Annotated in this window: 49 protein-coding genes and 1 pseudogene (1 of these 50 only partly in view); 20 read left to right on the top strand and 30 right to left on the bottom strand. The window is 63.2% G+C overall.

What is annotated here, in order from left to right:
- The 3 genes from serS to JaAD80_RS05955 form a co-directional block, all read right to left on the bottom strand.
- Nucleotides 1-679, bottom strand: partial view of a serine--tRNA ligase gene (gene serS / locus JaAD80_RS05965; RefSeq protein WP_102293330.1) — the 5' portion only. It extends 611 nt beyond the left edge of the window; 679 of the gene's 1,290 nt are visible here — the first part of the coding sequence; it begins with the start codon at nucleotides 677-679; its stop codon lies off the left edge, out of view.
- 146 nt (nucleotides 680-825) lie between these two features.
- Nucleotides 826-1,029: a hypothetical protein gene (locus tag JaAD80_RS05960; protein ID WP_102293329.1), complete on the bottom strand. Its 204-nt coding sequence runs from the start codon at nucleotides 1,027-1,029 to the stop codon at nucleotides 826-828.
- 149 nt (nucleotides 1,030-1,178) lie between these two features.
- Nucleotides 1,179-2,600 (bottom strand): PLP-dependent aminotransferase family protein, encoded by a 1,422-nt coding sequence (locus tag JaAD80_RS05955; protein ID WP_102293353.1) that lies wholly within the window; start codon nucleotides 2,598-2,600, stop codon nucleotides 1,179-1,181.
- A 179-nt stretch (nucleotides 2,601-2,779) separates the two neighbouring features.
- Between JaAD80_RS05955 and JaAD80_RS05950 the strand changes: the two genes are divergently transcribed.
- Both JaAD80_RS05950 and JaAD80_RS05945 read left to right on the top strand, forming a co-directional pair.
- Nucleotides 2,780-3,070 (top strand): DUF2917 domain-containing protein, encoded by a 291-nt coding sequence (locus JaAD80_RS05950; protein ID WP_180979320.1) that lies wholly within the window; start codon nucleotides 2,780-2,782, stop codon nucleotides 3,068-3,070.
- Complete coding sequence (locus tag JaAD80_RS05945) at nucleotides 3,067-3,810, top strand: NAD(P)-dependent oxidoreductase (protein WP_102293327.1); 744 nt, start codon at nucleotides 3,067-3,069, stop codon at nucleotides 3,808-3,810. The genes JaAD80_RS05950 and JaAD80_RS05945 overlap by 4 nt, the downstream gene beginning before the upstream one ends.
- Nucleotides 3,811-3,812: 2 nt before the next feature.
- Here the strand turns inward: JaAD80_RS05945 and JaAD80_RS05940 are convergent, their stop codons facing one another.
- The 3 genes from JaAD80_RS05940 to JaAD80_RS05930 all read right to left on the bottom strand — a co-directional run bounded on the left by JaAD80_RS05940 (nucleotide 3,813) and on the right by JaAD80_RS05930 (nucleotide 8,228).
- The gene (locus tag JaAD80_RS05940; RefSeq protein ID WP_102293326.1) at nucleotides 3,813-5,132 is read right to left on the bottom strand and encodes a replication-associated recombination protein A; all 1,320 of its coding nucleotides are present in this window, start codon (nucleotides 5,130-5,132) and stop codon (nucleotides 3,813-3,815) included.
- Nucleotides 5,133-5,202: 70 nt separating this feature from the next.
- A complete protein-coding gene (gene lolA / locus JaAD80_RS05935) occupies nucleotides 5,203-5,862 on the bottom strand; it encodes an outer membrane lipoprotein chaperone LolA (protein ID WP_102293325.1) in 660 nt (219 codons plus the stop codon).
- Nucleotides 5,863-5,864: 2 nt separating this feature from the next.
- A complete protein-coding gene (locus JaAD80_RS05930; RefSeq protein ID WP_102293324.1) occupies nucleotides 5,865-8,228 on the bottom strand; it encodes a DNA translocase FtsK in 2,364 nt (787 codons plus the stop codon).
- 216 nt (nucleotides 8,229-8,444) lie between these two features.
- Between JaAD80_RS05930 and trxB the strand changes: the two genes are divergently transcribed.
- The 3 genes from trxB (at nucleotide 8,445) to JaAD80_RS05915 (ending at nucleotide 10,832) form a co-directional block, all read left to right on the top strand.
- Nucleotides 8,445-9,398, top strand: coding sequence for a thioredoxin-disulfide reductase (trxB, locus tag JaAD80_RS05925; protein WP_034758671.1), 954 nt, complete (start codon nucleotides 8,445-8,447; stop codon nucleotides 9,396-9,398).
- Nucleotides 9,399-9,405: 7 nt separating this feature from the next.
- Nucleotides 9,406-10,080, top strand: a complete 675-nt coding sequence (locus JaAD80_RS05920) for a Smr/MutS family protein (protein WP_102293323.1) — start codon at nucleotides 9,406-9,408, stop codon at nucleotides 10,078-10,080.
- A gap of 122 nt (nucleotides 10,081-10,202) precedes the next feature.
- A complete protein-coding gene (locus tag JaAD80_RS05915) occupies nucleotides 10,203-10,832 on the top strand; it encodes a trimeric intracellular cation channel family protein (RefSeq protein WP_102293322.1) in 630 nt (209 codons plus the stop codon).
- A 247-nt stretch (nucleotides 10,833-11,079) separates the two neighbouring features.
- Here JaAD80_RS05915 and JaAD80_RS05910 read toward each other — a convergent pair whose 3' ends face one another.
- Entirely contained in the window at nucleotides 11,080-11,418 is a 339-nt protein-coding gene (locus JaAD80_RS05910) for a P-II family nitrogen regulator (protein WP_034758685.1), read from the bottom strand.
- Nucleotides 11,419-11,592: 174 nt separating this feature from the next.
- On the bottom strand, nucleotides 11,593-13,209 hold the full coding sequence (locus JaAD80_RS05905; RefSeq protein WP_102293321.1) for an NAD+ synthase: 1,617 nt from the start codon (nucleotides 13,207-13,209) through the stop codon (nucleotides 11,593-11,595).
- A gap of 86 nt (nucleotides 13,210-13,295) precedes the next feature.
- Here JaAD80_RS05905 and JaAD80_RS05900 point away from each other — a divergent pair, with 86 nt between their 5' ends.
- Nucleotides 13,296-14,477: a GNAT family N-acetyltransferase gene (locus tag JaAD80_RS05900; RefSeq protein WP_102293320.1), complete on the top strand. Its 1,182-nt coding sequence runs from the start codon at nucleotides 13,296-13,298 to the stop codon at nucleotides 14,475-14,477.
- 61 nt (nucleotides 14,478-14,538) lie between these two features.
- On the opposite strand, the gene JaAD80_RS05895 is transcribed toward JaAD80_RS05900, so the two are convergent.
- Together JaAD80_RS05895 and ppa are read right to left on the bottom strand one after the other, a co-directional pair.
- Nucleotides 14,539-15,120, bottom strand: coding sequence for an HdeD family acid-resistance protein (locus JaAD80_RS05895; RefSeq protein WP_258002826.1), 582 nt, complete (start codon nucleotides 15,118-15,120; stop codon nucleotides 14,539-14,541).
- Between the two features lie 197 nt (nucleotides 15,121-15,317).
- Nucleotides 15,318-15,866: an inorganic diphosphatase gene (ppa, locus tag JaAD80_RS05890; RefSeq protein WP_102293351.1), complete on the bottom strand. Its 549-nt coding sequence runs from the start codon at nucleotides 15,864-15,866 to the stop codon at nucleotides 15,318-15,320.
- Between the two features lie 226 nt (nucleotides 15,867-16,092).
- Between ppa and JaAD80_RS05885 the strand changes: the two genes are divergently transcribed.
- Complete coding sequence (locus tag JaAD80_RS05885; RefSeq protein WP_180979319.1) at nucleotides 16,093-17,067, top strand: aromatic ring-hydroxylating dioxygenase subunit alpha; 975 nt, start codon at nucleotides 16,093-16,095, stop codon at nucleotides 17,065-17,067.
- A gap of 510 nt (nucleotides 17,068-17,577) precedes the next feature.
- The gene (locus tag JaAD80_RS05880) at nucleotides 17,578-20,019 is read left to right on the top strand and encodes a membrane-bound PQQ-dependent dehydrogenase, glucose/quinate/shikimate family (protein WP_102293350.1); all 2,442 of its coding nucleotides are present in this window, start codon (nucleotides 17,578-17,580) and stop codon (nucleotides 20,017-20,019) included.
- A gap of 289 nt (nucleotides 20,020-20,308) precedes the next feature.
- Here the strand turns inward: JaAD80_RS05880 and JaAD80_RS05875 are convergent, their stop codons facing one another.
- The 4 genes from JaAD80_RS05875 to hemC are packed head-to-tail and all read right to left on the bottom strand — an operon-like array spanning nucleotide 20,309 to nucleotide 24,455.
- Nucleotides 20,309-21,505 carry a heme biosynthesis protein HemY gene (locus JaAD80_RS05875; protein WP_102293318.1) on the bottom strand — a complete coding sequence of 399 codons (1,197 nt, stop codon included), beginning with the start codon at nucleotides 21,503-21,505 and terminating at the stop codon, nucleotides 20,309-20,311.
- 4 nt (nucleotides 21,506-21,509) lie between these two features.
- On the bottom strand, nucleotides 21,510-22,664 hold the full coding sequence (locus JaAD80_RS05870; protein ID WP_102293317.1) for a uroporphyrinogen-III C-methyltransferase: 1,155 nt from the start codon (nucleotides 22,662-22,664) through the stop codon (nucleotides 21,510-21,512).
- Nucleotides 22,661-23,452, bottom strand: coding sequence for a uroporphyrinogen-III synthase (locus JaAD80_RS05865; RefSeq protein ID WP_102293349.1), 792 nt, complete (start codon nucleotides 23,450-23,452; stop codon nucleotides 22,661-22,663). Before JaAD80_RS05865 ends, JaAD80_RS05870 begins: the two co-directional genes overlap by 4 nt.
- Entirely contained in the window at nucleotides 23,445-24,455 is a 1,011-nt protein-coding gene (hemC, locus tag JaAD80_RS05860; protein WP_258002825.1) for a hydroxymethylbilane synthase, read from the bottom strand. Before hemC ends, JaAD80_RS05865 begins: the two co-directional genes overlap by 8 nt.
- Nucleotides 24,456-24,716: 261 nt before the next feature.
- On the opposite strand from hemC, the gene ppc reads away from it, so the two are divergent.
- From ppc to JaAD80_RS05845, 3 genes are all read left to right on the top strand, one after another.
- Nucleotides 24,717-27,566, top strand: a complete 2,850-nt coding sequence (gene ppc, locus JaAD80_RS05855; RefSeq protein WP_102293316.1) for a phosphoenolpyruvate carboxylase — start codon at nucleotides 24,717-24,719, stop codon at nucleotides 27,564-27,566.
- A 172-nt stretch (nucleotides 27,567-27,738) separates the two neighbouring features.
- Nucleotides 27,739-29,496, top strand: a complete 1,758-nt coding sequence (locus JaAD80_RS05850; RefSeq protein ID WP_102293315.1) for a PAS domain S-box protein — start codon at nucleotides 27,739-27,741, stop codon at nucleotides 29,494-29,496.
- 90 nt (nucleotides 29,497-29,586) lie between these two features.
- Nucleotides 29,587-30,732 carry an HAF repeat-containing protein gene (locus tag JaAD80_RS05845; RefSeq protein WP_102293314.1) on the top strand — a complete coding sequence of 382 codons (1,146 nt, stop codon included), beginning with the start codon at nucleotides 29,587-29,589 and terminating at the stop codon, nucleotides 30,730-30,732.
- A gap of 57 nt (nucleotides 30,733-30,789) precedes the next feature.
- On the opposite strand, the gene rpoD is transcribed toward JaAD80_RS05845, so the two are convergent.
- Nucleotides 30,790-33,333 (bottom strand): RNA polymerase sigma factor RpoD, encoded by a 2,544-nt coding sequence (rpoD, locus tag JaAD80_RS05840; RefSeq protein ID WP_102293313.1) that lies wholly within the window; start codon nucleotides 33,331-33,333, stop codon nucleotides 30,790-30,792.
- Nucleotides 33,334-33,912: 579 nt separating this feature from the next.
- Here rpoD and JaAD80_RS05835 point away from each other — a divergent pair.
- The 3 genes from JaAD80_RS05835 to JaAD80_RS05825 are packed head-to-tail and all read left to right on the top strand — an operon-like array spanning nucleotide 33,913 to nucleotide 35,546.
- On the top strand, nucleotides 33,913-34,422 hold the full coding sequence (locus JaAD80_RS05835; protein ID WP_102293312.1) for a ProQ/FINO family protein: 510 nt from the start codon (nucleotides 33,913-33,915) through the stop codon (nucleotides 34,420-34,422).
- A 9-nt stretch (nucleotides 34,423-34,431) separates the two neighbouring features.
- Nucleotides 34,432-35,079 carry a 3'-5' exonuclease gene (locus JaAD80_RS05830; RefSeq protein ID WP_102293311.1) on the top strand — a complete coding sequence of 216 codons (648 nt, stop codon included), beginning with the start codon at nucleotides 34,432-34,434 and terminating at the stop codon, nucleotides 35,077-35,079.
- Nucleotides 35,080-35,117: 38 nt separating this feature from the next.
- Nucleotides 35,118-35,546: an SMI1/KNR4 family protein gene (locus JaAD80_RS05825; RefSeq protein ID WP_102293310.1), complete on the top strand. Its 429-nt coding sequence runs from the start codon at nucleotides 35,118-35,120 to the stop codon at nucleotides 35,544-35,546.
- Nucleotides 35,547-35,567: 21 nt separating this feature from the next.
- Here the strand turns inward: JaAD80_RS05825 and JaAD80_RS05820 are convergent, their stop codons facing one another.
- The 3 genes from JaAD80_RS05820 to JaAD80_RS05810 all read right to left on the bottom strand — a co-directional run bounded on the left by JaAD80_RS05820 (nucleotide 35,568) and on the right by JaAD80_RS05810 (nucleotide 38,527).
- A complete protein-coding gene (locus JaAD80_RS05820; RefSeq protein WP_219726783.1) occupies nucleotides 35,568-35,915 on the bottom strand; it encodes a DUF4870 domain-containing protein in 348 nt (115 codons plus the stop codon).
- 92 nt (nucleotides 35,916-36,007) lie between these two features.
- Entirely contained in the window at nucleotides 36,008-36,976 is a 969-nt protein-coding gene (locus JaAD80_RS05815) for an IS1595 family transposase (RefSeq protein ID WP_102293346.1), read from the bottom strand.
- Between the two features lie 96 nt (nucleotides 36,977-37,072).
- Nucleotides 37,073-38,527, bottom strand: coding sequence for a PLP-dependent aminotransferase family protein (locus tag JaAD80_RS05810; protein WP_102293309.1), 1,455 nt, complete (start codon nucleotides 38,525-38,527; stop codon nucleotides 37,073-37,075).
- Between the two features lie 168 nt (nucleotides 38,528-38,695).
- Between JaAD80_RS05810 and JaAD80_RS05805 the strand changes: the two genes are divergently transcribed.
- Nucleotides 38,696-39,418, top strand: coding sequence for a c-type cytochrome (locus tag JaAD80_RS05805; protein ID WP_258002824.1), 723 nt, complete (start codon nucleotides 38,696-38,698; stop codon nucleotides 39,416-39,418).
- 27 nt (nucleotides 39,419-39,445) lie between these two features.
- The gene (locus JaAD80_RS05800) at nucleotides 39,446-40,690 is read left to right on the top strand and encodes a cytochrome c (protein WP_258002823.1); all 1,245 of its coding nucleotides are present in this window, start codon (nucleotides 39,446-39,448) and stop codon (nucleotides 40,688-40,690) included.
- Nucleotides 40,691-40,850: 160 nt separating this feature from the next.
- Here JaAD80_RS05800 and JaAD80_RS05795 read toward each other — a convergent pair whose 3' ends face one another.
- Complete coding sequence (locus JaAD80_RS05795) at nucleotides 40,851-41,486, bottom strand: SAM-dependent methyltransferase (RefSeq protein ID WP_102293306.1); 636 nt, start codon at nucleotides 41,484-41,486, stop codon at nucleotides 40,851-40,853.
- A gap of 188 nt (nucleotides 41,487-41,674) precedes the next feature.
- Here JaAD80_RS05795 and JaAD80_RS05790 point away from each other — a divergent pair, with 188 nt between their 5' ends.
- On the top strand, nucleotides 41,675-42,460 hold the full coding sequence (locus tag JaAD80_RS05790; RefSeq protein ID WP_102293305.1) for a head GIN domain-containing protein: 786 nt from the start codon (nucleotides 41,675-41,677) through the stop codon (nucleotides 42,458-42,460).
- A 60-nt stretch (nucleotides 42,461-42,520) separates the two neighbouring features.
- Here JaAD80_RS05790 and JaAD80_RS05785 read toward each other — a convergent pair whose 3' ends face one another.
- Both JaAD80_RS05785 and purU read right to left on the bottom strand, forming a co-directional pair.
- The gene (locus JaAD80_RS05785) at nucleotides 42,521-43,063 is read right to left on the bottom strand and encodes a YaeQ family protein (RefSeq protein WP_102293304.1); all 543 of its coding nucleotides are present in this window, start codon (nucleotides 43,061-43,063) and stop codon (nucleotides 42,521-42,523) included.
- A 38-nt stretch (nucleotides 43,064-43,101) separates the two neighbouring features.
- Entirely contained in the window at nucleotides 43,102-43,983 is an 882-nt protein-coding gene (purU, locus tag JaAD80_RS05780; protein ID WP_102293303.1) for a formyltetrahydrofolate deformylase, read from the bottom strand.
- Nucleotides 43,984-44,327: 344 nt separating this feature from the next.
- Between purU and JaAD80_RS05775 the strand changes: the two genes are divergently transcribed.
- The 3 genes from JaAD80_RS05775 (at nucleotide 44,328) to JaAD80_RS05765 (ending at nucleotide 46,027) form a co-directional block, all read left to right on the top strand.
- The gene (locus tag JaAD80_RS05775; protein WP_102293302.1) at nucleotides 44,328-44,831 is read left to right on the top strand and encodes a phasin family protein; all 504 of its coding nucleotides are present in this window, start codon (nucleotides 44,328-44,330) and stop codon (nucleotides 44,829-44,831) included.
- A gap of 48 nt (nucleotides 44,832-44,879) precedes the next feature.
- Complete coding sequence (locus JaAD80_RS05770; protein WP_102293301.1) at nucleotides 44,880-45,254, top strand: KGG domain-containing protein; 375 nt, start codon at nucleotides 44,880-44,882, stop codon at nucleotides 45,252-45,254.
- A 260-nt stretch (nucleotides 45,255-45,514) separates the two neighbouring features.
- A complete protein-coding gene (locus JaAD80_RS05765; protein WP_102293300.1) occupies nucleotides 45,515-46,027 on the top strand; it encodes a YgjP-like metallopeptidase domain-containing protein in 513 nt (170 codons plus the stop codon).
- Between the two features lie 97 nt (nucleotides 46,028-46,124).
- On the opposite strand, the gene JaAD80_RS05760 is transcribed toward JaAD80_RS05765, so the two are convergent.
- The 9 genes and pseudogenes from JaAD80_RS05760 to JaAD80_RS05720 form a co-directional block, all read right to left on the bottom strand.
- Nucleotides 46,125-46,715 (bottom strand): PEP-CTERM sorting domain-containing protein, encoded by a 591-nt coding sequence (locus tag JaAD80_RS05760; protein ID WP_102293299.1) that lies wholly within the window; start codon nucleotides 46,713-46,715, stop codon nucleotides 46,125-46,127.
- 453 nt (nucleotides 46,716-47,168) lie between these two features.
- Entirely contained in the window at nucleotides 47,169-47,714 is a 546-nt protein-coding gene (locus tag JaAD80_RS05755) for a TIGR00730 family Rossman fold protein (RefSeq protein WP_180979323.1), read from the bottom strand.
- Nucleotides 47,715-47,725: 11 nt separating this feature from the next.
- Entirely contained in the window at nucleotides 47,726-48,499 is a 774-nt protein-coding gene (locus tag JaAD80_RS05750) for a hypothetical protein (RefSeq protein WP_102293297.1), read from the bottom strand.
- A gap of 61 nt (nucleotides 48,500-48,560) precedes the next feature.
- Nucleotides 48,561-49,232 carry a TetR/AcrR family transcriptional regulator gene (locus JaAD80_RS05745; RefSeq protein ID WP_034758777.1) on the bottom strand — a complete coding sequence of 224 codons (672 nt, stop codon included), beginning with the start codon at nucleotides 49,230-49,232 and terminating at the stop codon, nucleotides 48,561-48,563.
- 139 nt (nucleotides 49,233-49,371) lie between these two features.
- Entirely contained in the window at nucleotides 49,372-50,091 is a 720-nt protein-coding gene (locus JaAD80_RS31825; RefSeq protein ID WP_102293296.1) for a phasin family protein, read from the bottom strand.
- Nucleotides 50,092-50,225: 134 nt separating this feature from the next.
- Nucleotides 50,226-53,867, bottom strand: coding sequence for an EAL domain-containing protein (locus tag JaAD80_RS05735; RefSeq protein WP_102293295.1), 3,642 nt, complete (start codon nucleotides 53,865-53,867; stop codon nucleotides 50,226-50,228).
- 303 nt (nucleotides 53,868-54,170) lie between these two features.
- Nucleotides 54,171-55,127, bottom strand: a complete 957-nt coding sequence (locus tag JaAD80_RS05730) for a triacylglycerol lipase (RefSeq protein ID WP_102293294.1) — start codon at nucleotides 55,125-55,127, stop codon at nucleotides 54,171-54,173.
- Complete coding sequence (locus tag JaAD80_RS05725; protein WP_102293293.1) at nucleotides 55,124-56,770, bottom strand: GMC family oxidoreductase; 1,647 nt, start codon at nucleotides 56,768-56,770, stop codon at nucleotides 55,124-55,126. Before JaAD80_RS05725 ends, JaAD80_RS05730 begins: the two co-directional genes overlap by 4 nt.
- A gap of 10 nt (nucleotides 56,771-56,780) precedes the next feature.
- Nucleotides 56,781-57,096, bottom strand: a pseudogene (locus JaAD80_RS05720) (hypothetical protein); the annotation flags it as partial.

Here is a 57,096-nt window from a genome sequence, read left to right as displayed (position 1 = left end):
CGCCTTCCGCGCCGCCTTTTTTCACCGAAAACAGATCGGCTTCGAATTTCGGCAGCTGGCCCGTGCCGCGCAAGGAATCGGCGTTGACCATGTACGGCGTATAGCATTCCGTGTAGCCGTGCTCGTCCACGTGCGTGTTGAGCATGAATTGCGCCAGCGCGCGGTGCAGGCGGGCGATGCCGCCCTTCATGACGGAGAAGCGCGAACCGGTCAGCTTGGTGGCCACTTCGAAGTCGAGACCCAGCGGGGCGCCCACGTCGACGTGATCCTTGACTTCAAAGTCAAACGTGCGCGGCGTGCCGACCTTGCGCACTTCCACGTTGCCCGCTTCGTCTTCGCCTAAGGGCGTCGATTCATGCGGCAGGTTAGGCACGGCCATGATGAAGTCGCTCAGCTTGGCTTGCACCTGGGTCAGCGCCGCTTCATCGGCTTTCAATTCATCGCCCAGGCCCGACACTTGCGCCATCACGGCCGAGGTATCTTCCCCCTTGCCTTTCAACATGCCGATTTGCTTGGACAGCGCGTTGCGCTTGCCCTGCAGTTCTTCGGTGCGCGTCTGGATCGCCTTGCGCTCGGCTTCGAGGGCGGTAAAGCCTGCCACGTCGAGCGGGAATTTGCGCGTTGCCAGGCGGGCGGCAACAGTGGCGATGTCTTTACGGAGAAGTTGGATATCTATCATGGGTGGATGTCGGTGCCGATGGATCGAAAGCATCCATTGTACCAAGACCCGTTCACTTCCTTATGAGTTTTGCACACGGCCCGCCATCGTCATGGCAGCCTGGCTGGGCACTCGCGCCCGCTGTACAACTGATGCTCAGGCCAGCATTAGATAAAGGCGGCTTTCTCGGCGGCGCTCAGGCGGCGGGCGCTGACGGTGACGACCGGCATCTTGCTGTCGGCAGCCTGGGCGACCACCGTGCTGCTGGCGCTCACTTCCAGCGTATTCACACCGGCGGTGGCGAAGCTGGCGCCGATGGCGATGACGGCGGCGGCGACAAAGGCGATTTCCATGTTTTTCAGTGCGTGCATGATGTAACTCCTGGTTGGTTTGTGTGGTTGACTGCTGCTGGTATGGTGCTACTTTAGCCAACGGGCACACACAACGCCACCGGCTTGCGACCAGCGGCGAAAAACAGGGAGCGAACGGTGAAAAACAGGGATTGAAGCGCGCGCAATAGTTACAAGGCGTCATGCACCAGGCGGCCCAGGCGGCCGATCGCCTGCTCGATGCGCGGCGTCCACGCATTGCCGCAATTGAGGCGCAGATAATTGCCGAACTTGCCCGAAGCCGAAAACAGCTGGCCCGGCATGAAAGCCACGCCACCGGCGATCGCCTGCCCATGCAGGGCGAGCGCGTCGACCTGCGGCGGCATCTGTACCCACAGCACGAAACCGCCCTGCGGCTCGGACAGCATGCAGTCCGCCGGAAAGTGTGCCGCCACGGCGTCGGACATGCGCGCGATGCGCTGCACCAGGGTGCGCCGCATCTTGCGCAGCTGCTGGTCGTAGCTGCTGCCTTCCAAAAAATCGGCCAGCACGGCCTGGAAGAAATGGCTGGTGGCACCGCTCGACACGGTTTTGAGCAAGGCCACTTCCTGCGCGAAACGCCCCGCCAGCACGTAGCCGACGCGCGAGGCGGGCGTGATGGCCTTGGAAAACGAGGAGCACAACAAGACGTTGCCGCTCGTGTCGTAGGCCTTCACGGGCCACGGCCGCTGCGGAGCAAAGCACAGGTCGCCGTACACATCGTCTTCCACCAGCGGGATGTTGAATTCCGACAGCAGCCCCGCCAGCCGCTTCTTGTTTGCTTCCGGCATGACGCAACCGAGCGGGTTGTTGGCGTTCGGCACGAACAGGCAGGCTTGCACGAGGCCGGCGCGCAAGGCCAGCTCCAGCGCGTCGAGCGACGGCCCCGTCTTCGGGTCGGTGGGAATTTCCAGCGCCTTCATGCCCAGGCTTTCGATCATCTGCAGCAGCACGAAATATGTGGCCGACTCGATGGCGATGGTGTCGCCCGGCCTGGCCACGGCGCGCAGGCACAGGCTGATGGCTTCCGTGCAGGAATTCGTCACGACGATTTCTTCCGGGTCCAGCTTGCCCCAGTCCAGCGCCCGGCGCGTCACCTGGCGCAGGAAATTGCCTTCGCTGATGTCGTAGCAGCTGACCTTGCTTAATAAGGCGGGTTCGCGCCGCGCCACCGCGCTGATGGTGCGCTGCATGCGCTTGATGGGCAGGATTTCGTCGGGCGGCCACGCCGTGCCCAGCTGCACCACGTCGCGCGTCTCGTTGTCCTTCAGCACGCGCATCAAGAGATTGTTGATGCCGACAAAGGCCGGCTCCTTCAGGTGCGGCGCGTCGGCGCTGCACGGACGGCGCGGCGCACGGTGGCGCACGAAGTAGCCGGACTGGGGCCGCGCATCGACCTGCCCCCGGTCTTCCATCAGGCGCAAGGCTTGCATCACCGTGCTGATCGAGATGCGCTTTTGCTGCGCCAGGTGGCGGATGGACGGCAGCCGCTCGCCAGGGGCGAAGACGCGCGAGTCGATCAGGGCGCCCAGCTCGTTGGCCAGGTGCTCGTACAGATTGATCTGCGTGCTCATGTTCATCCCCTCAGTATGCGGCGGCCGCACGGTACCGGCACAGATACAGTTGCCCGTTTTTTTGACAAGCACAGTGTAAGGCAAAGGGTGCTGTGTTCATGACAATTTCGTTTTCCTGCATCTGTTCTCGTTGGCGGCCAGGGCCTAAGCTGTTCCTGTCCGCCCACCAGGAGTTTGCCATGCACACCGACCATGAATTGCGCCCACAACAGCCCTTGCGCCTGGAAAAGGCCGAGCATGCCGTGATCGAATGCCTGCACGGCACGGCCTGGATCACGGCCTACGCCGAATTTGACGACTGCGTGCTGCGCAGCGGCGAACGCTACACTATCCCCAACGGCGGCCTGGTGCTGGTGGAGGCCGTGGGTAGCGGACGCATCCGCGTGCATGCGCCAGCCGCCCACCGCCCCGCCCTGCTGCGCTGGCTGCACCTGGCTCTGCCCCACACACTGATGACAAGGAATACATGAATCAAGCAGTCACACCATTGCGCGTCCTCGTCACGGGCGCGGCCGGCGTCATCGGCACCGCTTTCTGGCAGCGCCGGCACGGGGAATTCTCCCTGCGCCTGGCTGACCTGCACACAGGCAAGCTGGCCGAATCGCCCTGCCCATCCATTCAGCTTGACGTGGCCGACTACGTCGCCTGCCTGGCCGCCTGCGCCAACATCGACGTGGTGCTGCACCTGGCCGGCGTGCCGCACGCCAGCGCCGATTTCGACACGCAACTGCTGCAGCCAAACATTGTCGGCACGCACAATATCTTCCGCGCGGCGCAGGCGCAAGGCGTCAACAGAGTGGTGTTTGCCAGCAGCGCGCAAGCCGTCGAAGGCTATGCGCTGGACGTGCAAGTACAGGAAGCCATGCCCGCGCGACCGGCGAACATGTACGGCGCCAGCAAGGCCTTCGGCGAAGGCGTGGCCTCGGCCTTCGCCCACCAGCATGGCATGACAGCCATCGCCGTGCGCATCGCCAACGTGGCGCAGTTTGAACAAGGCCAGCAGCACAGCGCACGCGACATCGCCGCCTTCATCAGCGAGCGCGACGTGGTGCAGCTGCTGGCCTGCTGCGTGACGGCTGACGTGCCGCCCGGCTACCACGTCGTGCATGGAGTGTCGGACAACCGCTACAAACGCCTGTCCATCGCCGCGACGCGCCAGCTGGTCGGCTATGCGCCGCAGGATGACGGTTTTAGCTTGCTGGGCCTGTAGCCTCAGCCCTTGCCGGCTGGTTTTCCTGCTTTTCTGTCCAGCTCGCGCAGCCATGCCAGCTTGTCGGCGATCTTGCTTTCCAGTCCGCGCGGCACGGGCTGGTACCAGCCCGGTTCCGCCATGCCATCCGGAAAATAGGTTTCGCCGGCCGCATACGCATCGGGCTCGTCATGCGCATAGCGGTAGGCATGGCCGTAGCCCAGTTCCTTCATCAGCTTTGTCGGCGCATTGCGCAAATGCACGGGCACTTCCTTCGACTTGTCCTTCTTCACGAACGCCATGGCCGTGTTGAACGCGTTGTAGCCGGCATTGCTTTTCGCCGCAATCGCCAGATAGATCACGGCCTGGCCCAGCGCCAGCTCGCCTTCGGGCGAACCGAGGCGTTCATACGTTTCCGCCGCATCATTGACCATGGTCAGGGCACGGGGGTCGGCCAGGCCGATGTCTTCCCAGGCCATGCGCACGATGCGCCGCGACAAATAGCGCGGGTCGGCGCCGCCGTCGATCATGCGGCAAAACCAGTACAGGGCCGCATCGGGATTCGAGCCGCGCACGGACTTGTGCAGGGCGGAAATCTGGTCATAGAAATTATCGCCGCCCTTGTCGAAGCGCCGCGAGTTGAGGGTCAGCGCGTTGTCGACAAAGGCCGCGTCGATGGTGGTCGTGCCCGTCGAGCTGGCGGCCGTCTCGGCCTGTTCCAGCAAATTCAAAAAGCGCCGCGCATCGCCGTCCGCATAGCCGATCAGGGTATCGGCGGCAGCCTCGTCAAACGTCAAATGCGTCAGCGCAGCGCTTTGCGCCTTGGCCAGCAGCTGCTTCATCTCGTCTTCGTTCAGCGATTTCAGCACATACACTTGCGCGCGCGACAGCAGTGCCGAGTTCACTTCGAAGCTGGGGTTTTCCGTCGTCGCGCCGATGAACGTCACCAGGCCCGATTCGACGAAGGGCAGCAAGGCGTCCTGCTGCGATTTGTTGAAGCGGTGGATTTCGTCGACAAACAACAAGGTGTGCTTGCCGAACTGGTCCAGGCTGTGACGGGCCTGGTCCATGGCCGCGCGGATATCTTTGACGCCCGCGAACACGGCTGACAGGGCGATGAATTCGCTGTCGAAGGCGTTGGCCATCAGGCGCGCCAGGGTGGTCTTGCCCACGCCGGGCGGGCCCCATAAAATCATCGAGTGGGCCTTGCCCGCCTCGAACGCGAGGCGCAGCGGCTTGCCCACGCCCAGCAGATGCGTCTGGCCGATGACTTCGTTCAGGGTCGCCGGCCGTAAGGCCTCGGCCAGCGGCTGGCGCGGTGCGGTGGAAAAGAGATCCGCCATAATATTTACCGGTTAAGAATGCAAAGGCCCCGCATCGCTGCGAGGCCGGTCAACAACCAGACGTCAACAATCAATTATTGATGACATCCGCGTCCTTGGGCATGACAAATTTAAAGTGATTGGCAGACAAGGTAGGGTTCTTCTGGAAATTCTTGAACGATAGCACCGACGTCTGGCCGAACGAATCGCGCAATTCCATCGCTTCGGGCAGGCCGTTGCGCAAGCCGATGCTGATTTCGTCGAACGTCGTGTCCTTGGCTTTCGGCGTGGCTTTCAGCCATTCCAGGCCATCGCGCGTGCCCGCTTCGGCCAGGGTGAAATTCTTTTCCAGGTCGTTGCTGCCGAACAAAATCGCCGCTGGCGAGGAACCGAGCGCGTCGCCCAGTTTCTTCACCGTCACCTGGCTCAGGTCCTTGTCGTAGATATACAGCTGCTCGCCATCGGCTTGCAGCAGCTGCTCGTACGGCTTCAGGTAAGTCCAGATGAACTTGCCCGGACGGGCGAATTCAAAAGTGCCGCTGGCCGGTGTCGACACTTTCGCCTTGCCGCCCGCGTCCGCCTTCTTGACCTGGCGCTGCACGAATTCGCCCTTGGCCGACTTGGTACCGGCCGCAAAGCTCTTGAATTGCTCCAGGGCGCTGGCCGAGGCGCTGGCAGCGAACAGCAGGCTGCAAGCGATGCCTGCCGCGCCGATCACCATTTTTGCTGCGAAAGTCTGTTTCTTCATCATTCTTATTGCCCTTGTTCGCTACTTGCCGCCGGCACCAGGATTTCCCGGTTGCCATTGGATTGCATTGTTGAAACCACGCCGCTCTGCTCCATCTGCTCGAGCAGACGGGCCGCGCGGTTGTAGCCGATGCGCAAATGACGCTGCACCAGCGAAATCGAGGCACGGCGGTTTTTCAGCACCACCGCCACCGCCTGGTCGTACAGGGCATCGGCCTCGCCGCCGCCCTCGCCCGGCACGCCGCCTTCGGCGCCATCGCCTTCCAGGGTGCCGCCTTCGAGGATGCCCTCGATATAATTCGGTTCGCCCTGCAGCTTCAGATGGCTGACAACGCGATGGACTTCTTCATCGGACACGAACGCGCCGTGCACGCGCATCGGCAAACCGGTGCCGGGCGGCATGTACAGCATGTCGCCCATGCCCAGCAGGGTTTCCGCGCCCATCTGGTCGAGAATGGTGCGCGAGTCGATCTTCGACGACACCTGGAAAGCGATACGCGTCGGAATGTTCGCCTTGATCAAGCCCGTGATCACGTCTACAGATGGGCGCTGCGTGGCCAGAATCAAGTGCAGGCCGGCGGCGCGGGCCTTTTGTGCGATACGCGCGATCAATTCCTCGACTTTTTTGCCCACCACCATCATCAGGTCGGCCAGCTCGTCGATGATGATGACGATGGTCGGCAGTTTTTCCAGCGGCTCGGGCGAATCCGGCGTCAGGCTGAATGGATTCGGGATATGTTCTTCGCGCTTTTTCGCGTCGGCGATCTTGGCGTTGTAGCCGGCCAGGTTACGCACGCCCATCTTGCTCATCAGCTTGTAGCGGCGTTCCATTTCGTTGACGGCCCAGTTCAGCGCGTGGCCGGCCTGGCGCATGTCCGTCACCACGGGCGCCAGCAAGTGCGGAATGCCTTCGTAGACGGACATTTCCAGCATCTTCGGATCGATCAGGATCAGGCGCACGTCGAGCGGGTCGGATTTGTACAGCAGCGACAGAATCGTCGCATTGATGCCCACGGATTTACCGGAACCGGTAGTACCGGCCACCAGCAAATGGGGCATCTTGGCCAGGTCGGCCACGACGGGCTTGCCGGCGATATCCTTGCCCAGCGCAATCGTCAGGCTGGATACGCCATCGTTATACACCTTGGAGCCGAGGATTTCCGTCAGGCGCACGATCTGGCGCTTGCTGTTCGGCAGTTCCAGCGCCATGTAATTTTTGCCGGGGATGGTTTCCACCACGCGGATCGAGGTGAGCGACAGCGAACGGGCCAGGTCGCGCGCCAGGCCGACGATCTGGCTGCCCTTGACGCCCGTGGCCGGCTCGATTTCATAGCGCGTCACGACAGGGCCGGGGTAAGCGGCCACTACCTTGGCATCCACGCCAAAGTCAGACAATTTCTTTTCGATCAGGCGGCTCGTGAATTCCAGGGTTTCCACGGACACCGTTTCCACCACGGGCGGCGCTTCGTCGAGCAGGGACAGGGGCGGCAGCTTGCCGTCGCCCAGGTTCTCGAACAGATGGGCCTGGCGTTCCTTTTCCACGCGCTCGGATTTCACCACGGTGACCACTTGCGGCTCGATCTTCACGGGCGGCGCGGCCACGTGCTTTTCCACATGCTTGGCGCGCTCGATGACCACCACTTCATCGCGGCGCACGGCAGCCACTTCGCCCTGACGGCGGTCTTCGCGGTCCTGGTAGCGCAGCACGAACCAGTTGAATGCGTCTTCGATGGCGCCGCCGATGCGCTCGGCCACTTGCAGCCAGGACACATGGAAGAACAGCGAAAAGCCCAGGCCGAACAGCAGCAGCAGTAATAAAGTGGCGCCGGTAAAGCCGAAGGCCACGTGGGCCGAGTGGCCCACCAGCTGGCCCAGCACGCCGCCCGGGTCACGCGGCAACTGCACGTGCAGGCTTTTCGCCATGCGCAGGTATTCGAGGCCCATGCTGCCGATCAGCATGATGGAGAAGCCGACGATGCGGATCAGCATCTCGACATGGTGCTCGCGCTCGGCCTCCTCTTCTTCCAGCAGGAAGCGCTTACTCAGGCGGCGATAGCCATTCCATACGGTGCGCAGCAGCCAGACACACCACCACCAGGCGGAAAAACCGAAGATATACAGCAACAGGTCGGACAGGGTCGCGCCCAGCTTGCCGCCCAAGTTGGCCACCTTCTCGACGGAGGTGGCGTGCGACCAGCCTGGGTCGAGCTTGTTGAAGCTGGCCAGGATGAGCACGAAGTACAAGGCAAACGCGGCCAGCGCGAACCAGCGCGCCTCGGACAGCAGCCGCACCAGCCGGTTGGGCAGGGGCCGGCGCTCGACCGGTTTACGGGTGTAACTATTCTGTGTGGCCTGGGCTGGTTTAGTCATTCTGGGAAGCGCTGCAAGGTGATAAATGTTACTGAAAGGGAATTTCCCATAATAAGGAGGTATTCTAAGCCATATATGGCGCCGACGGCCCCACGATTCGTCGCCACAGGCGGCTTGGTCTATAATCCGGGATTGCTTGCGCAAGCGCAATACGCCCTTGTTCTTCGCGCGTATGCCCCCAATTCGGATAGACCCCACTCATAGAGAAGCCCTATTATGACCACTACCAAACACGCCCGCGTCTTGATTCTCGGTTCCGGCCCCGCCGGCTACAGCGCCGCCGTTTATGCCGCGCGCGCCAACCTGAACCCGATGCTGGTTACCGGCGTGGAACAAGGCGGCCAGCTGATGACCACCACCGACGTGGAAAACTGGCCAGGCGACCCGATGGGCGTGCAAGGCCCGGATCTGATGCAGCGTCTGCTGCAGCACGCCGAGCGTTTCAATACGGAAATCGTGTTTGACCACATCCACACCACGTTCCTGAATGAAAAGCCGATCCGCCTGAAGGGCGACAGCCACGAATACACGTGCGACACCTTGATCATCGCCACGGGCGCGTCCGCGCAATACCTGGGCCTGCCATCGGAAGCGGAATTCATGGGCAAGGGCGTATCCGCCTGCGCCACCTGCGATGGTTTCTTCTACCGCAACCAGGAAGTGGCCGTTGTCGGCGGCGGCAACACGGCCGTCGAAGAGGCGCTGTACCTGTCGAACATTGCCAACAAAGTCACCCTGATCCACCGCCGCGACAAGTTCCGCGCGGAAGCGATCCTGATCGACCGCCTGAACGCCAAGGTTGCCGAAGGCAAGATTGTGTTGAAATATAACCACACTCTGGATGAAGTGACGGGCAACGAAGGCGGCGTGACGGGCCTGAACATCAAGTCGACCATCGACGGCAAGGTTGAAGCGCTGTCCGTGCATGGCGTGTTCATCGCCATCGGCCACAAGCCGAACACAGGCATCTTCGAAGGCCAGCTGGACATGCACAACGGCTACATCAAGACGAAAACTGGCCTGGAAGGCATGGCCACGGCCACCAGCGCACCGGGCGTGTTTGCCGCCGGCGACGTGCAGGACCATATCTACCGCCAGGCCATCACCAGCGCCGGCACGGGTTGCATGGCAGCACTGGACGCCCAGCGCTACCTGGAAGGCCAGGAGTAATCGCCGCATGGCGTCGATGAAAGACTTTGCCGACCTGAAAGCGGTCAGCAAGCAGCTCAAGGAGCAGGCCGATGCGCGCGCTCAGGCTGAAGCGGAGCGTGCCAAGCAGGTCAAGGTGCAGGCCGTGGAGAGCAATCTTTTCAAGGCCAGCATCGGCGGCGTCAAGCGCCTGCCCGAGTCCGACCGCTACGTGCCCAGCCTGCCCAAGACGGGCGCCATGGCGCCCCAGCAGCCGGCGCGCAAGTTGTCGCCGGAAGAGGACGATGCGGCCGTGCTGCGCGAGTCACTGTCGGACTTGTTTGAAGTCGACCATTACCTGGAAAACGATCCGGCCCTCAACTATGCCCGCCCCGGCGTGGGGACGGACGTGGTCAAGAAGATGCGCAAGGGCCACTGGCCTATCCAGGATGAGCTGGACTTGCACGGCTTGCGCCGCGACGAGGCGCGCGACGGCATCGGCGCCTTTTTGAACCAGGCCACGCGGCGCAAGCTGCGCTGCGTGCGCGTGATCCACGGCAAGGGTTTTGGCTCGAAAGGCCAGGAACCGGTCTTGAAATCCATGGTGCACAGCTGGCTCGTGCAAAAGGATGAAGTCATCGCCTTTTGCCAGGCGCGCCGCTCCGAAGGCGGCGATGGCGCGCTGGTGGTCTTGCTGTCCGCCGCCCTGCAGCCCATCCGCTAGGCTTGCCAACAAGAAAATACAATTCAGTCACACGTTCCACACTGCACACGGCCCCGTTTGTCACCATTCGGGGCGTGTCATGTTAACCTGTGACAATTATTTCCTGTCCTCGCGCTCCGCCCATGATGCCACCCCAATTGCCGCCTGGCTCGCTGATCAAGATCATTGAGGTCATCGCTATCCTGGTGGGCGCCTTTTCCGGTTTCATCGAAGCGCGCCGCAAGCGCATGGACCTGGTGGGCGTGTTCGTCGTGGCCTTCATCACGGCGTTTGGCGGCGGCACCTTGCGCGACATCCTGCTCGACAAACGGCCCCTGTTCTGGGTCTCGCACCAGGAATACGCCATTCTGATCTTCGTGCTGGCTCTGACGGCCGCGCCATTGATCCAGCATTTGCGGCAAATCGTCTCGGAACGCCTGATCGTCGTGGCCGATGCCATCGGCCTGGGCATGTTCGCCATCGCCGGCGTGGCCGAAGCGACGCGCGCCGGCATGCCGCTCTTCATCGCCTCGATGATGGGGGTGATTACGGGAATCTTTGGCGGCGTGATGCGCGATATCGTCTGCAATGAAGTGCCGATGGTGTTTCGCGACGGAAAACCGTATGCCATCTGCGCGTTCTTCGGCTGCTGGGCTTATCTGCTACAGATGCACTTCGGCGCCGAGCACGACTTCGCGCTATGGACCAGCGCCAGCGGCATCACCATCCTGCGCCTGATCTGCTGGAAATTCGACATGCGGCTGGGGCGCTGACAGGCCATCCGGCAACATTCTTGGTGGCGCATGTCGGCTTACGCGCTGGCGCGCTAAGCCGACCTACGATTGCTGGAAATTCCACATGCGGCTGGGGCGCTGACGGGCAATTCGGCGGCTTTATTGGCTCGGCAGCGTCGGCTTACGCGCTGGCGCGCCAAGCCGACCTACGGCCAGATGCGCGATACATCGCGTAGGTCGGATTAGGCTCGAAGAGCCGTAATCCGACAACATTGCTGGCCTGAACTTATACGGCGTCCGGGCCCGTCTCACCGGTGCGGATACGAATCACCTGCTCCACGTCGCGCACGAAGATCTTGCCGTCGCCGATCTTGCCCGTGCGGGCCGCCTTGATGATGGCGTCGACCACCAGTTCCGACACGCTGTCATCGACCACCACTTCGACCTTGACCTTCGGCAGGAAGTCGACCACGTACTCGGCGCCACGGTACAGCTCGGTATGCCCCTTCTGGCGGCCAAAACCCTTCACTTCCGTCACGGTCAAGCCCGTCACGTTCACATCGGCCAAGGCTTCGCGTACTTCGTCGAGCTTGAATGGTTTGATGATGGCTGTAATCTGTTTCATGGCTTTCTCCTTATTAATAATCGACAATTCTTCACCAAGTGGCTTAACGGGACCCCGCAAAACCGTAGCGAGCAAGTTCAATACCGGGTTGAGTAGCGGAGCCGTACTTTGAGTACGGTGAGCAACGGATGCCCGGTAGTGAGCTGCGCAGTAGGTTTGGCGGGGTTCCCCTCGTTATTCGTAGAACTTCGAGGTAATCGGATAACGCCAGTCGCGGCCAAAGCCACGGTGCGTGACGCGGATGCCCACGGGCGACTGGCGCCGCTTGTATTCATTGATCTTGATCAGGCGCGTGATTTTCGCCACGTCGGCCGGCGGGTAGCCTGCCTCGATAATGTCGGCGATCGGCCGGTTTTCTTCCATATACATCTGCATGATGCCATCGAGTATTTCATACGCTGGCAAGGAATCCTGGTCCAGCTGGTCGGCGCGCAGTTCGGCCGACGGTCCGCGCGTCAGGATGCGCTCGGGAATCACGTTTGAGATGCTGTTGCGGTACGCGCACAAACGGTACACCAGGGTCTTGGCAATATCCTTGATGACGGCAAAGCCGCCCGCCATGTCGCCATACAGGGTGCAATAGCCGACGGCCATCTCGCTCTTGTTGCCGGTCGTCAGCACAATGCTGCCGTGCTTGTTCGACAAGGCCATCAGCAAGGTGCCGCGGATGCGCGCCTGGATGTTTTCTTCCGTCGCGTCTTCCGCCAGTCCGGCGAATTCCCCGGCCAGGGTGGCGCGGAAGGCATCAAAAGTTTGCTTGATCGGAATTTCATCGTAGCGTACATCGAGGCGTTTTACCATGTCGCGCGAATCGATCCACGAGATATCGGCCGTAAATTGCGATGGCATCATGACGGCACGCACCTTGTCGGCGCCCAGCGCATCGACGGCAATGGCCAGGGTCAGGGCCGAATCAACGCCGCCCGACATGCCGATCAGCACGCCAGGGAAACCGTTCTTGCCGATATAGTCGCGCACGCCCAGCACCAGAGCCTGGTAGACCTGCGCTTCCGTGGCCAGCGGCGCGGCCAGCGCTTGCGGCACGGGCATGGCGCCGTCGAAGTCGACCAGCTGCAAGTCTTCCTCGAAGTGGCGCAGCTGGGCGCAAATCGTGCCGGCCGCGTCCATGACGAAGGAATCGCCATCGAAAATCAGCTCATCCTGGCCGCCGACGAGGTTGGCATACACGAGCGCCATGCCTTGCGCGCTGACGTTCTTGCGCATGGTGTCATAGCGCAGGTGCTGCTTGTGCATGTGGTAGGGCGAGCCGTTCGGCACCAGCAGCACTTGCGCGCCGGCCGCGCGGGCGCGCATCGGCGCGTGCTCGAACCACGTGTCTTCGCAGATATTGATACCGAAACGCACGCCTTTCACGCCAAACACGAAAGCCTGGTCCGACGACGTGAAATAACGCTTTTCATCGAACACGGTGGTGTTCGGCAAGTCGTGCTTGCGGTAGGTGCCCAGCACTTCGCCGTTCAGCAGCACGGAGGCGGCATTGTGGCGCACGCCCTTCTCGTCCTGCAGGGGCAGGCCCACCACCACGTGCAAATCCTTGAACTGGGCCAGGTCGGCAGCCAGCCCCGCAAACGCTTCCTGCGTTTTTGCGTAGAATGCATTGCGCAGCAACAGGTCCTCGGGTGGATAGCCGACCAGCGACAGCTCCGGCGTGAGCACGATATCGGCGCCCGCTTCAAAGGCGCGGCGGGAAAGGTCGAAGATCTTGGCACGGTTGCCGGCCAGATCGCCGACCGTACTATTCATTTGAGCAATTGCGACTTTGACTGTCATGATGATGGATATTTCGCTTATTAAACAAGACGGTGGCGCACAGGCCGGTGGTGGCGCCCCGAGAGTGATGAATGCACACTACAACAATGAATTATCGCACGGCTATCGTCTCTACCCTGGCTGAAATTGGCGAAGCGGCCTGGTCGGACCTGCTGGCGCGCCAGTCGGACGCCAAGGCGGAGGCCAAGGCGGAGGCCAAGGCGGAGGCCAATCCCTTCCTCTCCTACGCTTTCCTGCACACGCTGCACGAATCGGGCTGCGCCAGCGCGGACACGGGCTGGCAGCCGAATTACCTGGTGCTGTGGCAAGGCGATGTGCTGGCCGCCGCCCTGCCTCTGTACCTGAAGCTGCACTCGTATGGCGAGTACGTGTTCGACTGGGCCTGGGCCGATGCGTATCAGCAGCATGGCCTGGAATACTACCCGAAACTGTTGTCCGCCATTCCCTTTACGCCCGTCAGCGGCCCGCGCCTGCTGGCCCGCGATGGCGAGGCGCGCGCCGCCCTGCTGGCCTTCCTGCAAGCCCAGCAGCAAGCGGCCGAAGTCTCGTCCACGCATATCCTGTTCCCGCCGGAAAGCGAGGCGCGGCAACTGGCGGCGGCCGGCTATCTCTTGCGTAGTGGCGTGCAGTTTCACTGGCTCAATCCCGGCTACACGGACTTCGAACAATTCCTCGCCACCCTGGAGCACAAGAAGCGCAAGAATATCCGCGCCGAACGGCGCAAGGTGATTGAGGCGGGCGTGGCCATGCGCCAGGTGCGCGGCGTCGATGCGAAGGATACCGACTGGCAGCTGTTCCACCGCTGCTACAGCAACACTTATGCGGAACACCGCTCGTCGCCGTATCTGTCGCTGGATTTCTTCCGCCGCATCGGCGCCAGCATGCCGGACAATATCCTGCTGGTGATCGCCGAACGCGAAGGCCGGGCGATTGCCGCCTCGCTGCTGATCCACACCAAGGACACTTTATATGGCCGCTACTGGGGCGCGCTGGAGCACGTGCCCTGTTTGCACTTCGAGACGGCGTATTACCAGCCGCTGGAGTTTTGCATCGCCAACGGCATCGCCACTTTCGAGGGCGGCGCGCAGGGCGAGCACAAGATGGCGCGCGGCTTCCTGCCGCAAAAGACCTGGTCCGCCCACTGGCTGGCGCACCCGGCCTTCGCCGATGCCGTGCAGCGCTTTTTAGAAAGGGAACGGGGCGGCATTGATGCCTATCTCGATGAGTTGAACGAGCACAGCCCGTTTCGCGCCCCATCGCCCCCATAATGCAACAACGCTCCCGGCCGGCTGGCGGGGAGCGCTGTCGGTCACGCGCACCTGAAGAGCATCAGGCGGCCGAGCGTCCCGCGCCGGAACCGAAGGCGCCGTCCTTCTTCAGTTTATAGGCGCGCCATGCCAGGCTCAGCAGCAAAATGCCTGTCAGCAAGGCATACACGCCGATCATCCACACGAGGGCGAACGTGCCTGCCGCAGGGAATGCCAGGATCAGGATGCCGAAGACGATGGAAATGATGGCATTGAGCACCAGCAGCCATTCGCCCTGGATGGCCTTGCGCAAACGGATCGCCAGCACGATATCGAACACGCCCGAGATCAGGGCATTGACGCCGATCATGACGATCAAGGCAAACGTCGTCAGCAGCGGGTAGATGATGGTCAATATGCCCACGGCCAGGCCGCAGATGCCCAGCAGCAGCAAGGCCCACCAGTCGCCGCCATGCTTGCGGTTGCTGAATGCACCGACGACAGAGGCGCCGCCGCCGAGCAGCGCATACACGGCAAACACGGTCAGCAGGGACAGCACCGTCACGCCAGGCAAGACCAGGGTGATCACGCCAAAGGCAACGGCCGCCATGCCACGCAGGGCCAGGACCCACCACGAGCGCATCAATAAATGCTCAGCATACATACCATCTCCCGTTCAAAATCATTACAAAGTTAACTTTTCGATAATATTTTTGGCGTAGGCCTGCCGTGCCATCCATCGGAAAGAGTTATGTTGTGGCAATAAAAAAGCGCACCCGGCCATCATAGCAGGGTGCGCTTTTTACTTGCACACGACAGAAAACCGGCGGCTGTCCGCCGGCTCCGCGGGAAATGACTTGCTTAGGAAGCTGCTTTTGCGGCATCCGCCTTGTAAGCGGCGACGCCGCCAAGGATTTCTTCCTTGGCCACTTCAGGACCGTACCAGCCGTCGATCTTGACCCATTTGCCTTTTTCCAGATCTTTGTAGTGCTCGAAGAAATGCTGGATCTGGCGCAAGCGCAGTTCGTTCAAGTCTTCCGGCTTTTGCCAGTGGCTGTAGATCGACAGGACTTTATCGACTGGCACGGCCAGCACTTTCGCGTCTTCGCCCGACTCGTCGGTCATTTTCAGCACGCCGATAGGACGGCAGCGCACGACCACGCCAGGGATCAGCGGGAACGGGGTGATGACCAGCACGTCGACCGGGTCGCCGTCCGGCGACAGGGTGTTCGGCACGTAGCCATAGTTGCACGGGTAGTGCATGGCGGTACCCATGAAGCGATCAACGAAAATCGCGCCGCTTTCCTTGTCGACTTCGTACTTGATCGGATCGGCGTTCATCGGGATTTCGATGACGACGTTGAAATCGTTCGGCAGGTCGCGGCCGGAAGAGACGTTATTCAAACTCATGGGATTCCTCATTAGCGGGTGGTGTTGTAACCGCGTAATTATAGCGAAGTACAGGCCGCTTGTGCGATGCAGCAGCAGCCTGCACGCGTTTCGCGCAGCTAGCAAGCAACATTGCCACAGTGACACAACGGCACGCATGGCCATGCCAGGGTACGCTTTGGAAGAACTCTTCAATACAAGCGTGTTTCCCTTGCGCACCGGTTGCCGCCTGGCCGACAATCGCGGCATGCAACTAGCTCAAGACCAGTGGTACCCCGTCCTCGACAGCGTCGAACTCAAAAAACAGCCGTTGGGCGCGCAGCGCCTGGGTCGGCGCCTGGTATTCTGGCGCACGGCTGACGGCAAGCCGCATGCCCACCCGGACCGCTGCCCGCACCTGGGCACGGCCCTGAGCGCGGGCAGCATTCATGGCAACAGGCTGGTGTGTCCTTTTCACGGCTTTGCCTTCGATGGAGACGGGCGCTGCGGCCACATCCCCGCCAACGGCTGCGCGCGCAAGGTGCCGAAGGCGATGGCCGTCGACAGCTTTCCCCTTGCCGAGGCGCACGGCTTCATCTGGCTGTGGCTGGGCCAGACGCGGGAAAGCTATCCGCCCCTGCCCTTCTTCGAACAGTTGCAGCAGGGCTGGCAGTACCGCACCGAAATCGTCGACTGGCCCGTGCACTACACGCGCGCCATCGAAAACCAGCTCGATGTGGCCCACCTGGCGTTCGTGCACCGCAGCACCATCGGGCGCGGCGGGCGCAGCTTTGTCGACGGCCCGTATGTGGAAGCGGATGCGCAAGGCATCCGCGTGTGGACCAGCAATGCGCCGGACCAGGGGCAGGAACACCGCAGCCAGGCCGAACTGGCGCAGGCAGCGCAAGGCAGGGAACCCAGCCTGCAGCTGCTGTTTCCCGGCACCTGGCTGCTCAACATCACGCCAGGATTAAGGAACTTCATCGCCTTCGTACCCATCAACGAGCACACGGTGCGCTATTACCTGCGCTTCTACCACCGCGTGCGCGTGCCCGGCCTGGCATGGCTGTTCGGACGCCTGATGGGCTGGAGCAACCGCATCGTCCTGAACCAGGACCGCCGCGTGGTGGTCACGCAAACGCCGGCCAACAGCCTCGATGCAATGGACGACCGCTTTATCGAAGCGGACCGCGCCATCATCGCTTACCGCAAACAGCTCGCCCGCCTGCTGCAAAATAAATAGGCGGCGCGCCGATATTATCTGGGCAGGCCGCGCAACAGATAATCGGCGAGCGATGAAATAGAATAAGTATAAACACGTAGGTAATATTACCGACTTCCTGCATTAATACCTGCCGCCTCGCCGCACGGCCATCCCGACATTACCATGTGATAAACATGGTTATTATTGAACGCATTGCATTTCTTGCAGCCATTCATGGCAACTGTCTCAGCCCGCCGCTTCCCGTGCCAACGCATCGCGGGGCGCCACGCCCGGCAAACCCCGACAATCCGCGCGCTGGCGCGGCTGTGCTACCCCCTTCCAGCATAATATTTGTTTTTATTTGAAGCATTTATTTCTTTAAATCGGGAAAGCGGCAAAAGCCGCCACTACCAGAAGACAATAATGAATTCTGATAAAATATTACATTCTGGTGTTTCCAAAACTTCGCATACTCTGCAAACAACGCCTTCGCTAGATTCAATATGGCGCACTTCGCGCCACCGATAAATCCTTGCAAAAAGGAATATGATGATTCCCTCTTACCGGCCCGGGCCTTTATTAAAGGTCACCGGCGTTATTTTCATTCTGTTTGGCCTCGCCCTGCTGGGCGGCGGCATCTGGCTCGCCACGCTCGGCGGCTCCTGGTACTACTTGCTGGCCGGCATAGGCATGCTGGTTGCCGGCGGCCTCGTCTTCAAGGGCCGCCGCAGCGCCCAGCCTTTTCTCGCCTTTTTGCTGTTCGCCACCCTGGTGTGGTCCGTCATTGAAGTGAAATTCGACTGGTGGCAACTGCTGCCGCGCCTGGATATCTGGTTCGCCGCCGCCGTCTGGCTGCTGCTGCCCTTCGTCAGCCGCCGCCTGAGCCCGCCAGCAGATGGCGCGGCGAAACAGGGGCAGGCGGGCAAGACCGCCCTTTCCGCCGCCGTGGCCCTGACCGTCGTCGCCGGTGTCATCGCCCTGTTCCAGGATTACCATGACCTGCATGGCGACGTGCCGGCCGAAAACATGGCCGCCACCGCCACGGGCGACCTGGCGCCCGGCGTCGAGCACAACGACTGGTCCGCGTATGGCCGCTCCGGCTATGGCGACCGCTATGCGCCCGCCGCGCAGATCACGCCGGCCAATATTTCCGGCCTGAAAGAAGCCTGGACCTATCACACGGGCGACTTCAAGGGCCCCAACGACCCGGGCGAGATCGCCAACGAAGTCACGCCGCTGAAGGTCAACGACATGCTGTACCTGTGCACGCCGCACAACATCGTCATCGCCCTGAACCCGGACACGGGCAAGGAAATCTGGCGCCACGATCCGAAGATCAACCGCGATGCGGCCAGCTACCAGCACATGATCTGCCGCGGCGTCGCCTACTGGGACGTGAACGCGGGCCGCGCCAGGAACGACCCTGCGCCGCAGGCTGCCACCATGGAATGCCCGCGCCGCATCCTGGCGCCGACCATGGACGGCACCATGATCGCCGTCAATGCCGATACGGGCGAGTCGTGCAAGAGCTTTGGCAACAACGGCGTCGTCAACCTGTATAAAAACATGGCGATGATCAAGCGCGGTTTCCTGATGCCGACCTCGCCGCCAGCCGTGGCGCAAAACGTGGCCGTGATCGCCGCCAGCGTGACGGACAACCATTCCACGGAAGAGCCATCGGGCGTGATCCGCGGCTACGATCCCGTCACCGGCAAGCTGCTGTGGAACTGGGACCCGGCCACGCCGGAAGATACCGAGCCTTTCCCTGAAGGCAAGAACTACACCAACAACTCGCCCAACTCGTGGGGCGTGGCCAGCATCGATGAAAAGCTGGGCATGGTGTACATCCCGATGGGCAATGAAACCCCCGATACCTGGGGCGGCAACCGCAACAAGAATGGCGAGAAATACAATAGCGCCATCGTCGCGCTGGACCTGGCGACGGGCAAAGTGCGCTGGGCTTACCAGACCGTGCACCATGATATCTGGGACATGGACATCGGCGGCCAGCCAAGCCTGGTTGACATCGATACGCCAAAAGGCAAGGTGCCATCCGTGGTGGCCACGACAAAACGCGGCGACATCTACGTGATCGACCGCCGCGACGGCAGCCTGGTGGTGCCGGCACCGGAAAAACCCGTACCGACGAGCAATCCGGCCGCTGGCGACACCCTGTCGCCCACGCAGCCGTTCTCGGCCCTGACCTTCCTGCCAGAGCGCAATATCAGCGAAGCGGACATGTGGGGCACCACGCCGTTCGACCAGCTGGCCTGCCGCATCATCTTCAAGGAACGCCGCTATGAAGGCCCGTTCACGCCGCAAACGGCCGGCAAGGGCGCCGTCATTTCGCCTGGCCCGCTGGGCATCTTCGAATGGGGTGGCGCGGCCATCGACCCCGTGCGCCAGTTGTTGATCGTCAATCCCGACTACATGGGCTTCCTGGAAAAACTCGTGCCGCGCGCCGAGACGACGGCCAAGGGCGGCACGGGCGGCGAAATGGGCTTGCAGCCGCAGACGGGCGTACCGTTCGCCGTGGAAATCAAGGCCTTCCTGTCGCCACTGGGCTTCCCATGCCAGGCACCGCCGTGGGGCTATGTGGCCGCCGTCGACCTGCGCACCATGAAGAAAGTCTGGATGCACAAGAACGGCACCACGCGCGACAGCGGTCCCGTGCCGATTCCATTGCCACTGGGCGTGCCCAGCCTGGGCGGCATGGTCACCACCGGCGGTGGCGTGACGTTCCTCAGCAGCACGCTCGACTACTACATCCGCGGCTACGATGTCAGCAACGGCAAAGTCATCTGGAAAGCCCGCCTGCCAGCCGGCGGCCAGGCCACCCCGATGAGCTATGTGTCGAACAAGTCGGGACGCCAGTTCGTCGTCGTCATGGCCGGCGGCCACGGTTCGCTGGGCACGAAGATGAGCGACACGCTGGTGGCGTATGCTTTGCCGGAAGGCACGGCCGTCAAGAAAGCCGAAGCAAAGAAATAAACTGAACGGCAGCCAAGTGCATGCCAGGCGGCCCGCTCGATGCATCATCGGGCGGGCCGTTTTTTCATGTGGCACGCACTTCGGCAAGCAGGTGGCGCCGGCAAACGGGTCTGCCTCCTTGCCGCAGACGTGGCTGGCCATGGCCCGTGGCCGCGCCACCAGGTCACGACATGCCAGTGCTTGCCCCGGCTCCGCCGCCAGCCAGCGCCCGCGTCGCGGTGGCGATGGCGCAAAAAAAGCCGTTCAGTCTGCACTGAACGGCTTTTTTACGTCTGAAGAAACGACTGGCTTACAGGATGGTGGCCAGCGCGCATTGGCGGTAATGGGCGGCGGCCTGTTCCGTCTGCTGCAAGGCGTCGTGCATCTGCGCCAGCTTCAGGTGCGCGTCGCGCACCATCCGCGGCTCGTTCGCGTCCGACAGCGCCTGCTCCAGGTGGCGCTGCGCCTTGCCCCAGAGTTTCTGCTTGAGGCACAGCGAACCGAGGGTCAGCGCCAGTTCCGCGTCCAGCGGACGCTTTTTCAGCCACTGTTCGCAATGTTCGATCTGCAGCAGCAAGGCGGGCGTGCCGCCTGGGGCCGCCGCTTCGCGGTAGGCGCGCACCACGCGGTCGTCCCAGTCGGCGGCCAGCGACTCTTCGCACACCAGGCGCGCCTCGTCGTGCAGGCCGCGCGCATTCAGGGCCGTGGCGGCGCGGCAGGCGATATACGGCTTGACCCGGTCGCTGCTGGGCACGGTGGACCAGACGCGCATCAGCGATTCGGCGTCGTGCGTGGGGTCGGACAGCAAATGGTCATAGGCCAGCTCACGCAGGCGCGACGACAGGGCCGGATGCAGGGCGCGGTGCTTGTCGAGCGAACGCACGAGGCGCAGCACTTCCGGCCAGTTCTTCGCCTGCTGCTCGGCTTTCAGCGACCATTGCAGCGCGTGGATGTGGCGCGTGCCGCTGGCGTTCAGTTCGCGCACGGCGGCCAGCGCCGCTTCCGGCTGGTGGTCGTCGACCAGCAATTCCGTCACCGTCATCAGGCGCGCCGTTTTCAGGCTGGCATCGCCTTCGACACGCGCCAGCCAGCTGTCGCGGCGTTCGGACTGGCGCATGCGGTGCGCGGCGCGCGCGCCGATCAGCGCGGCCAGGCCGGCGTTTTCTTCCAGCTCGGCGGCCCGCAGGGCAGCCTTCTCGGCATGGCCGAAACGGCCTTCGAACAGGGCTTTCAAGGCTTCGCGCAAGCCCTTGTTGCCATCGCGCTCACGCTTGCGCTGGCGGTAGGCGGCCACTTGCGCCGGCATGCGCACGGTGGCGCGCACGGCGCGCACCAGCAGGTACAGCAGCACGAACAGCACCACCTGCAGCAGCAGGAAGAAGTTCAGCGACAAATCGATGCGGTATGGCGGATAGAACAGCACCACATTGCCAGGGTTGAAACGGGCCGTCACGGCGATACCGATCGCCGCGGCCATCAGGGCGAGTAACCAGAGAAATAAACGCATGGGCTCAGGACTTCGCTTTGTAGTTGCGCACAGCGGTCAGGCTGTCGGACAAGGTCGGCATTTCGATGGCCAGGTTGCTCGCCTGCACCTGGCGCAGCAGGGCTTGCGCCGTCTGCGTGCTCCTGGCGCGCGTGTCGAAATACTTGGCCAGCGCATCCTGGGTGGCAATCAGGTCATTGCGGAACGCCGTTTCATTGCGCGACAACAATGCCATGCGGGCATTGAGCAGGCGCAGCTTGACGTTTTCACGCAAGAAATATGTTTGCGTCGGCGACAGCATCAGCGCTTCCGGCGTGTCGACCCGGCGGATGCGGATCAGCTGGCGCACGTCGTTCCACATGTCGCTGCTCCAGGTATTCCAGCCTTCGCGCACCGTGTGCAGCAGCGGCTCGGGCGCCGGCGGGCCCACCAGCTTGCCGCTGGCATCGCGCGCATGCCTGGCACCGGCCTTGCCCGGCTTTTCCGGCGCCGCCGGCAAGGCCGGCGTTTCATCGGACAGCATCGGCAAGGCGTCGATCTGGGCAATCACGGCATCGAGGCGCAGGGCCACGCCCGTCGAATCGACGCTGGGCAGGGCCTTGAGTTTTTCCATGTCGCGGGCGATGGCGCGGCGGATGGTGATGAACTGCGGCTTGTCCGAGCGCGACAGGCTGCGGTCGGCGTTTTGCAGGGCGATCAGCGCGCCGGGCACATTGCCGGCCAGTTGCAGCTGCTGGCTGGCCGTCGACAGCACTTGCTCGATTTCCGTCAGCGCCCACTCGTCGCGGTTCTTCGACAAGTCGTTATACAGTTGTTCCAGCGCCAGCTGCTGGCTCTGGGTTTCGCTCTGGCGGTTTTCCAGCGCGCCAACCTTGATTTGCAGCTCTTTCGTGCCTTCCTGCACGGTGCGCGCCAGCATGCCCGTTTCGGCATTGCTGACGTCGCCCTTTTGCAGGCGCTTGGCCACTTCTTCGCGCAGATTACGGATCTGCTTGCTGGTCGACCAGCTTTGCGCGGCCAGCAGCACCGCCAGCACGATGACGGCGATACTCATGGGCTTTTGCAGCTGCTCGATCAGGCTCGGCGCGCGGCCAGCGGATTGGTCGGCCGCCTGCGGCGCCGTCTTCACGGCGCTGCCAGGCGTTGCATTCGATTCGGGGATGGTAGGCATTTCGTTCATGGTCGTGATTGTAACGCGGCGAGCACTCCTGCGTCGCCTGATCCTGTCAAGGTGACCCGGGCAAAGCCCAGGGCGGCCGCCGTTTGTGCAATGCGGGCATGCGGTACGATCAGATGCTGCTGTTGCATTTTTGCAACAGCTGTCTTTTCACCACGGCTGTCGTCCAGCGCCGCCAGCAAGGCCAGCAAGCCGCGCAGCGCTTCCGAGCTGGTGATGATCCAGTCATTATTATGCTGCAACAAGTTTTCCAGAGTCGCCCGCAAGGCGGCTGTCAGCGCTGGCACCTGGCGGCGATAGGCCGTGACGAACTCGACGGAAGCTCCCGCCGCGCGCAAGCCGTCGGCCAGGAAGTCGCGCCCGCCATCGCCGCGCACGATCAGCGCGCGCTTGCCGCGCAGGGCCGGCAAGTCCAGTGCCAGCAGCAGGTGCTCGGAATCGCTGCGCGCCGTATCGAACGGGCTGGTGATGCTGGCGTTGGCATCCGTGACGCCATGCGCCGCCAATGCCATGCGGCTGCCCTCGCCCACCACGGCCAGCGGCACGCCGGCCGGCCAGGCTGGCAAATGCGCAAAGACGCAGTCGATGGCGTTCGGCGAAACAAACACCACCAGATCAAACTCAGGCAGGCGCGCCAGCATGCGCAGCAGCTGCGCGCGCTCGGCTGCGCCGTCGAGGGCATGGATTTCCAGCAGCGGCAGCAGTTGCACGGGCAAGCCCAGCGCCGCGACCTTGGCGGCCAGCGGCCCCGCTTGTTGCGCGGGCCGCGTGATCACCACGGTGTCAGGCATGCGGCGCCAGGCCTTCATGGTTGTCGGGTGTAACGGCGCACGAGGCGAGGATGCCGGCCGCGTCTTGCGCGCGCAGCAGCTCGGCCACCTGTTCGCCCAGCAGTTCCGGCCCGCTGGCCGGGCCACTGACATCGGCGCTGGCCATGCGCGCGCCATCCGGCGTGGCAACCATGGCGCGCAAGCGCATCTGTTCGCCATCGACGGTGGCAAACGCGGCCAGCGGAATCTGGCAGCTGCCGCCAAAGATCTTCGACACCTTGCGCTCGGCCGTGACGGCTTGCGCCGTGGCCGTGTGGTTCAGCGGCGCCAGCAGGCGCACGAGGTCGGCACCGTCGGCGCGCCCGCTGCGGATCTCGATGGCCATGGCGCCCTGGCCTGCGGCCGGCAGGCTGTCTTCCGGCGCCAGCACGGCGCGGATGCGCGATGCCAGGCCCAGGCGTTTCAAGCCGGCGGCGGCCAGGATGATGGCGGCGTAGTCGCCACGGTCGAGCTTGCCCAAACGCGTATCGAGGTTGCCGCGCAGGGGAAGGATGGTCAGGTGCGGATAGCGCGCGGCGATCAGCGACTGGCGGCGCAGGCTGCTCGTGCCCACCACGGCGCCGTGCGGCAATTCGGCCAGGCTGGCGTAGTCGTTCGAGACGAAGGCGTCGCGCGGGTCCTCGCGCTCGAGGATGGCGGCCAGGGCAAAGCCCTCCGGCAATTCCATCGGCACGTCCTTGAGCGAATGCACGGCCAGGTCGGCGCGCCCTTCTTCCATCGCCACTTCCAGTTCCTTGACGAACAAGCCCTTGCCGCCTACCTTGGACAGGGCGCGGTCGAGAATCTGGTCGCCGCGTGTGGTCATGCCGAGAATTTCAACGCTACACTGCGGATACAGGGCGGCCAGGCGCGCGCGCACATGTTCCGCTTGCCACATGGCAAGACGGCTTTCGCGCGTGGCGATCACCAGGCGGGCGGGAATAGTCGGCGTCAATTCGTTCGGGGTCAATTCGGATGCTTTCAAAACAAGTTCTTTCGCTGTCGTTGTCATTGTGGTTGCGATTGTCGTTGAGATTCTCGTGGCCCATTCGCCCATCCGATCTCAATTTATACCGGCATGGCGCGTGGCGTCGCTATAATCGTTATCCCTTTGCCTACACGGCCAAGTCAGGCTGGCGTCCATGTTGAAGACCACAAATTTTATCATGCGCCCCCTCCCCCCTGCGGCCAAACGCCCGGTGCGATCCTCATTCCCTTGCTTTTACACTTACTTTGGTTCTTTATTATGCTCAATGACGCAGTAGCACCAGAAATAGTTCCAGCGGCCGGCTCCGACAAGGATGCGCCGCTGAAAGAAGATATCCGCCTGCTGGGCCGCCTGCTGGGCGACGTGCTGCGGGAACAGGAAGGCGACGCCGTCTTCAACGTGGTGGAAACCATCCGTCAGACGTCCGTGCGCTTCCGCCGCGAAGCGGATGCGGACGCCGCGCTGGAACTCGACGCCATGCTCAAGGAACTGAGCCGCGAGCAGACCATTTCCGTCGTGCGCGCCTTTTCCTATTTTTCGCACCTGGCCAATATCGCGGAAGACCAGCACCATATCCGCCGCCGCCGCGCCCACCTGCTGGCTGGTTCCCCTGCGCAAAAAGGCAGCGTCAGCTTCGCGCTGAAAAAGCTGCGCATGGCCGGCGTGCCGCGCAAGACGGTCGACACCTTTTTCCAGGAGGCGCTGATCGCCCCCGTGCTGACGGCCCACCCGACGGAAGTGCAGCGCAAGAGCATCCTCGACGCCGAGCATGACATCGCCCGCCTGCTGGCCGAACGCGACCTGCCGCTGACACCAAAGGAACGCCACGCCAACATGCAGCTGCTGCGCTCGCGCGTGGCCACCCTGTGGCAGACGCGCATGCTGCGCTACTCCAAGCTGACGGTGGCCGACGAGATCGAGAACGCCCTGTCCTACTACCGCATCACCTTCTTGCGCGAACTGCCGGGCCTGTACGACGACATCGAGGACGACATCGCCGCCGAATACCCGAATGGCGATGGCACGATCGAACCGATCAACGCGGCCTACGTGCAGATGGGCAGCTGGATTGGCGGCGACCGCGACGGCAATCCGAACGTCAACGCCGGCACCATGCAGCATGCGCTGGCGCGCCACGCCACCACCATCCTCGACTTTTACCTCGATGAAGTGCACGCGCTGGGCGCGGAACTGTCCGTCTCGACCCTGATGGTGGGCGTGAGCGCCGAACTGCAGGCGCTGGCCGAGCAGTCGCCGGACGCCTCGCCGCACCGCAGCGACGAACCGTACCGCCGCGCCCTGATCGGCATCTATGCGCGCCTGGCCGCCACCGCGCGCGCCCTGGGCGCCACCAATATCCTGCGCAAGGAAGTGGGCGCGGCGGCCGCCTACCCGGATGCGGCCGCTTTTGTGGCCGACCTGCGCACCATCGTCGCCTCGCTCGAAGCGCACCACGGCGCCGCCCTCGTGCGCCCGCGCCTGGCCACCCTGGCGCGCGCGGCCGACATCTTCGGCTTCCACCTGGCCTCGCTCGACATGCGCCAGACGTCAGACGTGCACGAGCGCGTGCTGGCCGACCTGTTCGCCAAGAGCGGCGTGGCCGCCGATTACGCCGGCATGGCCGAGGAAGCCAAGCAGGCCCTGCTGCTGAACGAACTGGCACAGCCGCGCCTGCTGTATTCACCCTACATCGCCTATGCCACCGAGACGGATGCGGAGCTGGCGATTTTGCGCGCGGCGCGCAACATCCGCCAGCGCTACGGCGCGCGGGCCATCCGCAACTACATCATCTCGCACACGGAAACCGTGTCCGACCTGCTGGAAGTATTGCTGCTGCAAAAAGAAACGGGCTTGCTGCGCACCGACTGGCATGCAGGTGGCGACGGCGACAGCACGTGCGAGCTGATGGTCATCCCCCTGTTTGAAACCATCCCCGACCTGCAGCGCGCGGCCGGCATCATGGGCCAGCTCATGGCATTGCCATTGGTAAAACAGCTGATCGCCAAGCAGGGGCAATTGCAGGAAGTCATGCTCGGCTATTCGGACTCGAACAAGGATGGCGGCTTCCTCACCTCGAACTGGGAGCTGTACAAGGCGGAACTGGCTCTCGTGTCCGACTTCCAGAAGGCCGGCGTCAAGCTGCGCCTGTTCCATGGCCGGGGCGGCACGGTGGGCAGGGGCGGCGGCCCCAGCTACGAAGCCATCCTGGCGCAGCCGCCGGGCACCGTCAACGGCCAGATCCGCCTGACGGAACAGGGTGAAATCATCGCCTCGAAGTTTTCCAACGCGGAAATCGGCCGGCGCAACCTGGAATTGCTGGTCGCCGCCACCCTGGAAGCGAGCCTGGCGCCGCAGGAAGCCAATCCGGCCCGCAACAGCCAGCTGGCGCAGTTCGAAGCCGTGATGGCGCAGTTGTCGGACCTGGCCTACCACGCCTACCGCGACCTCGTGTATGAAACGCCGGGCTTCACGGAGTATTTCTTCTCGGCCACGCCAATCGCGGAAATCGCCGAACTGAACCTCGGTTCGCGCCCCGCCTCGCGCAAGGCCAACCAGCGCATCGAAGACTTGCGCGCCATTCCCTGGGGCTTTTCCTGGGGCCAGTGCCGCTTGCTGCTGCCCGGCTGGTTCGGCTTCGGCAGCGCCATCCACGCCTGGATCAACGGCGCAGATGGCGGCGCTAAAGACGAAAAAATCGCCACCCTGCGCGCCATGCATGCCGAATGGCCGTTCTTTGCCACCCTGCTGTCGAACATGGACATGGTACTGGCCAAGACGGACCTGGCGATCGCCTCGCGCTATGCGGAACTGGTGGCCGACCAGGGCTTGCGCGAACGCATCTACAAGCGCATCACGGACGAGCATGGCAATACCCTGCAATGTCTGGAACTGATCACCGGCAATACGGAACGCCTGGCAGGCAACCCGCTGCTGGCCCGCTCGATCCAGAACCGTTTCGCCTATCTCGATCCGCTCAACCACTTGCAGGTGGAACTGATCAAGCGCAACCGCGCCCTGTCCAGCGCCAGCAAGATCGACGAGCGTGTCCATCGCGGCATCCAGCTGTCGATCAACGGCGTGGCGGCAGGCTTGCGCAACACGGGCTGACGCCGGATAAGCGCCCTGCAGGCAAGGCCGGCGCCGCCAACGCCGGCCTTTTTATTTTCTGTAGGAAAATTATTCTCAAGAAAACAACAATTAAGCATTACACTGGCAGCGGGTAATCCTTCCTCCGGCGCCGGGCGCGCCGCAGCGGCCAACCAAGACGCCAGGAATACGGATGAGTAGATGGTCGATTGAAACGCTCAGCGCGGTCTGTGCCGCACTGCTCCTGGTCGCACTGGGCTGGCTCGCCGGCGTGGCCTGGCAGGAGCTCAATTTCTGGGAACATGTGTGGCTGAGCGTGCTATTGCTGACGGCCACCGGCATGGCCATCTGGCTGATGCGCAAGCTGCGCACCCGCCTGGCCTGCGCGCGCCAGCAGCTTGACGCCAGCACCATGCGCTACCGCGACCTGGCCGAAGCGGCGCAGGATGGTATGTGGCAAACGGATGCCGATGGCATGATCGTGCACGTCAACCAGCGCCTGGGCGACATGCTGGGCCTGCCCCTGGATCAGCTGCTGGGCCACTCCATGGCCGAATTCCATGACGATGCCACCTTGCAGCGCCTGTGCCCGCTGCGCCAGGAGGCGGGACAAAGCTGCATGGGCGAGCTGCGCTATATGCATGCGGACGGTTCGGAACGCTGGGCCATGCTCAGCGGGCGCCGCCTGTACGACCGCCTCGGCAGCCTGACGGGCGCCCTGGTGCTGGCCAGCGATATCACCGAGCACAAGCGGGCAGAGCAAGCGCTCAGCGTCGCCCATGCGGAGCTGGAAAACCGCGTGGCCCTGCGCACGGCGCAGTTACTGGATGTAAATACCCAGCTGTCCGCCGAGATCGCCATGCGCGCGCAGACGGAGGCGGCGCTGGCGCGCAGCGAGGAGCGGCTGCAGGACATCATTTCCATGATGCCGTTGTCGCTGTTCCTCAAGGATGCCGATTCCCACATCGTGCTGATGAACCAGGCTTGCGAACAGCAATGGGGCGTGCATTTCCAGGACATCGCCGAAGGACGCGACCGGCAGCACTTTCCCCCGCATCAGAATGCGGGCTTCCACGCCGCCGACCAGGAAGCGTTTGCCAGCCGCCAGGTGGTGATACGCGAAGAGCTGATATGGAATGCGCTGCTGCAGGAAAACCGCCTCGTGCAAACGCACAAGAAACCCATTTTCAATGCCGACGGCCAGCCGCAGATGCTCATCGCCATGGCCGTCGACATCACGGAAAGCAAGCGCAACGAGGAAAACCTGCAGCGTTCGCTGGCCCAGCTGCGCGAGCTGTCCGACCACCAGCAAACCATCAAGGAAGAGGAACGGCGCCGCATCGCGCTCGACATCCACGACGACCTGGGGCAGAACCTGATGGTGCTGCGCATCGATGTGTCGCTGCTGCACACGCGCACGGCCGCCGCCCACCCGCGCCTGCACCAGCATGCGCAACGCGTGCTCGACACCATCGACGCCACCATCCGCTCCGTGCGCACCATCATCAATGACTTGCATCCCAGCACCCTGGAGCTGGGCCTGGGGCCGGCGGCCGAATGGCTGATACGCCAGATGGAAGGACGCGGCTCGATCCGCTACCGCCTGCATATCGCCAGCGAAGCGCCCAACCTGGGCCTGGACCAGCGCCAGACGTCGGCCATCTTCCGCGTGCTGCAGGAATCGCTGTCGAACATCGTGCGCCATGCCCAGGCCAGCGAAGTGGAAGTGGCGCTGGCGCAAGACCAGGATGCCATCGTCGTGCGCATCAGCGACAACGGCATCGGCATGCAGCCGGGCGACGATGGCAAGCGCGCCGCCTTCGGCCTGAAAAGCATCCGCGAGCGCGTGCATGCGCTGGGCGGCGAACTGCGCATCGACAGCCAGGCGGGCCAGGGCACGGCGCTGGCAATCCACCTGCCGCAGGCCCGCCCCGTCGCAGCCCCGGGATGATGTCACGAAAGTTAGCAAAAATAGTAGCAAATAAAGTATGCATCGGCGGCATAAAAACGTAATATAAGTCTTTTCCTTAAGGAAACTATCATGCCGCCACGGTGCTCCTGCTGGTCCGCCGCCCAACGCCTGACCTTGCTGCTGTTGCTGTCCGCGACACCGCTGGCCGGCGCCAGTATTTACGCTGAACATGGTTTCGGCGAAAAAGGCGGTGATGGCAGCATTGCCTCCGACCTGAACCCGGCGGGGCTGGTGGCCGGCATCATCACGGAAGAGGAAGGTCGGCGCCGCGCCGTGATCTACCAGCACGGCCGCATCCGCGAACTGGGCACGCTGGGCGGCAATGAAGGTTTTACCAAGGCCATCAATGCCCACGGCGTGGTGGTCGGCTCCGCGCAGACGGCCAGCGGCGCCTGGCACGCCTTCCGTTACGAGGAAGCGACCGGCATGCGCGACCTGGGCACCCTGGGCGGCAACAGCAGCTATGCCACGGCCATCACGCACGACGGCCGGGTGGCCGGCTACGCCGATACCAGCGGCGGCGATTTCCATGCGTTTGTGACGCAGGCCGACCACAGCCTGCAAGACCTGGGCACCCTGGGCGGCGCCAGCAGCTATGCCAGCGGCCTGAACGCGCATGGCGTCGTGGTGGGCACGGCGCAACGCAGCGACGGCTTTCGCCGCGCCTTCGTCTACCGCCCCGGCGCGGGCATGCAGGAAATCGGCACCCTGCCCGGCGGACGCATCAGCTCGGCCACCGCCATCAATGACGCTGGCTTGATCGTGGGCGCCTCGGAAACGGAAAAGCGCCGCTGGCACGCATTCGCCTGGGACGGCAAGCGCATGCTCGACCTGGGCGCCATGATCGGCCAGGGCGACAGCTATGCCACGGCCGTGAATGCGGCCGGCCACGTCGTCGGCAGCGTCAGCATCAACGGCTATGAACCGATGACCTTTGTCTACAAGCAAGGCGTGATGACGGTGCGCCGCCGCGACGACGGCCTGTACCTGACCAACAAGATCACGGACGCCGGCCTGGTGGTGGGCGCCGTCTACACGGGGCATAAATTCCAGGCTTTCGCCGTGCCGTCGCAAGCGGCGCCGGCGCCGCAGCGCAGCAACCCGCTGGAATGGCTGCTGATGACCGTCATCGCCGCCGCCTGCGGCGCGGCCCTGTACAAACTGAAGCGCCATCACCGCGCCGGCCTGCCAGGCCAGCGTACGTATTTCAGGTAAGCCAACGCTGAGGATGGACGAAAAAAAAGAGGCTTGCGCCTCTTTTTTTATGACTGCTTAGTTTTGCGTCAGGAACGTTTTCAGCTTATCCGAACGCGAAGGCTGGCGCAGCTTGCTCATGGCTTTCGCTTCGATCTGGCGGATACGCTCGCGCGTCACGTCGAACTGCTTGCCCACTTCTTCCAAGGTGTGGTCGTTCGACATTTCCACGCCATAACGCATGCGCAGCACTTTCGCTTCGCGCGGGGTCAGGGAGTCCAGCACTTCCTTGATCACATTGCGCATCGACGCATGCAGCGCGGCGTCCAGCGGTGCCAGGGTCGTGTTGTCTTCGATGAAGTCGCCCAGTTGCGAATCGCCATCTTCGCCCATCGGCGTTTCCATGGAGATCGGCTCTTTCGCGATCTTCATGATCTCGCGCACCTTGTTTTCCGGCATTTCCATCTTGACGGCCAGGGTCGCCAGGTCCGGCTCGCTGCCCGTTTCCTGCATGATCTGGCGCGAGATGCGGTTCATCTTGTTGATCGTTTCGATCATGTGCACCGGCACGCGGATGGTGCGGGCCATGTCGGCGATCGAACGCGTGATGGCCTGGCGGATCCACCAGGTGGCGTAGGTCGAGAACTTGTAGCCGCGGCGGTATTCGAATTTATCCACGGCCTTCAGCAGACCGATGTTGCCTTCCTGGATCAGGTCGAGGAATTGCAAGCCGCGGTTGATGTATTTCTTGGCGATCGAAATGACCAGGCGCAAGTTGGCGACCGTCATTTCGCGTTTCGCGTGACGCGCACGCTTTTCGCCGGCAGCCATCTGCTTGTTGATCTTGCGCAAGTCAGCCAGCGGCAGGGCAACGCGCGCTTGCAGGTCGATCATCTTCTTTTGCAGTTCCTTGACGGCAGGCACGTTGCGGCTGAGGATGGCGCTGTACGGATACTTGCAATCGACTTCGCGGTCGACCCATTCCAGGTCGCATTCATTGCCTGGGAAGACCTTGATGAAGTGGGCGCGCGGCATGCCGCATTTGTTCACGCACAGTTCCAGCACGGCGCGCTCGATGTGGCGCACTTCTTCCATCTGGCCGCGCAGGGTGTCGCACAGCTTTTCCACCACCTTGGCCGTGAAGCGGATGCCCAGCAGTTCCTGCGAAATGGCTTCCTGCGCCTTGATGTAGGCTTTCGAGTTGTAGCCCTCGGGCGCCTTGCGCATCTTGTCGTACTGCGTCGAAATGACGTTGAATTTCTCCAATGCATTCTTTTTCAGCTGCGCCAATTGCTCGCTGGAGAAACCGGCCGCGCCGCCATTGGCGTCGCCGTCTTCTTCCTCGGCTTCTTCTTCCTCTTCCTCGTCGTCACCGCTGGCGCTAGCAGGCGCGGCGGCAGCGGCGGGCGCCGGGGCATTGCTTTCGTTCAAATCAACGAAGCCGTCGACCACTTCATCGACCTTGATTTCGTCGCGCGCGATTTTTTGCGACAGCGCGACGATTTCGCCGATGGTGGTCGGGCAGGCGGAAATGGCCTGGATCATGTCTTTCAGGCCGCCTTCGATGCGCTTGGCGATCTCGATCTCGCCTTCGCGCGTCAGCAGCGCCACGGCGCCCATTTCACGCATGTACATGCGCACGGGGTCGGTGGTGCGGCCGAAGTCGGAATCGACGGTCGACAGCGCGGTGGCGGCAGCCGCTTCCACTTCATCATCGCTGGTGACGGTGGCGACGTTGTCAGTCAACAACAGGCTTTCCGCGTCAGGGGCGCGCTCGTAGACGGCGATGCCCATGTCGTTGAAGGTGGCGATGATGCCTTCGATGGCTTCCGGATCGATAATGTTTTCCGGCAATTGGTCATTGATCTCGGCATAGGTGAGGAAACCGCGTTCCTTGCCCATGTTGATCAGGCCCGTGATCTGCTTGCGGCGGCGTTCCAGGTCCGCTGCCGAGGCTTCCGGATCGCCCAAGGCATCGGCCAGGCCGCCCTTGGCCTTGCGGTCGCGCGCTTTCGACACGGCCTTCAGTTCGGCGCGTTCGACGGCATTCAGTGCTGCCACTTCATCGTTTTCCGGCGTGAATTCGCTCGGTTTGCGGCCACGGCGGCCCGGTACCTTGACGGTTGGCAGGAAATAGTTCGACGTATCGATGGCGGCCAGGGCATCGGCGTCGGTGGTCTTGCTGACCACTTGCGCACCGGTGATGATGGTCACGGGTGCCGCTTCCGGCTTGGCGCGCACGACTTTCGAACGGGCGGCCGTCACGACTTTGTTCGTGGCGGCGCTTTCGCTGACCTTGCGTGGCGCGGGCGCCACCTTGGCGCCCGGTGCCACTTTCACGCTCGGCGTCTTGGCCGGCGCCGCTTCCGCTACCTCGGCAACGGCTTCAACGGCAGCGGCTGGCGCTTCGGCAGCCACTTCGGCCGGCTGCACGGCAGCCAGGCGCGAGCGGCTTTTCTTCACGACGGTGACAACGGTCGGCGCCGTCGTGACGGTGGCTTCCGGATTCGCTTGCGCATTATCGATGAAGTAAGATAAAGTCGTTTTTGGTACGGCAAGTGGTGCCGCGGCTGGGCGTGGCGCCTTGGCGGACAACGTTAAAGTTTTTGGCGTATTCTTCATGAGATATCTCTTAATGCGAGACCAGATGGTGTCGGCGCGAAGTGAATGATTCCACCTAAGCCTGCGAAACCGGACTCGATGGAGCGTGTTGTTGCGGCTGCCGTCAACGGCAGCGGCGCCTGTTTATCGGAACGTTCAAAGCCCGCGCCTCCGGCATGCGGAGCGGCGGGCCGTACGGCGAGGCCGGAGCCGGGTCAGATAAATAAGCGATGTACATTGCGGAATGAAAAAAAGCCCGTACCAGAACGGGCTTGAATCTATTGTTGTTCAGTGAAGACACAGCGGAGAGCAAGATTATGCACGAAGGCCCGTTATCTGAATAATTGATAAGTGGAATAACCGATATCAAAAATATCAATAATGGGGGCCCTGCACCGCACTGCTCCTATCCCCTGCACACCTGAGCCAGACCTTCAAAAACAGGGTCCAGTCATCAGCGCAAGCCGACATTATACACATTTCCCGTATTTCGCGCTGTGCCGGCTGTCATGCGAAGCCGCTTATCGCACGTCAAGTTGCCAAAAAAGACAATGCACTTGCCTGTGGCGCGTGCTATGCTCCCCTTTTATAGCCCAACCAATGATGTCGATGACCAGCTCCACGCCAGACCAGCAAGCCACCACTCCTGACACGCCAGTCGATGCAGCCCCAGCGGCGGCACCGGCCGCAGCAGCCGCACCGGCGCCCGCCGGCCTGACCGCGCGCGCCCTGCTGAAACAGTTCCAGGAGCAATTCCCGCCATTCCGCGATTGCCTGCCTTTGTCGATCGGTATCGACAAGCAGATCCTGGCGCGCCTGCCGGACCTGGACCGCAAGCTGATGCGCACGGCACTGGGTATCCACACGGGTTCGCTGCGCTACCTGCGCGTGATGGAAAAAGCCAAGGTGCGCTACGACCTCGACGGCACGGCCGGCGCGGAAGTGACGCAAACCCACCGCGACCACGCAACGCAAGTATTGCAGCAGCGCTTCAAGAAGGAAGCCGAACGCAAGAAAGCCGAACGCGACGCGGCCGCCGCCGAAGAAGCGAACCGTTTGCGCCTGGAAAAACTGAATCAGCTGACCGCGAAATTCTCGCGCAAAGGCTGATCCGGTTTCATGGACACCGCCGCCGCGCCGCCCCTGCCGCCCTACCAGGGCATCGCTCTCGACCATGTCAAGCTGGTGCGCACCAGCGACGATGCGCAGGCGGCCATGGCCGCCCTGCTGGCCGCCGATGCCATCGGCTTCGATACGGAATCGAAGCCGACCTTCGTCAAGGGCGAGTCGTCCACGGGTCCCCATCTGATCCAGCTGGCCACCGATGACATCGCCTACCTGTTCCAGGTGGGCGCGACGCCGGCGCCGGCCCTGGCCGAACTGAAAGCGATTCTCGAATCGACCAGCACCCTGAAAGTGGGTTTTGGCCTGTCCGACGACGTCAAGCGCCTGCGCGCCAAGCTGGGCATCGCCCCGGCCCAGGTACTCGACCTCTCCGTCGCCCTGCGCGGCGGCCAGCGCAACGACCTGGGCGCGAAGACGGCCGTGGCCAAGTTCTTCGGCCTGCACCTGCAGAAATCCAAAAAGATCTCCACCACCAACTGGGCCACGTCGCGCCTGACGGAAAAGCAGATCCTGTACGCGGCCGACGATGCGCAAGTGGCCCTGCGCGTGTACCGCCGCTGGATCGCCGATGGCGGCAAGGTGGCGCCGCAAAAAGCGCCGCGCGCCGCCACACCGCCGCCCACACCGCCCGCACACGCCTGAGCCGGCCGGCATCCCCGGCTGGCCATGCGCTACTGTTCATGAGCAAAAACACCTCCATCGGCACCACCCCGCAGGCGATCGCCGCTGCCGAACAGGCGCTGGGGCGCACTCTGCCCGCGTCGTACGTGCAATGGCTGCTGCTCAACAATGGCCGCGCGCTGGGCGCCTTGAACGTGTTTCCCGTCTACGATGCGGCCAATGCACGCAAGACCTGGGAATCGATCCAGCGCCATTACCATGACGACTGGCAGCAGTGGCTGGAGAATACGGGCGCGACCGGCCACGCAGCCGACGCCCTGCTGCCCTTCGCGCAGTTCGGCACCGGCGATTACTATTGTTTTGACTATGCGCGCGCGGCGCCGACGGGCGAAGCCGTGGTCGTGCTGTGGTCGCACGAAACAGGCGCCACCAGCGAGGTGGCGCCTGACTTTGCAGCGTTTTTGGCGCTGCCCGGCCGCCCTGGCTGACGCCCGAGGGCCGGCAGCGCCTTACTTGACCGGACGCCAGGTCAGCGGATAGCGGTAGACGACGCCATTGCTGGCCTTGACGGCGGCAATGATGGAAAACACCAGATTGCCCAGCGCCACCAGCCAGAACAGGAAAATGCCGATGATGACGAAGGTCAGCACGAAGCAGACGATGTACCAGAGGATCAGCGTGATCTGGAAGTTCAGCGCTTCGCGGGCATTTTCGGCCGAGAATTTATCCGCGTCATCCTTCTTGATCAGATAAATGATCAGTGGCGTCACCCAGCTGGTGAACAGGCCACCGATATGGGAAAGAATGGCGATCGTCGTATCTTGCGTACGGGCTACTTCCGGTTGCGAGTTATCCATTATCATTCCCATCATTAGTTATAGATACTTCAATATAACAGCAATATTTCTTTTTGAAATGAAACACCTGCATGCGGCAGCGATTATTTTGGCTATGTCCTCGTCAGGTGTGGGAAATCGCCCAGCGTGGCTTTCAGCAAGGATTCCGGGGAGCGGATGCGCCTGGCATCAAGTATCCAGCGCCAGCCCAGGTAGTTCGGCAGATAGCGCGTCGCCACGCCATGAAACGGATACAGCCATTGCCGCAATCGGCTGTGATAGGCGTTCACATTTTGTACATGGGCGGCGCCGCGCACGCGGATGCCGGCACGCAAGTCGACGGCCTGGTGGCTGATGCCCGCCTCCCGGGCAAAGGCCGGATAGGCGGCATGGCCATCCGTCACCAGCAAGACGTCCTTGTCCATCATGGGTGGCAAGCTAAGGTGCAGCTGCGCCTTGGTGAGCTGCCCTCGGCCCGTGACGAAGTCCAGGGTCTGCCCCGTGCGGTCGCGCGCCACCAGGATGCAGACGTGTTCTTTGGAAATGCCGCGCAGTTGCGCATGGCCACCACGCTGGCGCGCGGGACGCGTCAGGCGGCGCGCCCCTTTCTGCGACTCCAGCACATACAATTCATCGGCCTCGGCAATGCCATGCAGGCAATGGGGCCGGTCCGTTTTGGCCAGGCTTAAAAAGCGGTGGCGCCAGCGAAACGTCGTGTTGCGGTGTACGCCCAGCTGGCTGGCCGCCTTGCGTACCGAACTGGAATCGAGCAGACAATCCGCGTATGCGATCCACAGTTCCTTGTGGCGCAAGCGGGCCAACGGCGTGCCGGTCAGCGCGTTGAACGTGCGGCCACAGGGCACGCAGCGGTAGCGCTGCAAGCCGTGCGCGTGTCCATGGCGGTGCAGATGCGTGGATAGACAGGCTGGGCAGTGCAATGCCCCTTGCGCCACTCCTTCGATCAATGCCACGGCGGCATCCTGTGGCGCGGTTCCACGCAGCAAGGACATGCCGGCGTGGCGCTGGCGCATGCTCAATGCGGCGAACTGGGCGATGAAGGTTTTCCACTGCGCGGCTTGCATCATCGACTCCCTGCGTGCTGTTGTGCAGAGTCAGACAGCGGGGGCGCCGTAAAATTCCCGCACATCCCCTATTTTGCGATGACATAGCCATTATTTTCAAGCGCCGCCACCCTGGCGGCTTTGCGCCGGCGCAGCCAAAGCCGCACCCTGGCGCGCCAGCCGCCCCAGCGTGGCAATGGCCGCTTCCAGCTGCGGCGTCCACGGGTGGCCGTAATTGAGGCGGATGCAGTGGCGAAACGCCCGCGTGGCGGAAAAGATGGGGCAAGGGGCAATGCTGATGCCGGCCGCCAGCGCGCCGCGGTGCAGGGCCAGCGCATCGACGTCCGCCGGCATCTCCACCCAGACGAAATAGCCGCCCTGGGGCCGCGTCACGCGCGTGCCGGGCGGAAAGTGCACGGCGATGGCTTGCAGCATGGTGTTTTGCTGCGCGGCCAGGGTCAGGCGCAGCTGGCGCAAATGCCGGTCGTAGCCCCCTTGCGCCAGGTAATCGGCCAAGGCCATCTGCAGCGGGATCGGCGCCGACAGGCTGGTGGTCAGTTTCAATCGCTCGACCTGGCGCGCATGGCGGCCCGCCACGGCCCAGCCCAGGCGAAAGCCGGGCGCCAGGGTCTTGGAAAACGAGCTGCAATGCATGACCAGCCCCGCGCTGTCGTGGCTTTTCGCCAGGCCCGGACGCTGCTTGCCGAAATACAATTCGCCATACACATCATCCTCGATCAGGGGCACGCCATGACGCGCCAGCAATGCGACCAGTGCGCGCTTCTTTTCCGGCGGCATCAGGCTGCCCAGGGGGTTCTGGAAACTCGTCATCAGCCAGCAGGCCTTGGGCTGGTGCCGCTGCAGCACTTCTTCCAGCGCCACCAGGTCGACACCGTCGCGCGGGCTGGTGGCGATTTCCACGGCCTTCAGTTCCAGCCGCTCCAGCGCCTGCAGGCAGGCATAGAAGCTGGGCGACTCGATCAGCACCGTGTCGCCGGGCCGCGTGACGGCTTGCAGGCACAGGTTCAGCGCTTCCAGCGCGCCGTTGGTGATGACGATGTCCTCGCTGGAGACCAGCACGCCGTCAAGCTGGTAGCGCAGGGCGATCTGGCGGCGCAGTTCGGCGTTGCCCAGGGACAGGTCCGTCACCGTGCTCCATGGGTCGAGGCGGCGCATGCTGGCCGAGACGGCGCGCGCCAGCCGCGCCATGGGAAACAGATGCGGACTGGGAAAGGCCGAGCCGAACGGCACGATATCGCGCGCGCCGACGGCGCCCAGCACCTCGAATACCAGGTCGCTGACATCGACGGAGGTGCTGGCATCGACGGGGCGGGAACTGTCCGGCTCCGGCGCCAGCGCGGCGCGCTGCGGCGCCACGTAATAACCGGAACGGGGACGCGAGACGATCATGCCGCGCGCTTCCAGCAAATAATACGCCTGGAACACCGTCGACGGGCTGATTGCGCGCCGCGCATGCTGCTGGCGCACGGACGGCAGCTTTTCACCGGGCAGCAGCAACCGCGTGCCGATCATGGCGGCGATTTCCTCCGCCAATTCTTCATATCGCTTCAAGCCCGCTCCCTCAAACTGATCCGTAGTTTTAATGCACAACTGATCCTGTCAGCATGACAGCGCCCGGTATATGCTAGTCTCATAAAAATTATCCGGGCAGCAACACCGGCACGCCATCCCGACCGACGAGACAGCTTACTTACCATGCCATTTTCCATGCAACTTTCCATGCTACCGCATTCCCTCGCCGTGCTGCTACTGGCTGCCGTGCTGCCGGGCATGGCGCTGGCCGCGCCCGCCGCCATATCCGCCAGCCACGACAGCCTGGAGCAGCGCATCAAGGCTTGCACGGCTTGCCATGCGCAGCAGGAAAAGCGTGACGCCTTCTTTCCCCGCATCGCCGGCAAGCCGGCCGGCTACCTGTACAACCAGCTGCTGAACTTTCGCGACGGACGGCGCCAGTATCCGATGATGGCGTACATGGTGGAACACCTGCCGGACGCCTACCTGCGCGAGATCGCCGACTACTTTGCGGCGCAGCACCCTGCCCCGCCGCCGGCCCAGCCCAGCAATGCCGGCACGGCCGCCCTGGCGCGCGGACGGCAGCTGGTACTGCAAGGCGACAGCGGCATGAACATTCCCGCCTGCATCGCCTGTCATGGCGAGCAGCTGGCCGGCGTGGCGCCCGCCATTCCCGGCTTGCTGGGTTTGCCACGCGACTATATCAACGCCCAGTTTGGCGCGTGGAAAAACGGCAGGCGCCGCGCCCACGCCCCCGACTGCATGGCGCAAGTGGCAGAGCGCCTGTCGAATGCGGACGTGGCGGCCGTCTCGGCCTGGCTGGGCACGCAGGTGGCCAGCGCCGAGGCCCGTCCCGCCGCCAGCATCGCCCTGCCGCTGCCGCTGCACTGCGGCGGCGTGCCCGGCTCCGGCGCGCAGGTGGCGCCATGAAAAAAATGGCTGATCGCTCTTGCCGGCGTGGCCGCCGTCGCGGCCGGCGCAAAATTCCTGCTCTACCCGGGCGATGACCTGGGCCCGCCCGCCGCCCCCAGCGCGCTGGGCAAGGAGCAGCTGATCGCCCGCGGCGCCTACCTGGCCAAGGCGGGCGACTGCATGGCATGCCACACGACGCGCGGCGGCGTGCCTTACGCGGGCGGACGCGCCCTGCAGACGCCGTTCGGCAAGGTGCTCTCGCCGAACATCACGGCCGACCGGGAAACGGGCATCGGCAGCTGGACGGCCGACGATTTCTGGCGCGCCATCCACAACGGCAAATCGAAGGATGGCCGGCTGCTGTATCCCGCGTTTCCCTACACCAATTACACCAAGGTGCGGCGCGAGGACAGCGACGCCCTGTACGCGTACTTCCAGAGCGTGCCGCCGCACCAACAGGCGAACCGGCCGCACGAACTGCGCTTCCCCTACAACCAGCAAATCGCGCTGGCCGCCTGGCGCGCCCTGTACTTCAAGCCGGGCGTGTACCAGCCGCTGACGAGTAAAAGCGTGGAGTGGAACCGCGGCGCCTACCTGGTGCAGGGCCTGGGCCACTGCAGCGCCTGCCATAGCAGCCGCACCACCCTGGGCGGCAGCGACGACGGCCTGTCGGGCGGCCTGATCCCCGTGCTGGGCTGGTATGCGCCATCGCTGACATCGGACGCGGAAGCGGGCCTGGGCGACTGGGACACGGCGCATATCGTGGAACTGCTGCAGACGGGCGTGTCGCCGCGCGCCACCGTGTTCGGCCCCATGGCCGAGGTGGTGCGGCAAAGCCTGCAGCACATGGGTACGGCGGACCTGCAAGCCATGGCCGTGTACCTGAAAAGCCTGCCAGGCCCCGCCCAAGCGACGCCGCGCGCGCCGCGCGACACCTCGGAAACGGCCCGGCAGCAACTGGCGCTGGGCGCCAGACTGTATGAGGAACACTGTGCCAGTTGCCACCAGGCCGATGGCAAGGGCGTGCCCCCCGGCTACCCGCCGCTGGCCGGCAACCGCGCGCTCACCACCATGTCGGCCGTCAACGCCATCCGCCTGGTGCTCAACGGCGGCTTCGCGCCCGGCACGGCAGGCAACCCGCGTCCCTACGGCATGCCGCCGTTCGGCCCCGTCATGGATGACCGCGAAGTGGCGGCCGTGGTGACGTATCTGCGCGCCTCGTGGGGCAATGATGCGCCGGCGGTGAGCGCTCTGGAAGTGAATAAATACCGCAGCGTGCCGCTGGAGTAATCGGGTAAGGCGGCAAAATCCGGGCTCCGCCCCTGCGGGATCGGAATGCCCCCACACGGGGGGGGGCAATCCCCCGCCGGGCGCGCCCACCTTGGCTTGCGGCTTAGGCATGAAAAAACCGGCCAGCGCCGGTTTTTTCATGCCTGTACAACTGCCGTTCTCAGCGGAACTTGCTTTTATGCCCCGTTTTCAGGTCCAGCGCATAGCGCACGCCGTTGTCGGTCAGCATGACTTCATCGGGCGGTTCCTCGCCGGCCAGGGCGCCGTCGATCAGGGGCAGGCCTTCGCCCTTGCGCATCAGGTCGTCACAGCGCTCGTACACATTGGCGCAGCCCGTGGTCGCCATCAGCGATTGCACGATGGCCACTTTCCACGCATCGACGCCGCCCGCGTTAAATTCACAGATCAGGTAGCCTTGCACGCCGCCGAACAGCTGCACCACCAGGCCCGGCAAGCCCTCGTCTTCGCCCTTGATCAGGGTCAGCAGCTGGTTCTCGCCCGCCTTCTTGATGGCCGGCAGTTTTTTCTCGATGGCGGCCTTGACGCGGCGCTTGATCAGCGCGTGGTCGACCGGCTCGTCTTCCTTGAAGCTCCAGATGCGCGCGCGGATCTGCGACTTCGAATTGTAGGCGGCGCGGGCGATGAACTGCTTCGACGAACTTTGCACGATGGCCGTCGAGCCGGGCTTCATTTTTTCCTGCGGCTTGCCTTCGACTTTTTCAATGGCGGAGGCGTAAATCCACGATTGGCCCAGCAAGCTCTTTTCCTTGCCCTGTTTGATGGTGATGATCAGCATGTAATTCCAGTAGTGGGACCGGCGCGTGCCGGTCGTCGTATGTCCAATACCCGCATGATACCTCATGCCATCCTGTCGCAGCCGCCTGCATTCTGTGCCGCCAGCCGTGCAGTCTGTCGCAGCGCCCTGCGCGGCGCCGGCCCGCTGGCATACCATGCAGTCAGTCCACATTCAAACAGGGAGCAAGCATGCCACACACACTATTCCACACCCGCCATGCCCGCGCCGCGCGCGTCCTGCTGCTGGCCGCCTGCGTGCTGGCCGTGCCCGCCGCACCGGCACTGGCCTCGCCGCTGGACTGGATCTCCGGCAGCAGCGTGCAAGGCAGCGGCAAGCTGCAAAAACAGACGCGCGAAGTGGGCAGCTTCAACGGCGTGGCGCTGAACGTGCCCGGCAATGTCGAACTGCGCATCGGCAACACGGACAGCGTCACCATCGAGGCCGACGACAATATCCTGCCGCTGATCGACACGGCCGTGGAAAATGGCACCCTGCGCATCCGCCCCGCCAAGCGCAACAGCAATTTTCGCCAGACCAGCCTGACCATCGTCATCCAGGCGCACCACGTCGAGCGCATCAGCGTGGGCGGCTCGGGCAACATTGCCGCCACCGGCCTGCGCGGCGAAAAACTGCGCTTCGACGTGGGCGGTTCCGGTTCCATCAACGCACAGGACCTCGACAGCCGCATGGTGGCCATCGCCATCGGCGGCAGCGGCAACTTCAAGGCCAGCGGCAAGACGGAGCAGCTGACGGCCTCCATCGGCGGCTCGGGCAATATCCAGGCCGGCAAGCTGGCGGCACGCGACGTGCAGGTGAGCATCGGCGGCTCGGGCGAGGCCACCGTGTGGGCCAGGGACGACCTGAGCATCAGCATCGGCGGCTCGGGCGAAGTGAGCTACTACGGCGACCCGCGCGTCAGCCGCAGCATGCAGCGTTCGAGCAGCATCCGCCGTCTGGGCGCGGCACCGATGTAATGGTGCACAATGCAAAAAGCCCGGATCGCTCCGGGCTTTTTTCGTTTCAGGCAGTCAATATCAGCGCGCCGGCTTCACCGGTTCGCGGTCGATCAGCACGGTGTTGACGCTGTCGGTCAGCCAGATCTGGCCATCCTGGATCGTGCATTGCAGCTGCATGGTGCGCTGCGCCAGCTTGCTCATGTCTTGCGCCGCTTCCGACGGCAAGTTGATCACCGTCAGGTTCTTCGCCCGCTCCAGTTTATTCGCGATCTGCTTCCACCAGATGTGGCTGGTTGAGCCATAGCTGTAGACGATCACCTGCTCCGAACGGCCGCAGGCCTTGAGGATGCGTTTTTCGTCAGGCTGGCCCACTTCGATCCACAGCTGGATGGCGCCCGTCAGGTCTTTCTGCCACAGGTCCGGCTCTTCCGTGTCGAACAGGCCCTTGGTAAACGTCAGCGCCTCGTCGGCGTGGATGGCGAACGCCAGCAGGCGCACCATCATGCGCTCGTCCGTCTCGGACGGGTGGCGCGCCAGGGTCAGCGCATGATCCTGGTAGTAATTGCGGTCCATGTCGGCGATCTGCAGATCGCATTTGAAAATTGTTGCTTTGAGGGCCATCGTGTTTCTGTCTCGGTAAAGGAAGGGTGAAGTCGGTATCAGCGGAAGACCACGGTCTTGTCGCCATTTTTCAGGATGCGGTGCTCGACGAACCATTTCACGGCGCGTGCCAGCACCACGCACTCGACGTCGCGGCCGATGGCCGTCAGGGTGTCGGCATCCATCGCATGGTCGACGCGTTCGACGTCCTGCTCGATGATCGGGCCTTCATCCAGGTCGCCCGTGACGAAGTGGGCCGTCGCGCCGATCAGCTTGACGCCGCGGTGGTGCGCCTGCGCATACGGCTTGGCACCCTTGAAGCTGGGCAGGAAGGAATGGTGGATATTGATGGCGCGGCCGTCGAGCGCCTGGCACAGGCCCGGCGACAGGATCTGCATGTAGCGCGCCAGCACCACCAGGTCGATCTGGTGCGTGTCCATCAAGTCGATGATCTTCGCTTCCTGCGCCAGCTTGGCCGCTTCCGGCGCGCCTGTCGCCAGCGGCAGGTGGTGGAAGGGAATATTGTAGCTGGCCGCCAACTGGTAGAACTCCATGTGGTTCGAGACGATGGCGGGAATTTCCACGTTCAGCAAGCCGCTCTTGTAGCGGAACAGCAAGTCGTTCAGGCAATGGCCGATCTTCGACACCATCAGCATGACGCGCGGCTTGACGCGCGCATCGTGCAACTGGCCGTGGAACTGGCCGTTTTGCTGCATGGTCTGCGACAGGTCGGCGAAGTCGGCGCGCAAGCGGGCGTCGCTGATGGCGCCGTCTTCCAGCGCGAAATGCACGCGCATGAAAAACAGCTGGGACTCCTGGTCGCCGAACTGGGCCGAATCGAGGATGTTGCAGCCGTGCTCGGCCAGGAAGCCGGACACGCGGTGCACGATGCCGCGCTGGTCCAGGCAGGACAGGGTCAGGATGTATTCGGGATGCGTCATGGTCGCGGAATAAGGTCAAAAAGTAAGGCGGTGCTCGGCTCAGCCACGCGCGCCGGCCATCGGCTGCGCTGCCGCGAGCCGGCTATTGTCGCACGGCTGAGGCCCAGAACCCGCATTTTCCACGCAGCCACCGTGGCTGTTGTGGCCAGCCGTCTGATTGCGGTTCATTTGATCTGGCGCAAAACCATCGCATTTTTCAAGCAGCCGGGGGCCATTCTGGCCCCAAACGGGCATCTGGCACGGAACCTGGCGCGCCCTGCGGCGTCTATCCCTTTGCTTGTTTCAACTACGCCGCATCCGGTGCACCGGGTGCTTTTCGGACCAGATTTCCATTGAGGTAGAACATGTTCTCTAACAGTATCAGCCCCGCGCTCAAGTCCCACCTGGAAGCCCAGCTTAATTTCGCCACCGAACTGTCGCGCAAGATGTTCGACACGGCGCAGAAAATGAGCGAACTCCACCTGCGGCTGGCGCAAGACCTGTTCCAGGAATGCAGCAACACCAGCCAGCAACTGCTGTGCGCACGCGACACGGGCGAGCTCCTGTCGGCGGCGGCCCAGTTGCAACCGGGCGGCGCCACCTTGCGCCAGTACCAGCAGCAGTTGGGCAACCTCGTCGCCCATGCCAACGTCGAAATGAACCGCGCCGCGGAAACGCATATTCCCGAAGCCAGCCGCACGGCCGTCGCCTTCGCCGATGAAGTGGTACGCAAGACGGCCGAAGAAACGGAAAAAGCCACGCAGCGCCAGCGTGAACTGATCGAAAAAATGCACGCTGGCGGCCACCGCGATGGCGCGGGCGCCGGCCAGGGCCGCGACAACGGCAGGCACGCCGATCAACCGCATTGAACACCTGCATTCACCACCGAACCCCCACTCGACAGCAAGGAGAACACCATGGCTAGCAATCAAGGCAATGAACAAGGCAAAGGCACGGGCAGCAGTCAGAAAGGCACGAGCAAGCGCGGTTTCGCCGCCATGAATGAAGAGCAGCAACGCGAGATCGCCAGCAAGGGCGGACAGGCAGCCCATCAGAAAGGCACGGCGCACGAATTCGACTCGGAAGAAGCGCGCCGGGCCGGACAAAAAGGCGGCGAAGCCGTCAGCCGCAACCGCGAACACATGGCCGAAATCGGCCGCAAAGGCGGCGAAAGCCGGCAATCGGCCCAGCGCGCCAATGAAAACCGCGGCAGCACGGCGGCGCGCAGCGGCGCTACCGAGCAGCAATCGAAGACGAGCAGGCAAGGCAAGGAGGAAGACGACAAGGGCTGAGCTGTTGTATTGACGCTGACGGCAGCCTGCAGGCAGTAGACAGTAGGCGGTAGGCAGCAGGCAGTAGGCGGGGCGGCAGGCGCGGCAAGGATGCGGGAGCTGGGAAGGTGCGCTTCAGCGCGGCCTCTGCCACTCTGCCACTCTGCAACTCTGCAACTCTGCAGCTCTGCCGCCTTTGGCGAGGACTGGCGCAACGCCGGGCGCGGCGGTATGGTACATTCTCGCCTTATCGACCCACTCGCCTTCCCGCCCGCCCCCGCATGCAGCCATCCCTGAAATACCTGAGCGCTTATTCCGAGCAGACACAATCGCAAGTACAGCAACTGATCGCGCAGGACAAGCTCGGTGAAGTCTTGCTGAAACGCTATCCGAGCGCGCATGACGTGCGCAACGACAAGGCGCTGTATCAGTACGTGCAAGACTTGAAGAATGAATTCCTGCGCAACGCCGAACCCATTAACAAAGTGGCGTTTGACAGCAAGATCCACGTGATCCAGCATGCGCTGGGTTTGCACACGTCCATTTCAAGGGTGCAAGGCGGCAAGCTCAAGGCCAAGCATGAAATCCGCGTGGCCACCATGTTCAAGGAAGTGCCGCTGGAATTCCTGCGCATGATCGCCGTGCACGAATTGGCGCACGTGAAGGAAAAGCAGCACGACAAGGCGTTCTACAAGCTGTGCACGTATATGGAACCGCAATACCACCAGTATGAATTCGACGTGCGGCTGTACCTGACCCAGCTTGACCTGTCCGGCCAGCGCCTGTGGTCATGAGCCGGCCACACGTGAAAAATGCCGCCCAGCAAACTACTGAGCGGCATTTTTTTTACCTGCGGCCGCCACCGGTGCGGCCAGGGCGGGAACGCTGGCGTCAGGCGGCGTTCTTGCGGCGGCGCATGAAGGCCAGCAGACCCAGGCCACCCAGCAGCATGCCGTAAGTGGCTGGTTCCGGCACGGCGCTCACGGCCAGGTTGTCGACCTGGAAGGTGCGCAAGGCGCCTTCTTTCCACGTTGCCGACAGCAGATTGCTGAAACCCGAGAACGAGTAATTGGCGAAGTTGTGGCTGCCATCGAGGGTGAACGTCTGCGTCACGGTACCGCCGCCTACTTGATGACCGACAAAAGTGACGTCATAAGAACCGGGTAGACTCACGAAATCAGCCAGGCTGATCGAGTTCAGCGAGAAAGCGGCACCGTCGGCGCGCGACAAGGTCGTCGTCGACAGGGCGGTGGCGCCCAGGCCAGCCGAACCGGCGTAGGCGAAGCTGTCTTGATGTGCCGAGCTCAACAGGCCCAAAAAGCTGCTGTCGAAATTGTAGCCGCCTTCGGAATAGGAGTTGAAGACGGAACCGAAGTAGCCGGGCTGTTCCAGCGAATCGAAGCCGATCGTGGTCGTTTGCGCCTGGGCGCCGCCAGCGGCGGCAAGAATGGCGGCGACAGCGGTCGCACGCAAAAGGGTCATAGGTTTCAAAATAGCATCCTTTCGAGATGATGAAGTAGCGTGGCTGTGGCAACTTGAGGTAGTTCGGCACCGTTTTTGGGGGAGTCTTGTCGCGCTCGCAGGTGTCCGATATTCCTAACTTTTGAACAGCACCAGTAGACCACAATCATAATTAAAAATCATCTTCATTTTCAAAAAAACATGCATCAAGAGAAATATTATGGCGATATTTTTATCAATTAAAGCGTCCTCAGCGATAAATTTTCCCGTCTAGAAATAGTTGTCCAGGCATCTATATGCAACCGGCAATCTTGCCTACTTGCCCGGGATCATCAGGCTGCGTCCAGCCGTTTTTCCCCATGACAAGTTTTACCATCCTGATGGCAGGAACCTGGCCTTGCCATTTCATCCACGCATTAAAAAAGCCATGTCCTTTTCGGTGCATGGCTTTCTCATTCTGGCACTGATGAATAACTAGGGCGCGCCATCCTTCAGGCGCTGCACCAGTGCCGCCGCATCGGCATCGGCATTCAGGAAGGCGGCGTGCTGCGGGCGGATGAAGCCCTGTTCCCGGCCATTCGTCACGAAGGCCAGCAAGCCGTCATAGAAACCGTCGACGTTGAGCAGGCCGATGGGCTTGGCATGCAGTCCCAGCTGGGCCCAGGTCAGCATCTCGAACAATTCTTCCAGGGTGCCGTAGCCGCCGGGCATGGCAATGAAGGCGTCGGACAGGCTGGCCATCATCGCCTTGCGCTCATGCATGTCCTTCACGATGAACTGGCGCGTCAAGCCCGTGTGGCCCACTTCGCGCTCGACCAGCTGGGTGGGAATGACGCCCGTCACCTCGCCGCCCAGGCGCAGCACTTCATCGGCGATCACGCCCATCAGGCCCACCTTGCCACCGCCATACACCAGCGAAATATTTTCCGCCACCAGCACGCGCGCCAGTTCGCGCGCCGCGACCGCATAGTCCGGCGACACGCCCGCGTTGGCGCCACAATACACACATAAAGCCTTGATCACAGTTGTCCTTACTCTTTCAATTCATCAATAGCAGCCTCGACTTCGAGACGCTCCTTGGCATCGACGGCCTCGCAGTCGGCCGCCTTTTCATACAGGGCCAGCGCTTCCGCCAGTTTTTTCTTTCCATCGAGCATGTTCAACGCGCGTGCATACTCGCTGTGGGCCAACGCCGAATACGGCGTCAGGGCCAGCGCCGTCTTGAAGTGCTGATAGCCATCTTCCTTGTTGGCGCCATAGGTCAGGCTGCCGATCATGGCGCCGACCTTGTCGATAATTTCCGTATGATAAATGCCAAACGCGATATGCGCTTCCGCATGCATGGGCGCCACCGTCATCGTGCGGTCCAGGCTGTTGCGCACGCGCGCGCCCATGCCCTGCGCCAGGGCCTTGACGACGGAGGTGCCCAGCGCATAGCGGCCCAGGCTGTAGGCATGCCAGTAATAGCCGGCCGGATTGTCCGGCTGCTCGATCTGCTGGCGCTCGCAGCGCTCGGCCACTTCCTCGTACATGTCGAGTTTCAGGCGTTCATTGACTTCCAGGTGCGTGGCGTAAATACACGTGGCCTTGTGCGCCACCGCGTAGCCGGGCACGCCAACGGCCAGGCCCAGTTTCGCGGCACGCTCGAAGTCGCCCGCGTGGAAGGCCAGCCAGGCCTGCAGCAGCGCCGGATGCGTGGGAAACGGTTCGACATCGCCCGCATGCAGGCGCGGCCAGGCCGCCTCCAGGCTTTGCGCGTTGTAGACATACGCCTCGCGCGGATAAGGGAATTGTTTCCAAGCCATGCATGCCTCCTGTGAATAACGGCTGGCCATGCTGCCGGCAACTGGTACGCCGGCAGCATGCTCAGTCGTTCTTGAGTTTGGTCACATATTCTTCCGACAGTTTACGGAACAACAAATGCGTTTCGTTGCGCAAATACGGTCCGATCAGCGACAGCACCTGATAGCAGCCGCGCGCCAGCGCATCGGACATCGATTGCTGCTCGCTGTACTTGCGCGGATTGCGCACATATTCGTACGACAGCCAGTAAGTGGCGACCACCACCATATTTGTCGCCATGGCAGCCACTTCCATGTCCGACGCTTCCAGCGACTGCTCGCTGCGCAAGTCCTCGCACAGCTGCGTGGCGACCTTGATCTTGTGCGCGAGGATCAGCTTGAAGTGCAGTTCCAGCTTGCGGTTGCGCGACAGCAGATCGTTGAGGTCGCGGTAAAAGAAACGGTAGCGCCAGATCAGCTCGAACATCAGGTGCAGGTACAGCCAGACGTCTTCGATATTCGAGCGGCGCCCGTCCGGCACGGTCAGGATGCGTTCGATTTCCGCCTCGAACTGCACGAAGATGGAATTGACGATATCGTCCTTGTTGCGAAAGTGGTAGTACAGGTTCCCCGGCGAAATGTTCATCTCTTCCGCGATCACGGTGGTCGTGATATTGGGTTCGCCAAACTCATTGAACAGGCGCAGCGACAACTCCAGGATGCGTTCGCGGGTACGGCGTGGTGCTTTTTGTAGCATGGCGGGCAATCTCTCTGTGTTCTGCCTCAAGCATACCACCTTAAATAGCCGCAATGAAACACCCCGCCCAGCGGCGCCGGCGAAATAGCGGGGCAAAAAAAAGCCTGCGCAAGCAGGCCGGGATGGCGATGGCGCCGCGTCAGGCGGCCGGGGCTTTCTTCTTCGCCGCAGGCTTGGCGACAGGCTTGGTGACAGGCTTGGCCACGGCAGGCGCCGCCGGCTTGACGGCGGCCCTGGCGGCAGGCTTGGCCACGGTCGCTTTCGGCACGCTTTTCGGCGCCGCCTTCGCCGCGGTTTGCGTTGCGGTTTGCGCTGCAGTCTTGCTGGCCGGCTTGCTGGCCGGCTTCGCTGCCACCTTCGCGGCAGGCGCCTTGGCAGCCGGCTCCGCGGCAGCCTTCACGGCCGGCCTGGCCGTCGCCTTGGAAGCGGCCTTAGGCACGGCCTTGGGAATCGCCTTGGCCGCCGCAGGCTTGGCCGACAACGCCAGTACCTGCTGCTGCAAGGCGTCGATCTTCGCGTGCAGGGCACCGATCTCATGCCGGGTGGGCACGCCGATGGTGCCCAGGGCGCGCGCCACGCGCTCTTCGAACACTTGCTCCAGCTTGTCCCAGGACCCGCTGGCCTGCTTGCCCACCCCGTCGGCCAACTTGCCGACGCTGTCGCTGACGCCGGCCACCTTGCTTTCAGCGCGCTGCTGGAATTCCGTGCCTTCCTTGACCAGCCTGGAAAACACGCGGCCGCCCTCTTCCTGCGCCTTGGCAAAGGCACCCAGGCCCGCTTGCCAGATCTGCTGCGCGGAGGAACGCACGGCGTTCGCCAATTCCTTGTCTTCCGCCAGTTCCTTCAATTTTTTCACCATCGCCAGCTCCTGTCGTTTGCAAGGCCATCATCATGATGACGCTTTTATTCTAGTGAGCAAAACTAGAGACGGGAGTCTAATCCGCCAGCGCGCTGCGCCGCACGGTGCGGCAGCGCACGCAGGCGGGCGGGAACTCAGGCGGCGGCCTTCACGGGACCGTGCAGCAGACCGTGCAGGCGGAAGCCTTCGCGGATATTCTCGCGCAGGACGGCGCCCTTCCAGGGCTTGGTGTAGAAGCGGTCGACGGCGCCGCGGTTGATGGCCGCCATGATCGGGGTCAGGTCGGCAAAGGCCGACAGCATGATGCGGAAGGTGTCGGGACACAGATGCTTGACCCGCTCCATGAATTCCGTGCCGCTCATGAGCGGCATGCACTGGTCGCACAAAATCACCTGCACCTTGTGGCGCGCCAGGATGTCGAAGCCTTCGGCGGCCGTCTGCGCCGTCAGGATGCGGTAGCCATCCTGCGCCAGGAAGTCGCTGAGCACGTCGAGCATGAAGACATCGTCGTCGACGATCAGCAAGGTTTGCTGCTCTTCGCTGCCCGCGTCCTGCGGCGCCTGCAGCAACTTGCCGCCCATCAGCATCTGCTCGAATTCTTCCTGCGGCACGGGACGGCTGAAATAATAGCCCTGCATCTCGTCGCAGCCGTGGCGCCGCAAATACGCCAGCTGCGCGTCTTTTTCCACGCCTTCGGCGATCACTTGCAGCTTCATGCTGTGCGCCATGCTGATGATGGCCAGCACAATGGCCGCGTCGTCCGGATTGCTGGTGACTTCGCGCACGAAGGCGATATCGATCTTCAGCTTGTCGATGGGGAAGCGCTTCAGGTAGGCCAGGCTGGAATAGCCGGTGCCGAAATCGTCGATGGAAATCTGGATGCCCAGCGCCTTGAGGTTGCGCAGCACGGCGATGGTTTCCTCGGCATTCGACATCAGCGAGCTTTCCGTCAGCTCCAGCTCCAGCAGGTCGGGCGCGATGTCGTACTTGCGGATCGCCTTGAGCACTTCTTCCTCCAGGCCGCCCACAAAAAACTGGATGCCCGAGACATTCACCGACAGGTGCACGGGGCCGATGCTGCTGGCGCCCCATTCGCTGATCTTCTTGCAGGCCTCGTCGAGCACCCAGTTCCCCACCCGTACGATCAGCCCCGTCTCTTCCAGCAGGGGGATGAAGAGGGCCGGCGACACCATGCCGTGGCCCGGGCGGCGCCAGCGTATCAGGGCCTCGGCGCCGCTGATGCGCCCCGAGATGATATGCACCTTGGGCTGGAAGAACAGCACGAATTCCTCGTTGTCGATGGCGCGCCGCAGGGCGTTTTCCATGTCCAGCCGGGCCATCGATTGCGCGTTCATTTCAGCCGTGAAGAAACGGAAGGCGTCGCGGCCCGCTTCCTTGGCGCGGTACATGGCCGTATCGGCATACTGGATCAGGGTGTCGGCGTCGACGCCATCGTCGGGATACACGGAAATGCCGATGCTGACCGTGACCGTCACTTCATGGCCCTGCAGGTCGAACGGCTTGCGCATCGATTCGCGGATCTTGTCGACCACGCCCACGGCATGCTGGGCGCCTTCGGGCAGCACCAGGATGGCGGCGAATTCATCGCCGCCGAAGCGGCCGATGGTATCGCGCACGCGCAGGCAGTCGACCAGGCGGCTGGCAAACTGGCGCAACAGGTCGTCGCCGATGGTGTGGCCCAGCGTGTCATTGATGTTCTTGAAGCGGTCCACGTCCATGAACAGCACGGCCACGGCCCACTGGTGATCCGCCGCCTGCACCAGCGAATGCGTGAGCGAGGCGTAAAACTGGCTGCGGTTCGGCAGGCCCGTCAGGGTGTCGAAATGGGCCAGTTTCATCAGGCGCTGCTCGGCGTCCTTGCGCTCGGTGATGTCGCGCGCCACGGCCACCAGTATCCAGCTCTGGCCCGAACGCAGGGTGCGCCGCTGCACTTCCACGGCCAGCGGCGAACCGTCCTTGCGCTGCAGCTGCAATTCCGTCATCGGGCCGCCCTGGTCGCCCGCCAGCAGCTTGTTGTACAGCTCTTCCAGCTGCGCCTCGCCCTCTTGCGGGCGGCCAGGCCCGGCCCGCAGGAAGTCTTCGCGCTCGAAACCGAGCATGCGGCACGCCGTCTGGTTGACGTCGACAAAGCACATGCCGGCCCGGTCAACGAGGAAAATCGCATCCGCCGTGGCATCCATGGCCAGGCGGAAGCGGCGCAAGTCTTCGTCGAGGCGGATGCGTGCCGCCATGTCCAGGGTCAGCTGCTCGTGGTGGCGCTTGATTTCGTCGTACAGCAGCAGATTGTCGTAGGCGACGGCGATCTGCGCGGCCACCGTCGCGGCGACGCGCTCGTCGACTTCGGAAAACTCGTTCGCGCCCAATTTATCGACCAGGTACAGCCAGCCGTGGCTGCGCTCGCGCGAAGCGATGGGCACGCCCAGGAAGGAGTGGATGGGCGGATGGCTGTCGGGCAGGCCCAGCGCCGTCGGATCGCCCTTCAAGCCGTTGACCCGGTAGGGCTGGCGCTGTTCCAGCAGGCGCTCGAGGATGCCCACGCGCGGCGCGCTGGCGATGCGTTCGAGGTTTTTCTCCGCGCCGCACGAGGAAAAATAACTGAGCTTGTCGGCCCCAGGCTCCAGCATGCCGATGCACGCATACTTGGAGACGCAGATATTCTGCGCCACCTTGCAGCCCGCCTCGATCAGCGCGCGCGGATCGCGTTCGGCGCCCAGCTCGATGCCCAGTTCAATCAGGGCCGTCAGGCGCAGGCTGACGGCCTGCAGGCTGGACAGCGAGCGCGACAGCCGTTCCGTCATGATGGCCAGGTCCTCCGGCACGGGCGCGTCGCCATCGCCCTGCACGGCCAGTTGCGAAATCTGCTGGCTCGACGTTTCCAGCTCGTCCAGATAGCCGCTGACCTGATGGTCGATATCGGCCAGCTTGTGCGGACCCGCCGGCACGGCCGCGCGCGCCACATCGGGCACCGTGGGCAGCAAGGCGGCACCCGCGGGGGCCAGGCCCAGTGCCTCGTTGACCGTGCGCGTGATGACATCGGGATCGGACGGCTTGGGCAGCACCCAGCGCACGCCGCAGGCCTGCGCCAGCAAGGTCGCTTCTTTTTCGCGGTAGGTGGCCGTGTAGAAGATGATGGGCACGTCGGCCAGCGCGGGGTCTTCATGCACGCGCGTGACGAACTCGTAGCCATCCATGTTCGGCATGAGGATGTCGGAGATGATCAGGTCCGGCCGCTCGGTGCGCATGACGTCGAGCGCATCGGCGCCGTTGGCCGCTTCCAGCAGGCGGTGGCCGCCGTAGCCCAGCAGGGCTGTGAGGAATTCGCGGTTCAGCACATGATCATCGACGATCAGTATCGTTGCTATGTCGTTTTTAACTGGCGTCGACGGCGCCCCGGGTAAAAAAGATTCCAGCTCCGCGACAAACAGGTCGGGTTCGATCGGTTTGCCGATATAGCCATTGAAGCCCGCTTCGAGCAGGCGCTCGCGGTCGCCCACCATGGCCAGCGCCGTCACGGCCAGGGCCGGGATCTTGCGCAGCTGCGGGTCTTTCTTCAGTTCCGCCACCACGCCATAGCCATCGAGTTTGGGCAAATGCACGTCGCAGATGATCAGGTCGGGCAATTCGCTGCGCGCCATGCGCACGCCCTCTTCACCATCATAGGCGGCCAGCGGCGTGTAGCCGAAGGCACGCAGCAGGTACACCATCAATTCCATGTTGGTGGCGTTATCTTCGATAATCAGGATTCGTGCGGACAATTAGCACTCCCAATAAAAACAGCATTGACTCATTTTATGCCACCACCCATCTTCTCACTTGCGCGTATAACATAATAATCCTACAACATATTGCCATACTTCCCGGCAAAAATCTTTTGACCGGTGTTCAGCTGAACAGTTCCAGCGATCACAAAAATAAATTTCTCGGTGGCACCATCCTGACCTTAGCTTAATACAGGACGCCAGTGTAAAACAGGTTTTTCTACCTCAATCCATATTAAAGACAAGCAACAGCAGAGTCAAAAGAGACACACTTGCCATGCTGATAAAACACAACAGGATTCAGGCAAAATGGGGGGAGGATGGGGGTTGGCAGACTTCGTTCTTGATAGTAATTTCTGCCAGCAGCTGACGCAGTACGCGCGCGTCGCTGGCCAGCGCCACGTGGCCGATGCCGCCAAAGGCGATATTGCGCGCGCCGGGCAAGTGCGCGGAAGCCTGCGGCGCGACGATATTGTCGTGGTGCGAATAGATCGAGGTGATCAGGGCGCGCGTCTCGGGCGTTTCGCTGGCGGCCAGCTGCGCCAGCCATTCGCTAGGGGCGTCACCGATGCGGCTCATCTGCCGCGCATTGGCGCCCGCCGCCAGGTTGGCCAGCGCCGTGCCGTGGTGCGGCGTGCCAATCGTGATGATCTTCGCCACGCGGGCGGCGCCATAGTGGCGCAGCCAGGCACGCGCCACCAGGCCGCCCATGCTGTGCGCGACGATGATGGCCTGCGGCTTGCCCGTCAGCGCGCACAGCGCGCGCAGCGCCTGCTCCACCTGCACCGCGTAAGCGTCGATATCCGCATTGATCGGCTCCAGGTCGACCGCCTTGTGCACGATGCCCGCCTGCGCCAGCTGCCGGCTGAGTTTTGTCCAGTAGCCGCCGTTGCACACGTAGCCGTGCACCAGCAGCACCGGCAGGCCGGCGCCGGAGATGCTGCGCGCCGCCTGCAGGCGCGGACGCAGCATGCCCCACGACGACGTCCACAGGGTGGCGCGCAATTCGCCGAAAAACAGGCGCGCGGCGCCCACGGCGTCCAGCTGGTATGCGGGCGGCACGGGGCTGCCACCACGCCGGCTTTCCCAGAAATTGCGCGCCACCACCAGCGCGCGCACGGCCAGCAGCATGGCGGCCGCCAGCAGCAAGGCCAGCACCGGCGAAGCGATGCCCCACGCGTGCATGGCCAGCCAGGCCAATCCCAGCACGGCCAGCACTTGCAGCAGCATCAGCCACTTGAGGATGCGCGCGATCATGCGGCGCCTGTGGCGGCGGCAGGCACGGGCACGGGCGCCGGCTTGCCCGTCAGCTGCTGCGCCAGGCCGCTGGCCAGGCGCGCCGCCACCGCGTAGATCGTCAGTTGCGGATTGGCGCCGATCGAGGTGGGGAACAGCGAGCCATCGTGCACGGACAGGTTGCGCACGCCGTGGTAGCGGCCATCGGCACCCGTCACGCCCAGGCGCGCGTCGTCCGACATGGCGCAGCCGCCCATCACGTGGGCCGACACCACGCGCGCCAGCAAGGCCTGCATCGGCAAGGCGCCGATGGCCTGCTTTGCCTGCGCCCAGCTGGTGTAGTGGCTGGCCATTTCATGCACGGGATACACGCTCTTCGCGCCGGCGGCGAACTGGATTTCCGCCATCGACAGCAGCGCGCGCCGCACGCCATCCCAGAGGTAGGGCGTGAGCGGATAATCGAGCACGGGCGCGCCGAAACTGTCGATGGAGACGCTGCCGCCCGCCGAGTCATGGTGAAAACCGTCGCGCAGCAATGCCAGCAAGGCATGCACATGGGGGAACTCGCGCATGGTGCGCGCGTGTTCGTCGCCAAAGCCGCCCATGGTGGTGGCCATCAGCAGCGGATGCAAAGGCGGCGCTTCGAGCTTGTAGCCGATGGGGCCATCGATGGGCGCCACGTGCAGGAAATGGTCGGAATAAATCGTCTGCGGCGCGCCCGCGTAGGCGTCGACGCGCTGCGCGAACAGGCCGGCCGAGACCAGCGTCGGATGCAAGAAGGTGCGCTGCCCGAGCAAGCCGTGCGGATCGGGCGCTTTCGAGCGCAGCAGCAGCGCCGGCGAGTTGATGGCGCCGCCGGCCAGCACAAAATGTTTGGCGCGCAGCGTCAGGCGCACGCCCGTCGACACCTGCCCGAGCGCGTCCAGCGCCGTGATCTGCAGGCTGTCGATGCGCTCGCCCTTGAAGACAAAGCGCTCGGCGCGCGCATGCGTGAGCAAGCCCGCGCCCAGCGCCAGCGCCGCCGGAATCGTCGTCACCAGCATCGACTGCTTGGCGTTGGTCGGGCAGCCCATGCCGCAATAGCCAAGGTTCCAGCAGCCGTTCACATTGCGCCGGATGGCGGCCGTGGGGATGCCCAGCGCGCTGGCGCCACGGCGCAGCAAATCATTGTTTTCATTCGGCGGCGCGGCCCAGTCGCTCACGTGCAGGCGCCGCTCCATCATGGCGAACCATGGCGCCATGGCCTCCACCGAGTAGCCGGCCAGGCCAAAATGCTTGCGCCAGTAGTCGAGGGTGCCGGGCGGCGTGCGGAAACTCGAGGTCCAGTTGACGGTGGTCGAGCCGCCCACGGTGCGCCCCTGCAAGATGTTGATGGCCTTGTCGCGCGTCTTGCGCGCCGCCGATTCCTGGTACAGGGCGGGATAGGCGTCGGCCTCGCGCATCTTGAAGTCTTGCGAGGACTTCAAGCCGCCCTCCTCGACGATCAGCACTTTCAAGCCGGCCAGCGCGAGGATTTCCGCCGTCACGCCGCCACCGGCGCCGCTGCCGATGATGACGACATCCGCCTCGAAAGTGCGGTCTGCGCCCAGGCTGCCGGCGTCGGTGACGTTCCAGCCTGCGGCCAGGCCGGCGGCAATCGGGTCGGGTATGGGAGAGGTGCTCATGGTGGCCTTGTCAGCTCAGTTCGGGCAGCGGTCCCGGATAGCCGATGGCGGCCCAGTGGGCGGCATCGCCATACCAGGCGCCGAGGATCAGATCATGCAGGGCCAGGTAGGCCGTCTGCAGCGTTGCCAGGCGGTGCGTGCGCCACGACTGCAGGAAGGCGGCCACCTGGGCCGGGTCGGCCCCGGACCAGCCGCCCTGGACACCGGCGACGAAGCGCCGCGCGGGCGCCAGCGCCAGCAAGCCAAACAGATCCTGCACCTCCTGCTGCGCCGCCAGCGGCAAGCCGCGGATGGCCGTGTCGACGCCGACAATGGCGCCGTCGAGC

This window comes from Janthinobacterium sp. AD80 (genome assembly GCF_002878455.1).
Taxonomy (GTDB): domain Bacteria; phylum Pseudomonadota; class Gammaproteobacteria; order Burkholderiales; family Burkholderiaceae_D; genus Janthinobacterium.
Note: the sequence above shows the minus strand (reverse complement) of the source record. Positions and strands in the feature narration are given on the sequence as shown.

Coding starts and splice junctions, on each gene's coding strand:
- JaAD80_RS05960 (WP_102293329.1), bottom strand. CDS start 1,029: ATGCACGCACTGAAAAACATGGAAATCGCCTTTGTCGCCGCCGCCGTC.
- JaAD80_RS05955 (WP_102293353.1), bottom strand. CDS start 2,600: ATGAGCACGCAGATCAATCTGTACGAGCACCTGGCCAACGAGCTGGGC.
- JaAD80_RS05950 (WP_180979320.1), top strand. CDS start 2,780: ATGCACACCGACCATGAATTGCGCCCACAACAGCCCTTGCGCCTGGAA.
- JaAD80_RS05945 (WP_102293327.1), top strand. CDS start 3,067: ATGAATCAAGCAGTCACACCATTGCGCGTCCTCGTCACGGGCGCGGCC.
- JaAD80_RS05940 (WP_102293326.1), bottom strand. CDS start 5,132: ATGGCGGATCTCTTTTCCACCGCACCGCGCCAGCCGCTGGCCGAGGCC.
- lolA (WP_102293325.1), bottom strand. CDS start 5,862: ATGATGAAGAAACAGACTTTCGCAGCAAAAATGGTGATCGGCGCGGCA.
- JaAD80_RS05930 (WP_102293324.1), bottom strand. CDS start 8,228: ATGACTAAACCAGCCCAGGCCACACAGAATAGTTACACCCGTAAACCG.
- trxB (WP_034758671.1), top strand. CDS start 8,445: ATGACCACTACCAAACACGCCCGCGTCTTGATTCTCGGTTCCGGCCCC.
- JaAD80_RS05920 (WP_102293323.1), top strand. CDS start 9,406: ATGGCGTCGATGAAAGACTTTGCCGACCTGAAAGCGGTCAGCAAGCAG.
- JaAD80_RS05915 (WP_102293322.1), top strand. CDS start 10,203: ATGATGCCACCCCAATTGCCGCCTGGCTCGCTGATCAAGATCATTGAG.
- JaAD80_RS05910 (WP_034758685.1), bottom strand. CDS start 11,418: ATGAAACAGATTACAGCCATCATCAAACCATTCAAGCTCGACGAAGTA.
- JaAD80_RS05905 (WP_102293321.1), bottom strand. CDS start 13,209: ATGACAGTCAAAGTCGCAATTGCTCAAATGAATAGTACGGTCGGCGAT.
- JaAD80_RS05900 (WP_102293320.1), top strand. CDS start 13,296: ATGAATTATCGCACGGCTATCGTCTCTACCCTGGCTGAAATTGGCGAA.
- JaAD80_RS05895 (WP_258002826.1), bottom strand. CDS start 15,120: ATGTATGCTGAGCATTTATTGATGCGCTCGTGGTGGGTCCTGGCCCTG.
- ppa (WP_102293351.1), bottom strand. CDS start 15,866: ATGAGTTTGAATAACGTCTCTTCCGGCCGCGACCTGCCGAACGATTTC.
- JaAD80_RS05885 (WP_180979319.1), top strand. CDS start 16,093: ATGCAACTAGCTCAAGACCAGTGGTACCCCGTCCTCGACAGCGTCGAA.
- JaAD80_RS05880 (WP_102293350.1), top strand. CDS start 17,578: ATGATTCCCTCTTACCGGCCCGGGCCTTTATTAAAGGTCACCGGCGTT.
- JaAD80_RS05875 (WP_102293318.1), bottom strand. CDS start 21,505: ATGCGTTTATTTCTCTGGTTACTCGCCCTGATGGCCGCGGCGATCGGT.
- JaAD80_RS05870 (WP_102293317.1), bottom strand. CDS start 22,664: ATGAACGAAATGCCTACCATCCCCGAATCGAATGCAACGCCTGGCAGC.
- JaAD80_RS05865 (WP_102293349.1), bottom strand. CDS start 23,452: ATGCCTGACACCGTGGTGATCACGCGGCCCGCGCAACAAGCGGGGCCG.
- ppc (WP_102293316.1), top strand. CDS start 24,717: ATGCTCAATGACGCAGTAGCACCAGAAATAGTTCCAGCGGCCGGCTCC.
- JaAD80_RS05850 (WP_102293315.1), top strand. CDS start 27,739: ATGAGTAGATGGTCGATTGAAACGCTCAGCGCGGTCTGTGCCGCACTG.
- JaAD80_RS05845 (WP_102293314.1), top strand. CDS start 29,587: ATGCCGCCACGGTGCTCCTGCTGGTCCGCCGCCCAACGCCTGACCTTG.
- rpoD (WP_102293313.1), bottom strand. CDS start 33,333: ATGAAGAATACGCCAAAAACTTTAACGTTGTCCGCCAAGGCGCCACGC.
- JaAD80_RS05835 (WP_102293312.1), top strand. CDS start 33,913: ATGATGTCGATGACCAGCTCCACGCCAGACCAGCAAGCCACCACTCCT.
- JaAD80_RS05830 (WP_102293311.1), top strand. CDS start 34,432: ATGGACACCGCCGCCGCGCCGCCCCTGCCGCCCTACCAGGGCATCGCT.
- JaAD80_RS05825 (WP_102293310.1), top strand. CDS start 35,118: ATGAGCAAAAACACCTCCATCGGCACCACCCCGCAGGCGATCGCCGCT.
- JaAD80_RS05820 (WP_219726783.1), bottom strand. CDS start 35,915: ATGGATAACTCGCAACCGGAAGTAGCCCGTACGCAAGATACGACGATC.
- JaAD80_RS05815 (WP_102293346.1), bottom strand. CDS start 36,976: ATGCAAGCCGCGCAGTGGAAAACCTTCATCGCCCAGTTCGCCGCATTG.
- JaAD80_RS05805 (WP_258002824.1), top strand. CDS start 38,696: ATGCTACCGCATTCCCTCGCCGTGCTGCTACTGGCTGCCGTGCTGCCG.
- JaAD80_RS05795 (WP_102293306.1), bottom strand. CDS start 41,486: ATGCTGATCATCACCATCAAACAGGGCAAGGAAAAGAGCTTGCTGGGC.
- JaAD80_RS05790 (WP_102293305.1), top strand. CDS start 41,675: ATGCCACACACACTATTCCACACCCGCCATGCCCGCGCCGCGCGCGTC.
- JaAD80_RS05785 (WP_102293304.1), bottom strand. CDS start 43,063: ATGGCCCTCAAAGCAACAATTTTCAAATGCGATCTGCAGATCGCCGAC.
- purU (WP_102293303.1), bottom strand. CDS start 43,983: ATGACGCATCCCGAATACATCCTGACCCTGTCCTGCCTGGACCAGCGC.
- JaAD80_RS05775 (WP_102293302.1), top strand. CDS start 44,328: ATGTTCTCTAACAGTATCAGCCCCGCGCTCAAGTCCCACCTGGAAGCC.
- JaAD80_RS05770 (WP_102293301.1), top strand. CDS start 44,880: ATGGCTAGCAATCAAGGCAATGAACAAGGCAAAGGCACGGGCAGCAGT.
- JaAD80_RS05765 (WP_102293300.1), top strand. CDS start 45,515: ATGCAGCCATCCCTGAAATACCTGAGCGCTTATTCCGAGCAGACACAA.
- JaAD80_RS05760 (WP_102293299.1), bottom strand. CDS start 46,715: ATGACCCTTTTGCGTGCGACCGCTGTCGCCGCCATTCTTGCCGCCGCT.
- JaAD80_RS05750 (WP_102293297.1), bottom strand. CDS start 48,499: ATGGCTTGGAAACAATTCCCTTATCCGCGCGAGGCGTATGTCTACAAC.
- JaAD80_RS05745 (WP_034758777.1), bottom strand. CDS start 49,232: ATGCTACAAAAAGCACCACGCCGTACCCGCGAACGCATCCTGGAGTTG.
- JaAD80_RS31825 (WP_102293296.1), bottom strand. CDS start 50,091: ATGGTGAAAAAATTGAAGGAACTGGCGGAAGACAAGGAATTGGCGAAC.
- JaAD80_RS05730 (WP_102293294.1), bottom strand. CDS start 55,127: ATGATCGCGCGCATCCTCAAGTGGCTGATGCTGCTGCAAGTGCTGGCC.
- JaAD80_RS05725 (WP_102293293.1), bottom strand. CDS start 56,770: ATGAGCACCTCTCCCATACCCGACCCGATTGCCGCCGGCCTGGCCGCA.